The 46468-nt window shown below is 64.3% G+C and carries 43 protein-coding genes; 9 read left to right on the top strand and 34 right to left on the bottom strand.

Annotated elements, in window-relative coordinates; genetic code table 11:
- Nucleotides 1–64: 64 nt before the first annotated feature.
- The 10 genes from FNJ47_RS12775 to FNJ47_RS12730 all read right to left on the bottom strand — a co-directional run bounded on the left by FNJ47_RS12775 (nt 65) and on the right by FNJ47_RS12730 (nt 10873).
- Nucleotides 65–763, bottom strand: a complete 699-nt coding sequence (locus FNJ47_RS12775) for an ABC transporter ATP-binding protein (RefSeq protein WP_163153493.1) — start codon at nt 761–763, stop codon at nt 65–67.
- Between the two features lie 9 nt (nt 764–772).
- Nucleotides 773–2053, bottom strand: a complete 1281-nt coding sequence (locus FNJ47_RS12770; protein WP_163153491.1) for a lipoprotein-releasing ABC transporter permease subunit — start codon at nt 2051–2053, stop codon at nt 773–775.
- Between the two features lie 71 nt (nt 2054–2124).
- Complete coding sequence (gene proS, locus FNJ47_RS12765) at nt 2125–3444, bottom strand: proline--tRNA ligase (protein WP_163153489.1); 1320 nt, start codon at nt 3442–3444, stop codon at nt 2125–2127.
- A 164-nt stretch (nt 3445–3608) separates the two neighbouring features.
- Nucleotides 3609–5186, bottom strand: a complete 1578-nt coding sequence (locus FNJ47_RS12760) for a copper resistance CopC/CopD family protein (RefSeq protein WP_347341660.1) — start codon at nt 5184–5186, stop codon at nt 3609–3611.
- Between the two features lie 3 nt (nt 5187–5189).
- Nucleotides 5190–5717 carry a YcnI family copper-binding membrane protein gene (locus FNJ47_RS12755; RefSeq protein WP_163153487.1) on the bottom strand — a complete coding sequence of 176 codons (528 nt, stop codon included), beginning with the start codon at nt 5715–5717 and terminating at the stop codon, nt 5190–5192.
- A gap of 7 nt (nt 5718–5724) precedes the next feature.
- Nucleotides 5725–6252: a copper chaperone PCu(A)C gene (locus FNJ47_RS12750; RefSeq protein WP_163153485.1), complete on the bottom strand. Its 528-nt coding sequence runs from the start codon at nt 6250–6252 to the stop codon at nt 5725–5727.
- 34 nt (nt 6253–6286) lie between these two features.
- Nucleotides 6287–6784: a TlpA family protein disulfide reductase gene (locus FNJ47_RS12745; protein WP_163153483.1), complete on the bottom strand. Its 498-nt coding sequence runs from the start codon at nt 6782–6784 to the stop codon at nt 6287–6289.
- Nucleotides 6781–8007 carry a sialidase family protein gene (locus tag FNJ47_RS12740; protein WP_235999850.1) on the bottom strand — a complete coding sequence of 409 codons (1227 nt, stop codon included), beginning with the start codon at nt 8005–8007 and terminating at the stop codon, nt 6781–6783. The genes FNJ47_RS12745 and FNJ47_RS12740 overlap by 4 nt, the downstream gene beginning before the upstream one ends.
- Before the next feature lie 11 nt (nt 8008–8018).
- Nucleotides 8019–10418, bottom strand: a complete 2400-nt coding sequence (locus tag FNJ47_RS12735; protein ID WP_163153481.1) for a TonB-dependent receptor family protein — start codon at nt 10416–10418, stop codon at nt 8019–8021.
- An 83-nt stretch (nt 10419–10501) separates the two neighbouring features.
- Nucleotides 10502–10873, bottom strand: coding sequence for a DUF2946 domain-containing protein (locus FNJ47_RS12730; protein WP_163153479.1), 372 nt, complete (start codon nt 10871–10873; stop codon nt 10502–10504).
- A 457-nt stretch (nt 10874–11330) separates the two neighbouring features.
- Between FNJ47_RS12730 and FNJ47_RS12725 the strand changes: the two genes are divergently transcribed.
- The 6 genes from FNJ47_RS12725 (at nt 11331) to FNJ47_RS12700 (ending at nt 17145) form a co-directional block, all read left to right on the top strand.
- A complete protein-coding gene (locus FNJ47_RS12725) occupies nt 11331–11756 on the top strand; it encodes a globin (RefSeq protein WP_163153477.1) in 426 nt (141 codons plus the stop codon).
- Between the two features lie 88 nt (nt 11757–11844).
- Complete coding sequence (locus tag FNJ47_RS12720) at nt 11845–12891, top strand: sugar ABC transporter substrate-binding protein (RefSeq protein ID WP_235999849.1); 1047 nt, start codon at nt 11845–11847, stop codon at nt 12889–12891.
- 9 nt (nt 12892–12900) lie between these two features.
- Nucleotides 12901–14403: a sugar ABC transporter ATP-binding protein gene (locus tag FNJ47_RS12715; protein WP_163153475.1), complete on the top strand. Its 1503-nt coding sequence runs from the start codon at nt 12901–12903 to the stop codon at nt 14401–14403.
- A 100-nt stretch (nt 14404–14503) separates the two neighbouring features.
- A complete protein-coding gene (locus FNJ47_RS12710; RefSeq protein WP_163153473.1) occupies nt 14504–15538 on the top strand; it encodes an ABC transporter permease in 1035 nt (344 codons plus the stop codon).
- A 742-nt stretch (nt 15539–16280) separates the two neighbouring features.
- Complete coding sequence (locus FNJ47_RS12705; protein ID WP_163153471.1) at nt 16281–16577, top strand: DUF718 domain-containing protein; 297 nt, start codon at nt 16281–16283, stop codon at nt 16575–16577.
- Between the two features lie 214 nt (nt 16578–16791).
- Nucleotides 16792–17145, top strand: coding sequence for a hypothetical protein (locus FNJ47_RS12700; RefSeq protein ID WP_163153470.1), 354 nt, complete (start codon nt 16792–16794; stop codon nt 17143–17145).
- A 40-nt stretch (nt 17146–17185) separates the two neighbouring features.
- Here the strand turns inward: FNJ47_RS12700 and mtnK are convergent, their stop codons facing one another.
- Complete coding sequence (mtnK, locus tag FNJ47_RS12695; protein WP_163153468.1) at nt 17186–18490, bottom strand: S-methyl-5-thioribose kinase; 1305 nt, start codon at nt 18488–18490, stop codon at nt 17186–17188.
- Between the two features lie 224 nt (nt 18491–18714).
- On the opposite strand from mtnK, the gene FNJ47_RS12690 reads away from it, so the two are divergent.
- Nucleotides 18715–20007: a hypothetical protein gene (locus tag FNJ47_RS12690; protein ID WP_163153466.1), complete on the top strand. Its 1293-nt coding sequence runs from the start codon at nt 18715–18717 to the stop codon at nt 20005–20007.
- 359 nt (nt 20008–20366) lie between these two features.
- On the opposite strand, the gene FNJ47_RS12685 is transcribed toward FNJ47_RS12690, so the two are convergent.
- The 21 genes from FNJ47_RS12685 to FNJ47_RS12585 all read right to left on the bottom strand — a co-directional run bounded on the left by FNJ47_RS12685 (nt 20367) and on the right by FNJ47_RS12585 (nt 39456).
- Nucleotides 20367–20642: a DUF1467 family protein gene (locus FNJ47_RS12685; protein ID WP_163153464.1), complete on the bottom strand. Its 276-nt coding sequence runs from the start codon at nt 20640–20642 to the stop codon at nt 20367–20369.
- A gap of 6 nt (nt 20643–20648) precedes the next feature.
- On the bottom strand, nt 20649–21053 hold the full coding sequence (mce, locus tag FNJ47_RS12680) for a methylmalonyl-CoA epimerase (RefSeq protein WP_092114633.1): 405 nt from the start codon (nt 21051–21053) through the stop codon (nt 20649–20651).
- A 43-nt stretch (nt 21054–21096) separates the two neighbouring features.
- Nucleotides 21097–22767, bottom strand: coding sequence for a ribonuclease J (locus FNJ47_RS12675; RefSeq protein WP_163153462.1), 1671 nt, complete (start codon nt 22765–22767; stop codon nt 21097–21099).
- A complete protein-coding gene (locus tag FNJ47_RS12670) occupies nt 22767–23573 on the bottom strand; it encodes a biotin--[acetyl-CoA-carboxylase] ligase (RefSeq protein WP_163153460.1) in 807 nt (268 codons plus the stop codon). Before FNJ47_RS12670 ends, FNJ47_RS12675 begins: the two co-directional genes overlap by 1 nt.
- Nucleotides 23574–23634: 61 nt before the next feature.
- The gene (gene nuoN, locus FNJ47_RS12665) at nt 23635–25071 is read right to left on the bottom strand and encodes an NADH-quinone oxidoreductase subunit NuoN (protein ID WP_163153458.1); all 1437 of its coding nucleotides are present in this window, start codon (nt 25069–25071) and stop codon (nt 23635–23637) included.
- Nucleotides 25072–25082: 11 nt separating this feature from the next.
- Nucleotides 25083–26597 (bottom strand): NADH-quinone oxidoreductase subunit M, encoded by a 1515-nt coding sequence (locus FNJ47_RS12660; RefSeq protein WP_163153456.1) that lies wholly within the window; start codon nt 26595–26597, stop codon nt 25083–25085.
- Nucleotides 26598–28655, bottom strand: a complete 2058-nt coding sequence (nuoL, locus tag FNJ47_RS12655) for an NADH-quinone oxidoreductase subunit L (RefSeq protein ID WP_163153454.1) — start codon at nt 28653–28655, stop codon at nt 26598–26600.
- A 7-nt stretch (nt 28656–28662) separates the two neighbouring features.
- Nucleotides 28663–28971, bottom strand: a complete 309-nt coding sequence (gene nuoK / locus FNJ47_RS12650) for an NADH-quinone oxidoreductase subunit NuoK (RefSeq protein WP_016841823.1) — start codon at nt 28969–28971, stop codon at nt 28663–28665.
- Nucleotides 28968–29606 carry an NADH-quinone oxidoreductase subunit J gene (locus FNJ47_RS12645; protein WP_163153452.1) on the bottom strand — a complete coding sequence of 213 codons (639 nt, stop codon included), beginning with the start codon at nt 29604–29606 and terminating at the stop codon, nt 28968–28970. The genes nuoK and FNJ47_RS12645 overlap by 4 nt, the downstream gene beginning before the upstream one ends.
- 9 nt (nt 29607–29615) lie before the next feature.
- The gene (gene nuoI, locus FNJ47_RS12640) at nt 29616–30110 is read right to left on the bottom strand and encodes an NADH-quinone oxidoreductase subunit NuoI (RefSeq protein WP_097673576.1); all 495 of its coding nucleotides are present in this window, start codon (nt 30108–30110) and stop codon (nt 29616–29618) included.
- Nucleotides 30111–30117: 7 nt separating this feature from the next.
- Complete coding sequence (gene nuoH / locus FNJ47_RS12635; RefSeq protein ID WP_163153450.1) at nt 30118–31188, bottom strand: NADH-quinone oxidoreductase subunit NuoH; 1071 nt, start codon at nt 31186–31188, stop codon at nt 30118–30120.
- A 10-nt stretch (nt 31189–31198) separates the two neighbouring features.
- Nucleotides 31199–33274, bottom strand: coding sequence for an NADH-quinone oxidoreductase subunit NuoG (nuoG, locus tag FNJ47_RS12630; protein WP_163153448.1), 2076 nt, complete (start codon nt 33272–33274; stop codon nt 31199–31201).
- Nucleotides 33275–33283: 9 nt separating this feature from the next.
- Nucleotides 33284–34609: an NADH-quinone oxidoreductase subunit NuoF gene (nuoF, locus tag FNJ47_RS12625; RefSeq protein ID WP_163153446.1), complete on the bottom strand. Its 1326-nt coding sequence runs from the start codon at nt 34607–34609 to the stop codon at nt 33284–33286.
- A 19-nt stretch (nt 34610–34628) separates the two neighbouring features.
- Nucleotides 34629–34841: a hypothetical protein gene (locus FNJ47_RS12620; protein ID WP_163153443.1), complete on the bottom strand. Its 213-nt coding sequence runs from the start codon at nt 34839–34841 to the stop codon at nt 34629–34631.
- Nucleotides 34841–35452, bottom strand: coding sequence for an NADH-quinone oxidoreductase subunit NuoE (gene nuoE / locus FNJ47_RS12615; RefSeq protein ID WP_163153441.1), 612 nt, complete (start codon nt 35450–35452; stop codon nt 34841–34843). Before nuoE ends, FNJ47_RS12620 begins: the two co-directional genes overlap by 1 nt.
- Nucleotides 35453–35495: 43 nt before the next feature.
- On the bottom strand, nt 35496–36692 hold the full coding sequence (locus tag FNJ47_RS12610; protein WP_163153439.1) for an NADH-quinone oxidoreductase subunit D: 1197 nt from the start codon (nt 36690–36692) through the stop codon (nt 35496–35498).
- Nucleotides 36693–36747: 55 nt separating this feature from the next.
- Nucleotides 36748–37128: a four helix bundle protein gene (locus FNJ47_RS12605; RefSeq protein ID WP_163153437.1), complete on the bottom strand. Its 381-nt coding sequence runs from the start codon at nt 37126–37128 to the stop codon at nt 36748–36750.
- Nucleotides 37129–37166: 38 nt separating this feature from the next.
- On the bottom strand, nt 37167–37769 hold the full coding sequence (locus FNJ47_RS12600) for an NADH-quinone oxidoreductase subunit C (RefSeq protein ID WP_163153435.1): 603 nt from the start codon (nt 37767–37769) through the stop codon (nt 37167–37169).
- Nucleotides 37770–37779: 10 nt separating this feature from the next.
- Nucleotides 37780–38370, bottom strand: coding sequence for a NuoB/complex I 20 kDa subunit family protein (locus tag FNJ47_RS12595; protein WP_163153433.1), 591 nt, complete (start codon nt 38368–38370; stop codon nt 37780–37782).
- Nucleotides 38361–38726, bottom strand: a complete 366-nt coding sequence (locus FNJ47_RS12590; protein WP_018271860.1) for an NADH-quinone oxidoreductase subunit A — start codon at nt 38724–38726, stop codon at nt 38361–38363. Before FNJ47_RS12590 ends, FNJ47_RS12595 begins: the two co-directional genes overlap by 10 nt.
- Nucleotides 38727–38940: 214 nt before the next feature.
- The gene (locus FNJ47_RS12585; RefSeq protein WP_163153432.1) at nt 38941–39456 is read right to left on the bottom strand and encodes a MarR family winged helix-turn-helix transcriptional regulator; all 516 of its coding nucleotides are present in this window, start codon (nt 39454–39456) and stop codon (nt 38941–38943) included.
- 132 nt (nt 39457–39588) lie between these two features.
- On the opposite strand from FNJ47_RS12585, the gene FNJ47_RS12580 reads away from it, so the two are divergent.
- Both FNJ47_RS12580 and FNJ47_RS12575 read left to right on the top strand, forming a co-directional pair.
- Nucleotides 39589–40779, top strand: coding sequence for an aromatic ring-hydroxylating dioxygenase subunit alpha (locus FNJ47_RS12580; protein ID WP_163153430.1), 1191 nt, complete (start codon nt 39589–39591; stop codon nt 40777–40779).
- A gap of 46 nt (nt 40780–40825) precedes the next feature.
- Nucleotides 40826–42118 carry a spinster family MFS transporter gene (locus tag FNJ47_RS12575; protein ID WP_163153428.1) on the top strand — a complete coding sequence of 431 codons (1293 nt, stop codon included), beginning with the start codon at nt 40826–40828 and terminating at the stop codon, nt 42116–42118.
- Here the strand turns inward: FNJ47_RS12575 and FNJ47_RS12570 are convergent.
- Entirely contained in the window at nt 42115–42933 is an 819-nt protein-coding gene (locus FNJ47_RS12570) for an alpha/beta fold hydrolase (protein WP_163153426.1), read from the bottom strand. The two genes, FNJ47_RS12575 and FNJ47_RS12570, sit on opposite strands and share 4 nt — an antisense overlap.
- A 133-nt stretch (nt 42934–43066) precedes the next feature.
- On the bottom strand, nt 43067–46468 hold a 3402-nt coding region (locus FNJ47_RS12565; RefSeq protein WP_163153424.1), incomplete at its 5' end, for an autotransporter outer membrane beta-barrel domain-containing protein.

The raw sequence follows: 46468 nt of genomic DNA, 5'->3' as shown, positions 1-46468 counted from the left end.
AGGCTTCAGATTCCTGCCCTTAGCGCGCTTTCTTCACACAACCGATGACCCGCTTCACTCGAAACTATTCGAGCTCGACGACCTGCCCGTTCGAAAGTGACACCCGGCGATCCATCCGGGCGGCGAGATCCAGATTGTGGGTCGCGATCAGCATCGCGACGCGGGTCGCCTTCACGAGCTGCATCAGCGCATTGAAGACGTGATCCGCCGTGCCTGGATCGAGGTTCCCGGTCGGCTCGTCCGCAAACAGCACCCGCGGTGCGTTGGCAACCGCGCGTGCGATCGCCACACGTTGCTGCTCGCCGCCCGAGAGTTCGGCCGGACGATGGGTGATGCGGTCGCCGAGCCCGAGATAGGACAGGATCTCGGTCGCCCGTTTCACGGTCTCGGAGCGTTTGAGCCCACGAATCATCTGCGGCAGCATGACGTTCTCGAGCGCCGAGAACTCCGGCAGCAGCCGGTGCGATTGATAGACGAAGCCGATATCGGAACGGCGAATCTGCGTGCGGTCGACATCGGACATCTGCGAGGTCGGCGTACCCGCGACATAGACCTCGCCTTCATCGGGGGTCTCCAGCAGGCCCGCGATGTGCAGCAGCGTCGACTTGCCCGACCCTGACGGCGCCACCAGCGCCACCGATTGACCGGGCCACAGCGCGAGCTTGGCGCCGTTCAGGATCGTCAGCGTCGTTTCGCCCTGGCGGTATTCCCGCTTGATGTCATGAAGATAGATGACCGGTGTGTCTTCCGCCCCCTCCGCCATGTGCGCTCCTTATTCGTACCGGAGCGCATCGACCGGATCGAGGCGCGCGGCGCGCCACGACGGGTAGAGTGTCGCAAGGAAGGACAGCGTCAGCGCCATGATCAAGACGGCGAGCGTTTCGCCGAAATCGACCTCGGCCGGCAGCTTCGACAGGAAATACAGCTCGGGCGAGAACAGCTCGGTGTTGGTCAGATATGACAGGAACTGCCTGATCGATTCGATGTTCAGGCAGATCAGCATGCCGACCGCGAAGCCGGTCAGCGTTCCGACCACGCCGATCGAGGCGCCGGTGATCAGGAAGATCCGCATGATCGAGCCCTGCGAGGCGCCCATGGTGCGCAGGATCGCGATGTCCTGTCCCTTGTCCTTCACCAGCATGATGAGCCCCGAGACGATGTTGAGTGCCGCGACCAGCACGATCATGGTCAGGATCAGGAACATCACGTTGCGTTCGACCTGCAACGCATTGAAGAAGGTCGAATTGCGTTGCCGCCAGTCGACCAGGAAGACGGGTCTCCCAGCCGCCTCCGTCACCAGCTTGCGGTAGGTGTCGATCTTGTCCGGATTGGTGGTGAACACCTCGATCGAGGACACGTCGTTGTTGCGGTTGAAATAGGCCTGCGCCTCGGCCAGCGGCATGAACACGAAGGTCGAATCGTATTCCGACATGCCGATCTCGAACACCGCGGTGATCTTGTAGGGCTTGATGCGCGGCGTGGTGCCCATCGGGGTCACCGCGCCCTTCGGCGAGACCAGCGTGATCATGTCGCCCGCATGCAGCGAGAGCTGATCGGCAAGCCGGCGGCCGATCGCAACCCCCTGGCCCTCGTCAAAGCCCTCGAGCGAGCCCTGCTTCACGTTCTTGGCAATCGAGGTGAGATTGTTGAGATCGTCGGCGCGAATGCCGCGGATGAAAACGCCCGCCGCGTTGAACGGCGACGATCCGAGCCCCTGCCCGTCCACGACCGGCGCGGCGAGGCGGATGCCCTGGACCTGGCTGATGCGGTCGGCGACGTCCTTCCAGTCGGTCAGCGGCGATTCCAGCGGCTGCACCAGAAGATGCCCGTTGAGGCCGAGGATCTTGTCGAGCAGCTCCTTGCGGAAGCCGTTCATGACGGCCATCACCACGATCAGCGTAGCAACGCCGAGCATGATGCCGAGGAACGAAAAGCCGGCGATGACTGAAATGAACCCTTCCTTGCGGCGCGCGCGCAAATAGCGTCCGGACAGCAGCCATTCGAATGGCGCAAAAGGCGGGGTGCGGACTGGCTCGTTCATGGTCTCATCCATCTTTCGATAATCCCATGATTCGGGCCAAATGTGGCCGGATTACCCCGCCGACAGCGCAGCGTGAATAAACTTTAACCCGCGAGCTTCGCGACCACGTCGGCGGGGCTCATATTGTCGCGCGAACCGTCGCTGCGGCGCTTCACCTCGACCTTGCCGTCGGCAAGCCCCTTCGGTCCGACGAGAATCTGCCAGGGGATGCCGATCAGATCGGCGGCGGCGAACTTGGCCCCGGCGCGCTGATCGGTGTCGTCGTAGAGCACGTCGACGCCCTTCGCCGAGAGGTCGCGATAGAGCTGCTCGCAGGCGCCATCGACCGCGGCGTCACCCTGCTTGAGGTTGAGAATCGCGACGCGGAACGGCGCGACCGCCTCGGGCCATTTGATGCCGGCATCATCGTGACATGCCTCGATGATCGCACCGACCAGACGCGACACGCCGACACCGTAGGAGCCGCCATGGATCGGCACGTCGACGCCATCGGGCCCCGCCACCATCGCCTTCATGGTGTCGGAATATTTGGTGCCGAAATAGAAGATCTGGCCGACCTCGATACCGCGGGTGTTGAGCCGCTTTGCCTCGGGCACTTCCTGTTCGAAGCGCGCGGCTTCGTGGACGTCCTCGGTCGCAGCATAGACCGAGGTCCACTGCTTGATGACCGGCGTGAGGTCGCCGTCATAATCGACGTCCTCGCCCGGTACCGGCAGGTCCAGCACATCGCGGTTGATGAAGACGCCGGACTCGCCGGTCTCCGCGAGCACGATGAACTCGTGGCTGAGGTCGCCGCCGATCGGACCGGTCTCGGCGCGCATCGGGATCGCCTTCAAGCCCATCCGCGCAAAGGTGCGCAAATACGCAACGAACATCTTGTTGTAGGAGCGCCGCGCGCCGGCCTCGTCGAGGTCGAACGAATAGGCGTCCTTCATCAGGAATTCGCGGCCGCGCATCACGCCGAAGCGCGGACGCTGTTCGTCGCGGAACTTCCACTGGATGTGGTAGAGGTTGAGCGGCAGGCTCTTGTAGGACTTGACATAGGAGCGGAAGATCTCCGTGATCATTTCCTCGTTGGTCGGCCCGTACAACAGCTCGCGCTTGTGACGATCGAGGATGCGCAGCATCTCCGGGCCATAGGCGTCGTAGCGGCCGCTTTCGCGCCAGAGATCGGCGAGCTGCAGCGTCGGCATCAACAGCTCGAGCGCACCGGCGCGGTCCTGCTCCTCGCGCACGATCTGCTCGATCTTCTTCAGCACCCGGAAGCCGAGCGGCAGCCAGGCATAGATGCCGGCGGCCTCCTGCCGCATCATGCCCGCGCGCAGCATCAGCCGATGCGAGACGATCTCCGCCTCTTTCGGGTTTTCTTTCAGGATAGGCAGGAAAAACCGCGACAATCGCATGGCGTTACTCGGGAATCAGGAAAGCGTGGGAAGAGCTGCAGTGAAACCGGATCGGGTGCGAAAACACAAGGCCGCCAAATGACAAAAACCCTTCAAATCAGGCGATTTTCGGCCATTTGAGCGATTTGCGTCCCGCCGAGGTACTGAGCTCGCTGACCGTGGCTTTACCTGACCTCAAAATCGTCTTCCAGTGTCACTTTCTTGAAATCGCTCACCAGAGCGTCGATCTGCATGTGCCAGCGGCCCGGGACCGTCAACGGCACCTTGCGCACGTGCCAATAGCCGTCGGGACCAAGCGCGGCGGCGCGTTCCATCGGTTCGACGCCACGCTCGGGCAGACTCAGCGTCAGCGTCGCCTCCTTGGCCGCGAACGGGCTGGCATCGCCGTTCATCAATTGCAGGACGAAGTCGTTCTGCCCGACCTTGCCCGGTGCGATCAGCACCTGGAACATCGCGGCATCGGCGTGAATGTGAACCGCGAGCGGAACATCGTCCGACATCGCCAGCACGCGCGGCGGCGGCGTGAAGCGCCATAGCGCAACCAGGCCAAGGATGCCGATCATCAGCACGAACTCGAGCGCGATCGAGCGTTGCAGCGGCCGCGTCCGGTGGAATTCGCGCGCGATGGCCGGTGTGAACACCAACCGGTTCAGCGCAGCGAGCCCGAGCAGCAACACCACCAGCCCGAGTTTCGCGACGAGGACGTTACCGTATCCGGTGTCGATCAGCGCGCGAAGACTTTCGAGCTGGATGACCGCGAGCGCGAGGCCCGACAAGGCTATCAACGCGACGACCGGCACCGCGAGCATCGAAAACCGCCGGAGCACGCGGAGCAGTGAGTCCTTGCGCTGCCAAGCGAGCACAGCCAGCGGCCCAAGTGCCCCCATCCAGAACGCCAGACCGACGCCATGGATGAACAGTGCGGTCCGCGTCAGCCATTGCGGCGAGGGGGTGGCGGCATGGCCGCTGACCGCAAACGACAGCCCGACACAGATCATTGCGACGGTAGTGCGGATAAAGGCCGCGCCGAACGACGGGCTGCGCCAGGCAATCGCCGCGATCAACATCGCGGCAATCGCAAGCAGCAGGGCGGGAAACAGGCTGGTGCCGGCGGCGCTGGCCCATGCCGCCCATGTCAGAATGCCCGAGAGCGGCAGGTTCAGCAGATCGACGCCCTGCAAGCCAAGTGAAGCGACCGCGCCGACAAGGCCGATTCCGAGCGACCACATGATCAGCCGTCCGCCTGCCGGACCCTGCCCGATCCAGGCGGCAAAGAACACTCCGCCGACGCCGGCAAACAGCCCGAGATAGAGCCCGAGCCGCGCCAGCCAGATCAACACATGGAGCACGCCGTCGCCTGACGGCGCCGCCGAGCCGGTGACGATGCCGATCGAGAACAGCAGCGAGCCCGCGACGGGATGGCCATCCTGCGACACCACGCGATAGCTCACCACCTGCGTACCCTGCGGCAGGTCCGCCGGCAGCGTCACCATCACCGATTGGTCGACGGCGCGGAACGCGACGTTGCGCGGCTTGCCCGCAGCGTCGAGCAGGCTGACTGCGGTCGGCGCCACCGCTTCGTTGAAGCGGAGCACCACCGTCTTCGGCGCTTCCGCCACCACGCTGCCGTCGGCCGGCTCGGCCGCAATCAGGACGGCATGCGCATGGGCGGCGGTCGCAACGCACAGCGCCACGAGCAGTGCGGCGAGGCCTGCTCTCACAAGCGTTGCGACCAGCCGCACGGCTTACGGTTTCGGCAGCAGCTTGACGCCGGGCGCCGGTGTCTTGCTGCCATGGTCGTGCCCGCCGCCCTGCCCTTCGGCCGGAATATCGATCCAGCGGCTGACGCCTTGTTCGCACTCCTGCACGACAGGGAAATACAGCGTGGTGTTGGGCTTCAACGTGTCGGTAAGAAACGTCTGCATCACGAACTCGTCGTAGTTATGGTCCGCGAGCTTGCCACCACTCCAGGCGACTTCCTTGACGCCCTCGGAGAGCTTGGCACCGTGGTAATCATATTGGGCAGCGTATTTGCCGGGGACGGCATCGAGAGTCCAGCCGGGCTTCGGCATCGGCTTCACCCCGATCACGCCTTCCGGAATCTGCACGCGGATCTTGATCGTCGCCGACCCCGCGCAGCCATGCGGAACGGCGAACACCGCCTTGTAGTACGAGCCGACCGGCGCCTGCTTTCCTTCAAGCGTGATATGCGCGATCGCAGGCTGCGCTGCGAGCAGCGCCGCCGCGGCAATGAGGAGCGTCTGTGATCTCATGGCGCCCTCACATCTTCTTCATGTCCATGTGACCGGAATGGTCGCCATGGCCGGAATGATCACCACCACCCGGCGCCTGCGCGCCGACGGCCTGCACGTCCAGCGAGACCGCGACCTTGCCGGCTTTCTCGAATTCGAGCGTGACCGGCACCTTGTCGCCCTGCTTCAGCGGGTTCTTCAGGTCGAACATCATCAGGTGGAAGCCGCCGGGCGCAAGCTTCACGGTCTTGCCCGGCTCGATGGTCAATCCCTTGTCGAGCGCGCGCATCTTCATGACGCCGTTGTCCATCGACATCTCGTGGACTTCCACCTTGCCGGCGACGTCGGCGGAGCCCGACACCAGCCGGTCCGCCGTCGTTCCCTTGTTCTCGATGGTCAGATAGCCGCCGCCGATCTTGGCACCGTTCGGCGTCGCGCGCGTCCACGCCTGCGTGATCACGAGGTCGCCGGCCTTGACATCCTCCGCGCGTACGGAAGTCGACGCCAGTGCGGCAGTCAGCGCGGTGAGAGCGAGGATGCGGGAGAAAGTGTTCATGGCGACGGGGTCCTTTCAGATTGAAGTTGTCGTGTTATCGGATTGTTGCAGCCTGGGCGTCAGACCATTTGTTCAAATCGGCGATTTCAGCCGATCCTTCGATCGTCGTGACGGCTCCGTCACGGGCAATCAGCATGGTTCGCGGGATATCGCCTTGCCATGCCGGGTCGATCTCGAATCTCAATCGATCGGCAAAGCCGTCGTCGAAAATCCAGTTCTCGGCCGATCCGAGTCCGGCGAGATCGAGCATCGATCGGGTCGCATCCGGCAGGTTCGGAACCAGATCCGCACTGATCGTCACAACGTCGATATCCGGATGATCCTTCATGAACTGGCCAAGCTCCGGCAGCTCCACCTTGCATGGGCCACAGGTGACGCCCCAGAAATGCACCAGGGTCGGACGACCGGCGTGCGCATGCAGCAGCTTCTGCCAGCTGCCGCGTTCGAACGGCCTTGGCGCGCCCTCTCCAGCCGCCAGTGCGGACGGCAGCGTTGCCAGCAGGATGAGCGCAGCGAGCAAGTGACGTTTCATGGTTCGCCCTCGATCGCTTGAAGATGGTAACCGTCGGCCTTTGTCATCCACGACAGGTAGGCCTGCCGGCGATCCGAGACCAGCAGCGGATGGTCGGAGCTGTCGGCGGTGTCGGCGATAACACTGGGCTTCGACCAGGTCGCTCCATCGTCATGCGAAGCCATCAGATTGATCGATGTCTTCTGCCCGTCGAACTCTTTCCAGACCATCACGAGCCCCTGCGGCCCCGCAATGATCTGCGGCCGTGACGGGCTTCGACTTGGCTGACCGACCGCGAGCGGATCGGAGAAGGTTTTGCCGCCGTCGCGCGACCGCGCATAGAACAGGCCCTTGCGCGCCTTGCCGTTGGTGTACCACGTCACGTGGTAGGTTCCTTCGCGCGAAATGGTCAGGCTGGGACCATGGTGCGGACATGCCGCGATCTGCCAGTCGTCGCGGCTCACCCGATGCAAATCGCCGGGCGTGGTCGGATCGGTGAACGTCACGATCGCATGGTCGCGTACACCGCCTTCGAAGATGTTCCGGAACACCACCACCGGATGGCCCGCGCCATCGAACGCCAGGGCGAGACGGCAGCACTCGCAGGTATTGTCGGCCGCAAGCTTCGCATCGGAATAGGTCGCGCCGCCGTCCTTCGACGAAGCAAAGAACAATCCGGCCCCGTCATACTTCTCACCGCGCTGCTGCGCCGGGACACGGTTGCGCTTGTCGAGCCACGCCGCAAACACGGTGCCGGCGGGATCGAAGCCGATCACCTCGAAGCGCTGGCTCTCATTGTTTGCGGTGATCGGTTTCGGCGGATCAAAGCTGCGGCCGCCATCGGTCGACCGCGTAGCAAGAACCTGGCCGTTGAAGGCCTGATCGCGAAAGGTCGAAAAGGCAATGGCGATATCGCCCTTGGCATCGATCGCAAGTTTCGGCCGCGCGTCCGGCCCCCAATCCAGGTTGAGCCGCTCCCGGGTGACCTGGACCGGAGCGGAAAAGCTCTTGCCCTGATCCTTCGAGCTCGCGACGGAGATCTGGCCTCCGGCGATCCACGTCAACCACAACGTCCCATCCGGCCCAAAGGCCGGCGTGACCTTGGTCGCGCAGCGCAGGCCGGTCTCCTCGCAGGCCGCTTCGGAGGCGTGCTGATGGCTCATCTGCGCGACCGCGAGGTTCGGCAAGGTCGCAAGCATGACCGTCGCCAACACCGTCAGAGCCGCGGGTTTGCGGTATGTCATCGATGCGCTGCTCATCTGAACGCAATCCTCATGCCCGCCACAAAGGCGCGCGGCGACCCGGCATAGATCGAGTTGGTCGAGTTCGCCAGTACACTCGCGGGATTTTGAATGCCGGCCGCGGTCACCGAATTCGCGATGTTGTTTGCCGAAGCCACGTAGGTCCGATCGAACACGTTCCGGACCTCGACATACAGATTCAGCGACTTGAATGAATCGGAGACGAGATCGGTCTTGTAATGCAGATTGAGGTTGACGAACTCGTAGCCGGGCGCCTTCAGGAGGTTGGCATTGTCCATGTAGAAGCTGTCTTTCCACTGGACTTCGACAAATCCGCCGAGCCCCTGCAACGGACCCGACAACTGGTCGTAACCCAACCGCGCCGTCAGCTCGTTCGGCGAAATGCCGGGGATCTTGTTGCCGGCACGATTGAATGTGAAGCCGCTGATGCTTTCCGTGTAGTCTGTATATACCTCGTCTAGGTAAGTGTAGGCCGCCGTGAGCTGCCACCCTTGATAAAAGGCCCACTGAGCGGCAAGTTCAACGCCGCGATGTTCCGAACGCGGTGCGTTGAAGGTGTACGTAATTCCCGCCACAGGCGTCGCCTGAGAAACAAGTTCATTGTTGAAGAATTCGTAGAAGGCGGTGGCACTAACCTTCATGCTCTTGTTGGGCGACCAATCCGCGCCGAGGTCGTAGCCTAGGTTGGTCTGGGTCTTGAGCGACGTGTTGTTGCCCGGTAACCCACTCGGCAGAACGAACAGATTGCTGACTTGCGGCGTACCGTAGCCGGTCGCCACGCGAGCACGCAGCTGCCATTCGTTATCCGGCTTGTAGATGAGCGCGAACTCCGGCGCGGTGTTGGTGAACACAGGCGCCGCTTTCGTCACGGTCGCTCCCACGATTGCGGCATTGTTGATGACCGGATAGGACAGCAGGGTGTTGACGCCGTTTAGCGTGGTCGTTTCCCAGCCGACCCCGGCGACCGCCGTCACCGACGGAATCAGCTTGATTTCTTCCCGCGCCCGGACGCCATAATTGGTTGTCGATTGATACAGACTGCTCTGTGGCAGTCCGAGTGTCGCATTGCCCGCGGGCGCAACGTTCCAGGTCGTGCCGGTTGTCGTGAGGGTGTTGTACCAACCGCCGACCATCGTGGTCGAATCCATTCCAAACAGTTCGCCGCGCTTGGTCAAATCGCTCATGAAGTTGTACGAAGGATAGTCACCCTGCGCGCTAGTCGATCCCGTCGGCTGATTGATGTTCCTGTCGTCGAAGACGAATTGGTTGCGCCACGTAGTCGTGTTATCGAAATCGTGTTCCCAACGGCCCCCAACGATCGTCCGGCGGTCCTCTCGGCCGAGGCCGGCTTGAACCGCAGTCTCGGTGGATTTGGTTCCGTTGAAACCGTTGTTGAACAGAGAGACGGTTCCACATCCCGGCGCGGCCGTCGCGCCGGTCGCGCAGCCCTGCTGGAACGGGTTCTGATAGAACTGATTGAGCGACGAGCGGATCGGCAGGCGCGCCGTCAAATCGTTGTTGATGAGCTTGAACGTGAAACGATCGTCCGGCGTGACTTGCAGGGTGCCGAGGAAATTGACGGTCTGGGTATTGAACCAGCTGTTGCCGATATAGCCGTCACCGCGCGCGTCGCTCGCGAACAGCGAGCCCTCGAAATTGCCGACCTTCTTGCCTGCGGCAAGATAGTTGTTGAGATAGCCGAAGCTGCCGCCGTCGACGCCGTACTCCACACCGTCGATCGACCCTCCGGGCCGGGTCCGGAAATTCAACGCACCGCCGGTCGCGTAATTGCCATACAGCGCCGATGACGGACCGCGGACCACGTCGATCGCGCCGTAGGCGTGCGGATCGATCAGATCGCTGCGCGACAGGCCGTCCGGCTGGGTCACCGGGAAGCCGTCGTCGAAGATGACGAGGTTGCGGATGCCGAAGCCGTTCCGCGCGTTCGACCCGCGGATCGAGATACCGAAATCGCGCGGCCCGTTGCCCTGCTTGATCGAGATGCCCGGACTGTCGCGCAGCACGTCGGCAACCGAGAATGACGGCCGGTTGTCGAACTGGCTGCGGTCGATGGTGGTCTGGGTCTGCCCCGTGGGCGCCCGGTTCAAACCATCGCGGGTCGCGGCCAGTGTCTCCCCGGGACTCGCGCCAGCCGCCGGGGCTGCGGCCACCGCCGGCGCGGTCGCCAGCTTCGGTGGGCGTCGGGCCGACGCGGCACGAACGCGCGGTTTCGATCCGGCCGGTTTGGCACGCGCCGCCGCGTGGGGCGCATCGACCGTGACGGAGGGCAACACTGTGGTCGACGTCTGGGCTTCCGCTCCGGAAGGCAACGCGCAAAGCGCCGCGCTCAGCGCCAGCACGCTTGCCGCCTCCAGCGGATGATAACGAAACATGGATGAATCCTGACACCGGCTCTTCGGCCGGCTTGCTCAACGGCATTTGCCGGCGCGGGCACGCACCGGCAGCGACAGTCTCGTCAGGAAAAAAGCGGCGGCGCGCGGGCTTGCGCGGAGAGGCCCGCCCGCGAACGACCGAGCTCGCCCGCGAAATCGAGCCAAACGATCTGGCTCGGTACGCGTTCGACCGCCTGGGCCGCAACTTGCGGATGATCAACGGGCGCACCGGTCTGCAGCACGCTGCATGCGGAGCAACAACCGTCATGAGCGTCGTGACCGGTCTGGTCGCCCTGCCCGGCTCCGGAGCCGGCATTGCCGTGGCAGATGGTGGCGGCCGCGAGCGGATCGGATACGGCAAGGCTCGCCGCCCAGCAGGCCCCGATCGGTGCGAAAATCTGCACCAGCAGGGCAACCAGGACTATGGGCAGAAAATTCTTCAGCCGCCGGCGCATTGCAAAACCATCCGGAACCGAACTAACCACCACCAGCCTCGGAAGTCGAGATCGCGGACACGTCCGGTTTCTTCCAGCCGACGGAAATAACCGAGCGTTGCAGTTGCATCACGGCAGCCGCACAAGCCGCCCTATCTCCTTACTCTGTCACGTGTTTTCACATCACTGTCACAACCGGCAGTGGCGCCATCCCAATCATTTCGCAAATTGCTCGAAATTTGAACAATCGTTGCCGAAAATGGTGACAAGCCTGGAAAGATGGTCTACCAATTCGGGCGCAGGCAAGCCGCGAGGTGTGTCCTGGTGGTCCAAGTCTCGGGAGGAGCCCGACGCGCACAAGCAGCGTCACCCCATCAATCAAGATCAAATCGAATTTTTGGGGCAAATAGGGTCGACACAATTTTTGGAGCAGGGCTTGGAGCCCTGCTCTTTTTTTGTCTGATGATAGCAATCAACGATGGCTCCATCATCGAATCCAATCGAACGCAGCTTTGAACTCGCAGCAGCGGCTTGCGATGATCTCACGCCGATGGTGTATCGGCGGTTGTTTCGCAAACATCCCGAGGCGCAGGCGATGTTTCGCACCGAAGGCAGTGAACCGGTGAAGGGTTCGATGCTGTCTCTCACGATCGAAGCCATTCTCGATTTCGCCGGCGAACGCCGCGGACATTTTCGCCTGATCGAATCGGAAGTGTTCTCGCACGACGCCTACGGGACGCCGCGCGAATTGTTCGTAGGCTTCTTCGCCGTGATAGCGGACTGCTTGCGCGACATTCTCGGCGAGCAATGGTCCACGGAGATCGATGCTGCGTGGCACAAGCTGCTCCGCGACATCGAAGCCATCGTGCTGCCACAGAAACATCTCGAGGACGCGAAGACGTAGCGTCACCGTTCCGATTGTGACACACTCCCTTTATCCGCGGCGCGTGCAACTGACGCCGACGGTCAGAAAAACGAAGAGGGAGCAAGCAATGCCAGGAATCGACAATGGCACCGACAAGGGGATGGACAAGGCCTCGACGACGCGGCGCGACCTTCTGCAGATGGCGGCGGCAGGTGGAGCTGCGGCCGGCCTGTTCGGCGGAATGGGCGTGACGTCCGCGCTCGCAGCCGAAATGGGACGTTCGGAAAAACCGCTGAAGGCCGCATTCTCCAACGCCGGACTGCAGGCGACGTGGTGCGCGCAGGGCAAGCAGGCCGCCGAGTTCTGGGGCAAGCTGTTCAACGTCGAGGTCACCTGGTTCGACGGCCAGCTCGATGCCGTCAAGCAGCGCGCCGCGATCGACAACATGGCCTCGCAAAAGTGGGACTTCGTCGCCATCCAGGCATTCGGCATCGGCACCCTGACCCAGCCGGTGCAGAAGATGATCGACGCCGGCATCCCTGTCATCGACATGGACACGCTGATTGCGCCGCTCGACCAGATCAACGTGCATTCGTTCCTGGCGCCCGACAACGAGTTCATGGGCGCCTCGGTGACGCAGGCGCTGTGCAACGCGATCGGCGGCAAGGGCAAGGTCATCATGACCCAGGGCGCGCTCGGCCATACCGGCGCGCAGGGCCGCGCCAAGGGCTTCAACTCGGTCGTGAAGCAGTTCCCGAACATCGAGGTGCTGGATACCCAGCCCGCCGACTGGGACGTCTCCAAGACCGCCCGGCTCTGGGAAACCTATCTGACGAAGTATCCGCAGATCGATGCGGCGTTCTTCCACAATGACGACATGGCGCTCGCGGCCGCCAACATCATGAAGGCGCACAACCGCACCAACATCCTGATCGGCGGCGTCGACGCGATGCCGCCGGCGATCCAGGCCGTCAGCGAAGGCCGCATGTTCGCGACCGTCCGCAATCCGTCCTGCCGCATCCACGGCGGCGCGATCGTCGCCGGCGTCGCCGCCGTGGTCGGCGGCGAGAAGAGCGGCCAGGGCATTCCGAAGAACGTCGTGACCGACGGTCCCGTCGTGACCAAGGCCAACGCCGCCGGCATGCAATGGATGGAGGATCACTTCCTGATCTGAGCGCCCCGCATGTCGCAGGGACGCTCCCCGATCCTCGAGTTGAACCAGATCACGAAGGCCTTCGGCGGTGTCGAAGCCCTTCGTGGGGTCGACTTCGCACTCCACGCCGGCGAGATCCATGGTCTCGTCGGCGAGAACGGCGCCGGAAAAAGCACGCTGATGAAGATCATCGCCGGCGTGCATCCGGAGTTCTCCGGCCGCTTCATGCTCGACGGCAAGGAGACCCGGTTTCGCTCCACCCGCGACGCGCACGCCGCCGGCATCGGCATGGTGCATCAGGAGCTCAGCGTCGCGCCTGACCTGACCGTCGCCGAGAACGTCTTCCTCGGCAACCAGCCGACCAACCGCCTCGGCTTCGTGCAATGGCGGCGGATGGCGCGCGAGGCCGGCGAGCAGCTGTCCCGGTTCGGCATCGACGTCGATCCGATGACCCGGCTCGGCGACCTGCCGATCGGGCTGCAACAGCTGATCGAGATCGCCCGCGTGCTGTTCTCGGGCGCCCGCATCATCATTCTCGACGAGCCGACCTCAGCCCTCTCCCCGCCCGAGGTCGAGCGTCTCTTCACGACCTTGCAGAAGCTCCGGGACGAAGGCACCAGCATCGTCTTCATCTCGCATTTCATCGAAGACATCCTGCGGGTCTCCGACGTGGTGACCGTGTTCCGCAACGGGCGGAAGATCGCCGAAACCGCCTCCGCCGACACCACCAAGGGCGCGCTGATCGAGGCCATGATCGGCCGCGGCGGCGAAAAGCTGGAGCACAGCTACACCGACGACCTGCTGCTGCCGCAATCCGGCGCCGGCTCGGTGGTGCTGAAGGTCGAGCAGCTCTCGCTCCGCCGCAGCCTGCAGGACGTCTCGTTCGAGGCCCGCGCCGGCGAAGTGCTCGGCATCTACGGCTTCATGGGCTGCGGACAATTGGAGCTGTCCCGCATCCTGTTCGGCAAGCTCAGGCCCGACGGCGGGACGCTTGCGGTCGACGGCGCCGCGAAGTCTTTCCGCAGCACCGCGGCCGCCCGGCGGGCCGGCGTCGCGCTGGTGCCGGAGAGCCGGCGCGCGATGCTGTTCCACCAGGAGCCGGTCTACAAGAACATCTCGATCAGCATCCTCGAGCGGATCTCGGCGCTGCTGCTCAAGCCGGTGCGCGAGCGCGCCATCGCCCAGCGCCAGGTTGAGCAGTTGCAGATCAGGCCGCCGGTGGTCGGTCTCGATCTCGGCATGCTCTCCGGCGGCAACCAGCAGAAGGTGGCACTGGCCAAATGGCTGACCTACCCGCCCCGCCTGCTGGTGCTGTGCGAGCCGACCCGCGGCATGGACGTCGGCGCCAAGAACGACGTGATCAACATCGTGCGCGATCTCCGCGCCAAGGGACTGGCGATCATCGTGCTGTCGACCGAGCCGGAGACGGTGCTGTCGCTGGCCGACCGGATCCTGGTGCTGAAGCGCGGCGCACTGGTGCGCGAGTTCGCGGGCGAGGCAGTCAGCAAGGATCGGCTGCTGGAAGCGGCCTAAAGCATGATCCGGAAAAGTGAAGCGGTTTTCCGATAAGATCATGCGCAAACAAATCGAGAAAGCGCGATGACCGCGTCATCGCGCTTAACGGAGAGACATAATGGCAAGCAGTGACAGCGCGACGGCACCTGCGGATCACAAGCGGCCGCGCGGGCTGGCGTCCTTCCTGCGCTCGCAGATGCGCAACATCGCGCCGTTCCTGACGCTGATCTTCCTCAGCGCCTTCTTTGCGATCGCGAGCCCGTCGTTTGCGACCATCGACAATGTCGGCAACATCCTCACCCAGGTGTCGGTCACCGGCATCATCGCCGTCGGCCTCACCTTCGTGATCCTGTGCGCCGAGATCGACCTGTCGATCGCCAGCATCGCCAACGTGACCGGCATTGCGGTAGCCTACTTCACGCTGCAGGAATCCTACGTCAACATCGCCAACGTCCCGATGCCGGGTTTTGCCGCGATCCTGCTGGCGCTGGCGCTGTGCGCGCTGCTCGGCCTGGTCAACGCGCTGGGCCTGACCATCATCGGCATCCCCTCCTTCATCATGACGCTCGCCATGATGCAGATCGCGGCCGGCGTCTCGGCGCTGCTGGTGCGCGGCCAGATCGCCTACAAGGTGCCGCCGCTCATCACGACGCTCGGCTCGGGCTCGATCGGCGGCATCTCCTGGATCGTGATCGTTGCCGCGGTGATGCTGCTCGGCGGCCATCTGGTGCTGACCTACACGCGCTTCGGCCGCTACGTCTACATGGTCGGCGGTAACCGCGAGGCCGCGGAATTTGCCGGCCTCAACGTCAAGCTCATCCTCGGCAGCGTGATGGTGATCTCGGCGGTCTGCTCGGGGATCGGCGGCATGCTCGGCGTCGCCCATTTCGGCAGCGCGCAGCAGAACGAGTTCGACACCTATCTGCTGGATTCGATCGCGGCCGTCGTGGTCGGCGGCACCAGCCTGTTCGGCGGCCGCGGCGGCATCGGCAACACCATCGTCGGCCTGTTCGTGCTCGGCGTGCTCAACAACGGCCTCGACCATGTCAATATCGACAGCTTCCTGAAGATCCTGATCCGCGGCCTGATCCTGCTCGCGGCCCTGATCATCAACGTCTACGCACAGCGGCTGCGGGAGCAGGCGGCGGATTAGTGCGGAGCTCTCTCCATTGGTCGTCCCTGCTTTCGCCATGCTTTCGCAGGGACGACACCGAATATGTTGCGAGCTGCCGGAGTCACACTTCCGCATTCCCGCGACATAATTTGCCCGAGCTTTGCTCTTTCATTGCGCCCTCCTCGCACAGAGGGCGCAGGGAAAGCCGGGTGCCGATCGCGCCCATGGGCCCCGTGCATAGGATAGAAAGCACGGGGGTAGGACCACAGGTGTAACCGGAAACAACCCGGCTTTCCCTGCGCGATGGCTTACGGCTTACTTCGTGCTCTCCCCGGCGAGACTGGGCTTGTTTGTCACCGTCTTCGCAACGCGCATCGCGCAATTCGAAAAGACACCTGCCGCTAGGGCGTCAGGACCACACGACTTCACCGTCCGCCTTGCGTGCTCTCGTCAGTCACACGCGCAGCGTCCACCGCATCTCACGCCGCGTTCGTGACGACCGCGAAGCGCCCCTCGATCGGGTGAGACGGCTGGATTTATAGCGCTGAATTGCGCTTCTGATAAAGCGAATTATTTCTGTTGGGAAGACTTGCGCCGTCGGGCAACTCAATGGCAGGGGCGCTTTCGACGAACCAGGACCGGAAGCCATAAAACGCGCGGCGCTGACGGCTTGCGAATTCTGGTAGCATCTGCATCGCAACCGGCGCTAACTTGCTCTTGTGAATTTACTTATGTCGCCGCCAGCATTTCGGGGAACATCCCAGAACCAGGGGAGAAGACCGTGACCGCTTTCAACGCTGTGCGTTTTCGGGTGAAGCCTGCGCGCGATCAGGAGTTTTTGGACGCGCACAAGACCATCGGGGCAACCTGGCAAGGTTTATTGCGTGCCAATATTATCAAGACCGGTGACCATTCCTATTGCATTATCGCCGAGTGGCAAGACATGGACGCGTGCATCAAGGCCCGGCCACATATGATTTCCACTCTCAATACTTTTCGCGATACGCTCGAAGACTTGGGCGGCGGTCTCGGCGTCACCGATCCCGTCGCGGGTCCGGTCGTCTTGTCCATAAAATAAGAAGATTTGTGAAGGATAGATCACAAGGCGACGCCCGCGGCCGCGCCTGCGAGCGGTCGTTGTCCCTTCCCCGCCGGCCGAACGTATGGCCGCTTTCCGGACAGCAACGCGCTAAAATTTTCGAACAAACCCAGCCGAGCCGGCGCTAATCTCCGGCCGGCAGCGGAGGGTTACGCTTTTGTCAGCGTCGACGGCACATCGGGAGATAGACGGGATGATTGGCAAGACGATCGTCGTCGCAGTCGGACTTGCTCTAAGTCACGCCGCGGTAGCAGCGCCGCCCGAGAACCCGAATCCCGCGCTTGCCCCGTGGTTTGAGAGCTTGAAGCAACCAGGCGCCGGTGCGTCGTGCTGCTCGATTGCGGATTGCCGAACGGTCGAGTTTCGACAAGACCGAGACGGCTACGAGGTCTTGATCGATGGTCGCTGGAAGATGTCGAAACCGTTCTGGCTGCGGGTCCCGCCGAACAGAATCATCGACAGAACCGACAACCCGACGAACCGCGCCGTCGTCTGTTTCACGCCGGAGGCAGGCATTCTCTGTTTCGTGCGTCCGGCCGAAAGCTGATCTGTGCCGCTGCGTTTCCCGTACATGACCATCGATACCGTCATCTGGCAAAGTCGGGCCGCCAGTGGCGCAGTTCGCCCGCGGCGTAGGTGACGGCGCCGATCGTCGTGTAGGACGCTGCCTCCAGCATCATGTTGCGTGCGAGCTTCAGCGCCCGCGCCTCGCAGATCGCGCGCTGCTTCTCGTCGGCGATCCATTCGAAATCGATGTTGTGCGCGAGGCCGAGGATGCGCCGGATGGTCTTGGCCGCGGCAAAGCCGACCGTGTCCTGGAACAGCCTCGCCATGTAGGCCTGCCGCTCCGCCTCCAGTCGCGCGGCGCCTGCCGCGCCCGCAAACAAAGACACCGGATAGCCGTCGCCCCTGGCATCGTTGCGCCACAGCGCAAGGAATTTTCGCGAGAATTCGGTCCAGACGCCCTCGATGGTTTCCACTAGCCAGGCCTCGAACGAGGCGCGCTCACCCGGCGTGCGCTCGTGGCCGGCGGAGGCCAGATAGGCCATCAGGAGATTGCCGATCACGGCGCCGATGTCGAAGCCCATCGGGCCGTAGAAAGCGAATTCGGGATCGATCACCTTGGTCTCGCCGTCGGTGACCATGATCGAGCCGGTGTGCAAGTCACCGTGCAGCAGTGCCTGCGGGCTCGCCATGAATTTCAGCTTGAGCCTGGAGATCGCGACATGCAGGTCGAGGTCCTCGCGAAAGGCGGCCGCCGTCGCGTCGAGATACGGCGCGGTCCAGCGGTTCTGCTCGGCGATGCGGTAGGGATCGGTGAAGATCAGGTCTTCGGTGATCTTGCAGAGCGCGTGGTTGCCGGCGAATGCCGCAATTCCTTCCTTCTTCTCCGCGGCCGACAGCGCGAGATCGGACGTGAAGAACAACGTCTGCGCGAGGAAGGTCGAGATATCCTCGACAAAGCGCGGATAGCGCGCCGCCCCGATCAGGCCCTTGCGCATGATGATGTGCGGCTCGAGCAGCTCCATCGCGGTGAGCGCAAGCGGCGCGTCATGATGCAGCACCGCCGGCACCAGGCTCGGCGCCAGCCGCGCTTGATGCACCAGCGCCAGATGCTCGTAATGCGCCCGCGACAACGGCAGCGGCCAGCTCTCGCCGACCAGCCGCACGTAAGGCAGCGCCTGCTTGACGGCGATGCCGCCGCTCGGTCCCTTGACGATGAAGACGAGGTTGAGGTTGCCGTCGCCGACCTCGCTGATCGACCAGTCGGCCGGCCGGTCGCCGAGCTGCGTGACGATGGCAGGTAAGCTCGCGAGATAGTCCCGCAGATCGGCTTCCCGCAGGATTCGATACTGGCTCTGCCCCGAGCCTGGTTGCGCCTGCAGGTTCATCGTGGTCGCCTCCCCAAGACTTGGACCCGAGCCATTGGCCGCTCGTTGTGCTATTCCGGACATGTTGCCGCAAGAGCTGACGGCCCGGTTCGACGCCCACAATCGCAGGCGGCGGGACGCGCCGCAATGCCCCCGACGCAGTCCCCGAAGCCACAGATCAAGACCCTACCCCGCCGGCGTTGTTTCAGAATTCACGATGACATTTTCGAGTGGAGGACGTTGCCATGCTCGTCGCCGTGTTCTCGATATTTGCCGCCAGCCGCAAGGACGCGCTTGTCGATATGGTCGAGCAAGTGCACGCCGGCTTCCTCGCCGCCGGATTGGGCGAGCCGACGGTACGCCTCAGACTGTCCGATCCCCCTCTCACCGCCGAGATCGCCGCCGTGCAAGCTGCGGCAGGAACGAAGCGCATTTCCAGCATTGCGAGGGTGATCAAGCGCTGGCCGGAATTGGAGCGCTTCGTGCGAACGACCGGTTCGGTTGGCCCCGGCAGGGCGGAAGCACGCGTGATGTCGAACGTGACAGAGAGCGGCGCCGTCGAGGCGATCGACTTCACGATCCTCAAGGAGATCGCACAGGGCGTCCCGAAGTCATTTCCATGCCACGCCATCGACCTGCATTTCTCGGTGGCCGGCTTTTCAGACGGTCCGCAGCTGCCCGCGCAGCCCGACCTTCAGACGCTTCGCGGCCTGATGCGCGCCGGCGTCGACATCGGCGCCGGCCACCCGACCTCGCCCGGCATCGGCGTGCACGACAAGTGGTGGGTGAACGGGAGGCAGCGGTCGCTGGCCGCGCTGCGCATCGTCGAAGCCGATCCGGAGGCCAAGAAATTGCCGGCACCTCCGGCCGAGATCGCGGCCCTGCTCGCGGCCTGCGGCAAGGTCCGCAAGACGGTGCAGGTCCCGATGGTCACGGCGCCGGCCGCTGCGGTGGCGGCCGCCGGGCCAGCCGGCGGCCTGCCTCCTGAGATGGACCAGGCCATCCGCACGGTCGTGCGCGCCTGTCGGGCTGGGATGAGCGAACTACTCAATACCCTTCCGCACGATCTGCCCCATCAGGTCGAGAGCGCCGCCGCGACTGCTCCCGATGGAAGCCCGGGCACCGGCCCCAAGAAGCCCGATCTGGTCCGGGCCTTTGCGCCGCTCGGCTACGATTGCCGTGGCGAGAGCGGATCCTTCAGGCTGCAACGGCGCACCGCGGGCAATCTCACCGTCAGGCTCCAGGTCGACGTCGGCAGCTGGAACAGCTCGGTCGCCGCCTTTTTACAGGTGATCGGCATGGTGAACGGGCACGGCTTCAAGGCCACGCTGCCGCTGCATGCCTCGCGCCACGCAGTCCGCGGCGAAGTGAGAGGGGTCGAGTTGCCGAGCCAGTTTCCGATCGGCAGCGCTGAGCGGTGGGCGCAAATCGTCGACAATCTGGCAACGCTCGTCGCGGCGCTTGATCGCAGCTTCGTGCCCGAGATCGAGGCGATCACCGGCCCGTCGCCGGAGTGGTTCCGGCCGGAGCAAAGCTGAGCCCGTTGCTCCGGTTCGTGGCCGGGTGAGCCAACGGGTCGGGCGAACGCGCGCCCGATGACAGGCTCCGCAATACCCGGAGCAATGCTCCCGCATGTCGCTTCGCTCATGCGGGCTACTTCGCTGCGCTCCCTCGCCCCATTCTTACGCGTTCCCACGGGAGAGGCGCGCATGCGAAATTTCTGTATAATAGAATAATGCCGCTGATTTGCCCGACATGTCAAGTTGCCGTGTCGAATGCCGGCACGCCGCCGGCTACTTTGCATGGGGTTGTTTTCGATATTTTGACGGTCCGCCCCTGCACAGGCAGGCTACATGCGATAGCCCTGCCGCACACGGCGCGAGGTGAACCGGAGAGTCTAGAACGGCATCCCCATCAGTTTCGACAGCCGCTCGACCGAGAGATAGCCGGCGTAATAGGCCCACATCCCGATCGCGAAGATCACGGCCGAAAGTAGCGTGGTCCACAGCAGTTTGCGGCCCATCCGCGCCATGATCGGCGCGCCGGGATCGGTGCCGGGCGCGCCGACGCCGTCCTCATGCTGGCTGCGCACGCCGAACGGCAGCGTCAGGAACAGCACGAGCCACCACAGCACGAAGTAGATCGCAAGGCTGGTGGAGATTTGATACGCCATGTGGCCTCAGGCCTGTTCGATCTCGACCAAGGCGCCGGAAAAGTCCTTGGGGTGGAAGAACAGCACCGGCTTGCCGTGCGCACCGATCTTCGGCTGGCCGTCGCCCAGCACCCGCGCGCCCTCGGCGATCATGCGGTCGCGCGCCGCGATGATGTCGGGCACGTCGTAGCAGACATGGTGGATGCCGCCGTCGGCATTGCGCTCGACGAATTTCGCGATCGGCGAGGCCTCGCCGAGCGGCTCGATGAACTCGATCTTGGTGTTCGGCAGCGTCACGAACACGGTGATGACGCCGTGCTCCGGCAGCGGCACGGCGTCGGAAATCTCGGCGTTGAAGGCGGTGCCGTAGATCTTCGCGGCCTGCCTGGCGTCCTTGACGGCAATGGCGACGTGATTAAGCCGGCCCAGCATCTCTCTCTCCCTTGTATCGTTGTGCGCGCTTCGAAGGCGCTTGTCAGACCGTCAGTACGTGCACGACGCAGATCGGCTTCTTGCCCCATTGTTCGTTCAGCGCCGCACGCACCGCCCGCCGCACCGATTCACCCAGCGCATCCGGATCGCGCCGCCGCGCCCGCGGCAGGCCCTCGATCGTCGATACCACCACATCGAAAACGATATCGTCGAGCAATTCGCCTGCGGCATTGTTCTCCGGCATGCCGACCAGATCAACCTCGGGCTCGTCGACCATTTCGCCCTGCTGCGTCATGGCGATGGCGACGAAGGCGCAGCCGGCAAAGCCCATCCGGCGCCGCTCAACCACGGCGCGCGACTTGGAATCCTCCAGGATGGTTCCATCCTTGTAGAGCCGGCCCGACGGCACTTCGCCGATGATGCCGGGATCGCCGGGCCCGAGCTTGACGAGGTCGCCGTTGCGGCAGGTCAAAACCTTGGGGACGCCCGCGGCACGGGCCAGCTTGGCATGCTCGGCAAGGTGCAGCGCTTCGCCGTGGACCGGGATCAGAAGCTGCGGCCGCACCCAGGAGATCATGTCGCGCAGCTCGTCGCGGCGCGGGTGGCCGGAGACGTGCACCAGATGCTCACGGTCGGTGATGACTTCGACGCCCTGCGTCACCAGCCCGTTGATAATGCCGCCGACCGCCTTCTCGTTGCCGGGAATGGTGCGGGAGGAGAAGATCACGGTGTCGCCCTTGTTCAGGGTCACCTGCGGATGGTCGTCATTGGCGATCCGGGCCAGCGCGGCGCGCGGCTCGCCCTGGCTGCCGGTGCACAGCGCCAGCACCTTGTCGGCCGGGAAATGGCCGTAATAGTCAGCGCTGCGGAACTTGTGCGAGGCGTCGAGATAACCGCATTCGCGCGCGACCTGCACCACGCGTTCCATGGCGCGGCCGACCACGACGACCTCGCGATCGGCGGCGTTCGCGGCATCAGCCACCGCCCGCACGCGAGCGACATTGGAGGCGAAGGTGGTGACCGCGACCCGGCCCTTGGCCGCCTTGACCAGCTTCTTGATCGTGGCGGCCACCTCGGTCTCCGAGGGCGAACGACCGTCGCGCACCGCATTGGTGGAATCGCCGACCAGCGCCAGCACGCCCTCGTCGCCCAGTTCGCGCAGCCGCCGCTCGTCGGTCGGCTGGCCGATGATCGGGGTCGGATCGATCTTCCAGTCGCCGGTGTGCAGCACGGTGCCGACGTCGGTCTTGATCGCCAGGGCGTGCGATTCCGGAATCGAATGCGAGACCGGGATGAACTCGACATTGAACGGGCCGATATCGACCCGCCCGCCCGACGGGATCACCGTGATCGGGATTTTCGGCGGATTGCGCTCGGCGGCGCATTTGGCCTCGAACAGCGCCGCAGAGAACTGCGTCGCGTAGATCTTGCAGCCGAGCTTCGGCCAGAGGTCGATGATGGCGCCGAAATGGTCCTCATGGGCGTGCGTCAGCACGAGGCCCATTAGATTGTTGCGTTCCTTCTCGAGGAAGCGGACGTCGGGCATGATCAGGTCGATGCCCGGCAGATGCTCCTCGTCGCCGAAGGAGACGCCGAGATCGACCGCGAGGAAGGACCGCTGCTGGCGATTGCCGAGGCCATAGATCGACAGGTTCATGCCGATTTCGCCGACGCCGCCGAGCGGGGCAAAGGTGAGCTCGTCGGGACGCGCCATCAGTTAGCCCTCACGGAGGCCGCGGTGCCGAAATAGACCTCGCCGGCGGTCACGGGTTTGCGCTGTCCATCAGCGGAGCGAACGATCAGGCAGCCGGTGTCGTCAATGGTATCGAATGTGCCTTCGAGCGTCGCGGTGCCGGTTTGGACCGCGACCTTCTCGCCAAGCCCGGCGGCGCGCTTCAGCCACAGCCTGCGGATCTCCGGAAAGCCGCGGCCATCGTCCCAGATGCCGCGAAACTCGACCCAGGCGTCCGACAATGCGGCGAACAGCTCTTCCGCGCGGATCTGGATGCCAAGCGTCGCCAGCGATATCGCAGGTGTCGGCGTCCCCTCGGGCGCTGCGACGACATTGGTACCGATGCCGACGACGACCGCCAGCCGGTTGCCGACCGCCTCGGCCTCGAGCAGGATGCCCGACAGCTTCTTGCCGTTGGCCAGCACGTCGTTCGGCCATTTCAGAGTGAACTTCGGGCTGTCCGGCCCGAGCCGCAGCGCGGCCTCGATGCTGACCTTCTGCAGCGCGGCTTCGAGCGACAGCCCTGCGGCAAAGCCGAGCGTCGCGGCGACCGCCGGCTGCACGTCCGTCACCTCGAGGATGCTGCTGGCAAGGTTGCCGCGCGGCGCGATCCAGGCCCGCTGGCGCCGCCCTCGGCCCGCGGTCTGCTCCGGCGTCACGAACCACATCGGCCCCTGCTCGCCGTCGCGGGCGCGCAGCATCGCCTCGGCGTTGGTCGAGCCGATCTGATCGAAGGCGGCGAGCTTGTAGCCCGCCGCAATGGCCCGGGCTCCGAGCGTGAATGTCATGTCGGAGTTATGCGCATGATCTGTTCCGAAAGCCAGCATCCCGTTTTCGGAACCGTACGCATCAGAATAGCGACTTCGCCGCCGCCGTTGCCACGCTCACCAGCGGGCCCGGATAGGCGAAGAAGAAGATGTTGAAGATGCCGGCGACCGCAAGAACGGTGCGCAACTCGAACCGCACCGGATCGAGCTTGGTCAGCGGCTGGTCGAAATACATCACCTTGACGATCGACAGATAGTAGAACGCGCCCACCACGCTGGTCAGCACGCCGATCACCGCGAGTGTGAACAGGTTTGCCTTGATCGCGGCGACGAACACGTACCATTTGCCGAAGAAGCCCGCGAGCGGCGGCACGCCGGCCAGCGAGAACAGCAGCATCGCGAAGGTGAAGGCGAGCAGCGGGTTGGTGCGGGACAGGCCGGCGAAATCGCTGATCTGCTCGACCGCCTGGCCGTTCCGCTTCATGGCCAGGATGATGGAGAAAGTGCCGAGCGTCATCGCGACATAGATCGCAATGTAGACCAGCACGCCCTGCGCGCCCTCGACCGTTCCGGCGGCAAGGCCGACCAGCGCAAAGCCCATATGGCCGATCGACGAATAGGCCATCAGCCGCTTGATGTTGGACTGGCCGATCGCCGCGAACGAGCCCAGTGCCATCGAGGCGATCGCCACGAACACCAGGATCTGCTGCCACTGGGTGACGATGCCCGGGAATGCGGTCAGCGTCGCACGAGTGAACACGGCGAGCGCGGCGACCTTCGGGGCGGAGGCGAAGAAGGCGGTCACCGGCGTCGGCGCACCCTCATAGACGTCCGGCGTCCACATGTGGAACGGCACCGCCGAGACCTTAAAGCAGAGGCCGGCGAGCAGGAACACCAGGCCGAACACGATGCCGATGCTGCCGGTGGTGGCGGCCGCCGCGATGCCGGCGAAGCTGACGGTGCCGGTGAAGCCGTAGATCAGCGAGGCGCCATAAAGCAGCATGCCCGACGACAGCGCGCCGAGCACGAAATACTTCAGCCCGGCCTCGCTCGACTTGGCATTGTCGCGCTGGCTGGCGGCGACGACGTAAAGCGCAAGGCTCATCAGCTCGAGACCGAGATAGAGCGAAATCAGGTCGCCGGCCGAGATCAGCACCATCATGCCGAGCGTCGACAGCAGCACCAGGATCGAGAACTCGAAGTTGCGGGTCGACGGCTGAGACAGGTACTCGGTCGACAGGATCAGCGTCGCCGCCGAGGCGATCAAAGCGAGGATTTTCAGGAAGCGGGCGAAATCGTCGACGATGAAGCTGCCGCCGAAGGTCACGAGCTTGCCGGCCGGCAGCCAGAGCTCCAGCACGCCGGTCAGCACCAGGAGACACACCGCGAGCGTGGTGATCAGCCGGGTCGTCCCCTGCCCGCGATAGGCCCCGATCATCAACAGCACCATGGCGCCGACCGCGAGCACCAGCTCCGGCAGCACCGGCTGCAACTGATAACCTGCACTGGAAAAGCTCATGGGCTAAGGCCTTACTGGACGGTCAGCGCGGCTGCCTTCACGGCAGTCACGGCGGTTTGGTAATTGTTGACGAGCTGCTGGACCGAGGCCGCCGACATGTCGAGCACCGGCTTCGGATAGACGCCGAACAGGATGGTCAGCGCGATCAGCGGGAACAGCGTCACGCATTCGCGGAACGTCAGATCCTTGATCGACATCAAGGACGGCTTGACCAGCGCGCCGAACACCACCTTGCGGTAGAGCCAGAGCGCGTAGCAGGCCGACAGGATCACGCCCGTGGTGGCGAAGAACGCCGTCGGCAGCGAGATCTTGAAGGTGCCGAGCAGCGTCATGAATTCGCCGACGAAGCCGGAGGTGCCGGGCAGACCGACATTGGCCATGGTGAAGACCATGAAGGTCAGCGCATAGAGCGGCATTCGGTTGACGAGGCCGCCATAGGCAGCGATCTCGCGGGTGTGCATGCGGTCGTAGACGACGCCGACGCAGAGGAACAGCGCGCCGGAGACGATGCCGTGCGAGACCATCTGGAACATGCCGCCGGCGACGCCCTGGGTCGTCACCGCGAAGATGCCCATGGTGACGAAGCCCATATGCGCGACGGACGAATACGCGATCAGCTTCTTCATGTCCTCCTGCATCATCGCCACCAGCGAGGTGTAGATGATGGCGATGACGGACAGCGTGAACACGAACGGCGCGAAGTCGTGCGAGGCCAGCGGGAACATCGGCAGCGAGAAGCGCAGGAAGCCGTAGCCGCCCATCTTCAGCAGGATCGCGGCCAGGATCACCGAGCCCGCCGTCGGCGCCTCGACGTGCGCGTCAGGCAGCCAGGTGTGCACCGGCCACATCGGCATCTTCACCGCGAACGAGGCGAAGAACGCGATCCACGCCCAGGTCTGCATCGACCGCGGCACCGCGGTGTGCATCAGGGTCGGGATGTCGGTCGTGCCGGCGTTCCAGTACAGCGCCATGATGGCGAGCAGCATCAAGACCGAGCCGAGGAACGTATAGAGGAAGAACTTGAACGACGCGTAGACCCGGCGCGGGCCGCCCCAGACGCCGATGATCAGGAACATCGGAATCAGGCCGCCCTCGAAGAACAGGTAGAACAGCACGAGGTCGAGCGCCGAGAAGGTGCCGATCATGAGCGTTTCCAGGATCAGGAACGCCATCATGTATTCGCCGACGCGCTGCGTCACCGACCTCCAGCTCGCGATGATGCAGAGCGGCATGATCGCGGTGGTCAGGATGAGCAGCGGCAGCGAGATGCCGTCGACGCCCATGTGGTAGGTGATGCCGGTGGCGAGCCAGGACGCCTTCTCGACGAACTGGAAGTCGGTCGAGGCCGGATCGAAGCGCGCGACCAGGATCAGCGACACCGCGAAGGTGATCAGCGTGGTCCACAGCGCGATCCAGCGCGCCGTGCGGTTGGCGCTCTCGTCGCCGCCCCGCGCCAGCAGGTAGACCAGGATCGCGCCGACCGCCGGCAGGAAGGTCGTGACGGAAAGGATGGGCCAGGTTGTCATTTACTGGCCTCCCAAGCCGAACATGAACCAGGTGATCAATCCGGCAGCCCCGATCAACATCGCGAATGCGTAGTGATAGAGGTAGCCGGTCTGCAATTTCACGACATTGCGGGTGATGTCGAGCACGCGGGCCGAGACGCCGTCGGGACCGAAGCCGTCGATGATGAAACCGTCGCCCTTCTTCCACAGCGTGTAGCCGAGCCACTTGGCCGGACGCACGAAGATCCAGTCGTACAGCTCGTCGAAATACCATTTGTTGAGCAGGAACTGGTACAGCATCGGCTGCTGGCGAGCGAGTTCGACGGGCAGATACGGCCTGCGGATGTAGAACAGGTACGAGACGAACAGGCCGAGCGCCATCATCACGGTGGGCAGCGGCGCGAGCCAGCCCGGCATGTGCTCCATGTCCTCGAGGATGTGCGGGTTCATCTTGACGGATTCGCGGAAGAACTCCTCGACGCCGTGCGGACTGGCGAACACTTCCTTGAACGGCAGACCCGCCAGGATCGAGCCGGCGGCAAGCACGCCGATCGGCACCAGCATCCACACCGGGCTCTCATGCGCCGCCTCGTAGTGCTTCTGGTCGTGCGGCTCGCCGAAGAACGTCTTGAAGATCAGACGCCAGGAGTAGAACGAGGTCAGGCCGGCGGCCACGATCGTCAGCAGATAGGCATAGGTCGCGAACGGGTTGTGCGCGGCGTAGGCGGCCTCGATGATCGCGTCCTTGGAGAAGTAGCCGGCGAACAGCGGGAAGCCGGTCAGCGCCAGGGTGCCGATGCACATCACCGCGAAGGTGTACGGGATCTTGCGCCACAGGCCGCCCATGTTGCGGATGTCCTGCTCGTGATGCATCGCATAGATCACCGAGCCGGAGCCCAAGAACAGCAGCGCCTTGAAGAAGGCGTGCGTGAACAGGTGGAACATGCCAACCGAATAGGCACCTGCTCCCATCGCCACGAACATGTAGCCGAGCTGCGAACAGGTCGAATACGCGACGATGCGCTTGATGTCGTTCTGCACCAGGCCGATCGTGGCGGCGAAGAACGCCGTGGTCGCGCCGAAGAACATCACCACCGCCTGCGCGGTCGGCGACAGCTCGAACAGCGGCGACAAACGCGCCACCATGAAGACGCCTGCGGTGACCATGGTCGCGGCATGGATCAGCGCCGACACCGGGGTCGGGCCCTCCATGGCGTCCGGCAACCAGGTGTGCAGCAGGAACTGGGCCGACTTGCCCATCGCGCCCATGAACAGGAACAGGCAGGTCAGCGTCAACGCATCGACCTGATGGCCGAAGAAGTTGATCGTCTTGCCGGTCAGTCCGGGCGCGGCGTGGAAGATGGTCTCGAAATCAGTCGAGCCGACCAGCGCGAAGATCGCGAAGATACCGAGCGCGAAGCCGAAGTCGCCGACGCGGTTGACCACGAAAGCCTTGATCGCCGCGGCATTCGCGGACGGCTTCTGGTACCAGAAGCCGATCAGGAGGTAGCTCGCAAGGCCGACGCCCTCCCAGCCGAAGAACAGCTGCACGAGGTTGTCCGAGGTCACCAGCATCAGCATGGCGAAGGTGAACAGCGAGAGATAGCCGAAGAAGCGCGGCCGGTTCGGATCCTCGTCCATGTAGCCGATGGAGTAGAGGTGGACCAGCGCAGACACGGTGTTGACGACGACCAGCATCACGGCCGTCAGGGTGTCGATCCGCAGCGACCATGCGACCTGCAGATCGCCCGAGGTGATCCAGGGCAGCAGCACGACGCGGGCGTCATGATGCATGAAGCCGACATCGACCAGCGCGAACCAGGACAGCGCCGCGGACACGAACAGCAGGCCCGTGGTGATCAGCTCTGCCAGTCGCGATCCCGCCGCCGGCGGCTCGGACACGTGATGATCGTCATGACCGTGATCGTCATGGCCCGCCGAGGCGTGAGCGTCGCCATGCGCGTCGTCGTGATGATCGACGGTGTCGCCGCTCGGGCAGCGCGCGTGCGCGCCGGTCAGCGAGATAATCCCCGCCAGAATGGCGCCCAGCAGAGGCAGAAATACGATTGCCTGGTACATCGGCGCGTTAGCCCTTCATCAGATTGACGTCTTCAACCGCGATCGAACCGCGGTTGCGGAAATACACCACCAGCACGGCGAGGCCGATCGCGGCCTCGGCCGCGGCCACTGTCAGCACCAGCAGCGCGAACACCTGGCCGACGATGTCGCCGAGGAAGGTCGAGAACGCCACCAGGTTGATGTTGACCGAGAGCAGGATGAGCTCGATCGACATCAGGATGACGATGATGTTCTTGCGGTTGAGGAAGATGCCGAGGATCCCGAGCGTGAACAGGATCGCGGCGACCGCCAGATAGTGCCCTAGCCCGATCGTCATTTCACCCACTCCGCCGCATCGGCATCCTGCAGGCCCTGCCCCGACGCCACCTTGCGCATCGCCATCGCCATTTCCGGCGTGCGCGCGTTCTGCACGTTGATGTTCTGCCGCTTGACGTTGGCCTTGTGGCGCAGCGTCAGCACGATGGCGCCGATCATCGCGACCAGGAGCACCATGCCGGCGAGCTGGAAGTAATGGATGTACTTCGTGTAGAGCACGAGGCCGAGCGCCTCGGTGTTGCTCACATTGGTCGGGATCGCCGCCGTAATCGTCTTGGTCACGGCCGGGTTGATCACCCAGGCACCGACGACAAGCAGCAGCTCGAACATGAAGATGCCGCCGATCACGATGCCGATCGGGAGATACTGGATGAAGCCCTCGCGCAACTCGACGAAGTCGACGTCGAGCATCATGATCACGAACAGGAACAGCACCGCGACGGCGCCGACATAGACCACGATCAGCATCATCCCGAGGAACTCGGCGCCCATCAGGATGAACAACCCGGCCGCGTTGACGAAGGCCAGGATCAGGAACAGCACGGAGTGCACGGGATTGCGCGAGACAATCACCATGACCGCCGAGGCCACGCAGGCCGCGGCAAACAGATAAAAGAACAGCGCCGGAAGGATCATGCCCTCACCTCAACGGTACGGCGCGTCGAGCGCGATCGACTTCGCAATCTCGCGCTCCCAGCGGTCGCCATTGGCGAGCAGCTTCGCCTTGTCATAGTAGAGCTCCTCGCGGGTCTCGGTCGCGAATTCGAAATTCGGCCCCTCGACGATGGCGTCCACCGGGCATGCCTCCTGGCACAGGCCGCAATAGATGCACTTCACCATGTCGATGTCGTAACGCACCGTGCGGCGGGTGCCGTCGTTGCGGCGCGGGCCGGCCTCGATCGTGATCGCCTGCGCCGGGCAGATCGCCTCGCACAGCTTGCAGGCGATACAGCGTTCCTCGCCGTTCGGATAGCGGCGCAGCGCATGCTCGCCACGGAAGCGGGGCGAGATCGGGCCCTTCTCGAAGGGATAGTTCAGCGTCGGCTTCGGCTTGAAGAAATAACGCATGGCGAGGACGAACGCCGAGACGAATTCCGAGAGCAGAAGCGAGCGGGCTGTTGCGTTGACATTGACACTCATGACGGCCTCACTTCGGCGCGATGCCGGCGAACTGCAGCACGCCGGCCACGATCACCACCATCGCCAGCGACAACGGCAGGAACACCTTCCAGCCGAGCCGCATCAGTTGATCGTAGCGGTAGCGCGGCACGATCGCCTTCGCCATCGCGAACATGAAGAACATGAAGAACACCTTCAGGGCGAACCAGACGATGCCCGGAATCCAGGTGAACGGCGGCAGATTGACCGGCGGCAGCCAGCCGCCCAAAAACAGGATCGACGCCAGCGCGCACATCGTGGTGATCGCGACATACTCGCCGAGCATGAACAGGAGATACGGGGTCGAGCCGTATTCGGTCATGAAGCCGGCGACCAGCTCGGATTCCGCTTCGACCAGGTCGAACGGCGGACGGTTGGTTTCCGCCAGCGCCGAGACGTAGAATACCACGAACATCGGGAACAGCGGCCACACATACCAGTTCAGGATGGTGAGCTGCGGCAGGCCGATCAGGTGCGCGAGCCCGCGGGTGTTCTGGGCCTCGACCACCGCCGACAGGTTCAGCGAGCCGACGCAGAGCAGCACGGTGATGATGACGAAGCCGATCGAGACTTCATAGGACACCATCTGCGCCGCGGAGCGCAGCGCCGCCAGGAACGGGTACTTCGAATTCGACGACCAGCCGGCCATGATGATGCCGTAGATCGACAGCGACGAGATCGCGAAGATATAGAGAATGCCGACATTGATGTCGGAGATCACCCAGCCGAGATTGAACGGGATCACGGCCCAGGCGGCCAGTGCCAGGATGCACGACACCAGCGGCGCCAGCAGGAACACGCCCTTGTTGGAGCCGGACGGAATCACCGGCTCCTTCAGCACGAACTTCAGCAGGTCGGCAAAGGATTGCAGCAATCCGAACGGCCCGACCACGTTGGGGCCGCGGCGGATCTGCACCGCCGCCCAGATCTTGCGGTCGGCGAGCAGGATGTAAGCGATCGCGATCAGGAGCACGACGAGCAGCAACAGGCTTTCCGCGACCATGATGATCAGCGGCCAGAGGAAGCCGGTCCAGAACGAGCTTGCGAAGAAATCAGCCATCAGGTCACGCTCACTCCGCTGCCGTCAGCATTCGGCCCGACGCCAGCCGCGAGCATTCCGCCATCACGGCAGAGGCCCGCGCGATCGGGTTGGTCAGATAGAAATCCTCGACCGTCGGCTTGAACGCCGCCTTGTCGACGCTACCGCCCTTGCCCGCCAGCGCCTTGACGTCATCAGCCTTGCCGGCCTCGATCTGGTCGAACCGCATCAGATGCGGGTAGGTGTTGAACATCGCCTGGCGCAGCGCCTGTAGCGAGTCGAACGGCAGCTTCTTGCCGAGCACGTCGGACAGCGCGCGGATGATCGCCCAGTCCTCGCGGGCTTCGCCCGGCGGGAACGCGGCGCGGTTGGCGATCTGCGCCCGGCCCTCGGTGTTGACGTAGATGCCGGACTTCTCGGTGTAGGCCGCACCCGGCAGGATGACGTCGGCGCGGTGCGCGCCCTGGTCGCCATGGGTGCCGATATAGACCACGAAGGTGCCGTCCGGCGCCTTGATCTCGTCGGCGCCGAGCAGGAACAGCACGTCCAGTGTTCCGAAGGTCGTCATCTGCGCCGTGGTCAGGCCGCCGGCCGCGGGCGAGAAGCCGATATCGAGCGCACCGGCGCGCGAGGCGGTATCCTGCAACACGGCAAAGCCGTTCCAGCGGTCCTTCAGCGCGCCGACATCGGCGGCGAGCTTGGCTGCCTGTGCCAGCACCGCCGCGCCGTCGTGCCTGGTGTAGGCGCCGGGGCCGACCAGGATGATGGGGTGCTGCGCGTTCTTCAACACGTCGGCAAAGGAGTGCTTGCCCGCCGCGAGATCGGCGAGCGTGTCGGTCCCTGCGCCGAGATACTCATGATCATAGGTGAAATCGGACTTGGCGCCGATCATGCCGACCTTGAGGCCGCCGGTGCGCCAGCGCTTGCGGATCCGCGCGTTCAGCACCGCAGCTTCCTTGCGCGGATGCGAGCCGATGATCAGGATCGCATCCGCCTGGTCGATGCCGGCAATGGTCGGGTTGAAGATGTAGGAGCCGCGGCCCGCCTTGGCGTCGAAGGCGTCGCCGCCCTGCACCGCCAGATTGACCGAGCCGAACTTCGCCAGCAGCTCCTTCAGCGCATACATTTCATCGACCGCGGCGAGATCGCCGGCGATGGCGCCGATCCGCTTGCCGTCGCTGCGGCCGGCCTTGGCGGCAATGGCGGCGAAGGCTTCCTGCCAGGTCGCAGGCTTGAGCTGGCCGTTCTCGCGCACATAGGGACGATCGAGGCGCTGCGTGCGCAGGCCGTCGACGACGTGGCGGGTCTTGTCGGAAATCCACTCCTCGTTCACAGCCTCGTTGATGCGCGGCAGGATGCGCATCACCTCGCGGCCGCGGGTGTCGACGCGGATCGCCGAGCCGACGCCGTCCATGACGTCGACCGACTGCGTCTTGCCGAGCTCCCACGGACGCGCCGCGAAAGCATAGGGCTTCGAGGTCAGCGCGCCGACCGGGCAGATGTCGACGAGATTGCCCTGCAGCTCCGAGCTCAGTGCGTGCTCGAGATAGGTGGTGATCTCCATGTCTTCGCCGCGACCGGTCGCGCCCATTTCCGGCGCGCCGCAGACTTCGGCGGAGAAGCGGACGCAGCGCGTGCACTGGATGCAGCGGTTCATCGAGGTCTTGACCAGCGCGCCGAGATACTTGTCCTCGACCGCGCGCTTGTTCTCGGCGAAACGGCTGGTGTCGACGCCGTAGCCCATCGCCTGGTCCTGCAAGTCACACTCGCCGCCCTGGTCGCAGATCGGGCAGTCCAGCGGATGGTTGATCAGCAGGAACTCCATCACGCCTTCGCGCGCCTTCTTGACCATCGGCGAACGGGTGGAGATCTCCGGCGGCTCGCCCTTCGGGCCCGGACGGCAGTCGCGCACGGCCCAGGCGCAGCTGGCGACCGGCTTCGGGCCGCCCTTCACCTCGACCAGGCACATCCGGCAATTGCCGGCGATCGACAGCCGCTCGTGATAGCAGAAGCGCGGAATCTCGGCGCCGGCCGCCTCGCACGCCTGCAACAGCGTGTACTCAGCCGGCACATCGATCTCTTTGCCATCGACGATGATCTTGCTCATGTGTCTTCTCTACTCCGCCGCGACCATGTGGACGGGATCACGAACGCCCTGATCGTCGAGATCGGCCTTGTGCGAATACTGATCGATGCGCTCTTCGATCTCGTGACGGAAATGCGCAATCAGACCCTGGATCGGCCACGCCGCCGCGTCGCCGAGCGCGCAGATCGTGTGTCCCTCGACCTGCTTGGTGACCTCAAGCAGCATGTCGATCTCGCGCTTGTGGGCGCGGCCGTCGGCCATGCGGGTCAGCACGCGCCACATCCAGCCGGTGCCCTCGCGGCACGGCGTGCACTGGCCGCAGCTCTCGTGCTTGTAGAAATAGGAGATGCGCGCGATCGCCCGGATCAGGTCGGTCGACTTGTCCATCACGATCACGGCCGCGGTGCCGAGGCCCGAGCGCAACTTGCTCAGGCTGTCGAAGTCCATCGGCGTGTCGATGATCTGATCGGCCGGCACCATGCGCACCGACGAGCCGCCGGGGATGACCGCCTTCAGATTGTCCCAACCGCCGCGAATGCCGCCGCAATGCTTCTCGATCAGCTCGCGGAACGGAATCCCCATCGCCTCTTCGACGTTGCAGGGACGCTCGACATGGCCGGAGATGCAGAACAGCTTGGTGCCGACATTGTTCGGCCGGCCGATGCCGGCGAACCAGGCGGCGCCACGGCGCAGGATGTCGGGCGCGACCGCAATCGACTCGACGTTGTTGACAGTGGTCGGGCAGCCATAGAGGCCGACATTGGCCGGGAACGGCGGCTTCAGCCGCGGCTGGCCCTTCTTGCCCTCGAGGCTCTCGAGCAGCGCGGTTTCCTCGCCGCAGATATAGGCGCCGGCGCCGTGCGCGACATAGATGTCGAACGGCCAGCCGTTGATGTTGTCCTTGCCGACCAGCTTCGCCTCATAGGCCTGGTCGATCGCCGCCTGGAGCCGCTCGCGCTCGCGGATGAATTCGCCGCGGATATAGACGTAGCAGGCATGCGCGCCCATCGCGAAGCTCGCGAGCAGGCAGCCCTCGACCAGAAGATGCGGATCGTGCCGCATGATCTCGCGGTCCTTGCAGGTGCCGGGCTCCGACTCGTCCGCATTGACGACGAGATAGCTCGGACGGCCGTCCTTGGATTCCTTGGGCATGAAGGACCACTTCATGCCGGTCGGGAAGCCGGCGCCGCCACGGCCGCGCAGGCCCGACGCCTTCATCTCGTTGATGATCCAGTCGCGGCCCTTGTCGATAATCCCCTTGGTGCCATCCCAGGCGCCCCTGCGGCGCGCGCCCTCGAGGCCCCAATCATGGAGGCCATAGAGGTTCTTGAAGATGCGGTCCTTGTCGTCGAGCATGCTCAAAACTTTCCGAACATCACCGATTGGCTTGGGAGTAAGCGAGCCCGGCAGCGCAGCCGCCGAACACGATGGCCCACAACAGGCTGGATTCCAGCGTGGCGCTGAGGCCGTAACGTTGCAGCAGGAACATGAAGCCGCCCGCGACGGCGGTATGCAGCGCGATCGTGCGCCAGGCCTTCATCGCTGCGCCCCTCCCCATTCCGCTTGCCTGCACTTGGGAGCCCCGCATCAGGTGGTTTCCTTCAGCGTCGTCGGCCCGCCTGCGGGCGCCGAGAACTGACGGTCGGTCTGCGGGCCCGGCTTCGGCGGATTGCCGGCGGCAAAACCATCGAGCACCTTGCCGAAGCTTTCCTTGGTCAGGTCCTCATAGGTGTCCTTCCAGATCAGCACCATCGGCGCGTTCACGCAGGCACCGAGGCACTCGACCTCTTCCCAGGAGAAGTTGCCGTCCTTGGACAGCTGGAAGGGATCGTGATGGATGCGATGCTGACAGACCTCGATCAGGTCGGCAGCGCCGCGCAACCGGCACGGCGTGGTGCCGCACACCTGAACATGCGCCTTCTTGCCGACCGGCGAGAGCTGGAACATGGTGTAGAAGGTCGCGATCTCCAGCATGCGGATATGCGGCATCTCGAGCAGGTCGGCGACGGCGCGGATCGCCGCTTCCGAGACCCAGCCGTCATGCTGCTCCTGCACGCGCCACAGGATCGCGATCGCAGCCGAGGCCTGACGGCCCGGCGGATACTTCTCGATCTGCTTCTTGGCCCAGGCGAGATTCTCGTCCGTGAACGTGAAGCTCGCGGGCTGCAATTCCTTCGGGGCAAGGCGGCGGACGGACATCGATCAAACTCTCAATTAGCGCGCGGTGCGGATGCGGACATCATCACCGGTCGACCTCGCCGAACACGATGTCCAGCGAGCCAAGGATGGCGGAAACGTCGGCCAGGAGATGGCCCTTGCAGATGTGATCCATCGCCTGCAGATGGGCGAAGCCCGGCGCGCGGATCTTGCACTTGTAGGGCTTGTTGCTGCCGTCAGCGACGAGATAGACGCCGAACTCTCCCTTGGGCGCCTCGACCGCGGCGTAGACTTCGCCGGCCGGCACGTGGACGCCTTCGGTGTAGAGCTTGAAGTGATGGATCAGCGCTTCCATCGAGCGCTTCATGTCGCCACGGCGCGGCGGCGCGATCTTGTTGTCCTCGACCACGACCGGGCCCTGCCCGTCCGCCGCCTTCAGCTTCTGGATGCACTGCTTCATGATGCGCACCGACTGGCGCATCTCTTCCATGCGGATCAGGTAGCGGTCGTAGCAGTCGCCGTTCTTGCCGATCGGAATATCGAAATCCATCTCGGCGTAGCACTCGTAGGGCTGCGACTTGCGCAGGTCCCAGGCCGCGCCCGAGCCGCGCACCATCACGCCGGAGAAGCCCCACTCCCAGGCTTCCTTCAGCGGCACCACGCCGATGTCGACGTTGCGCTGCTTGAAGATGCGGTTGCCCGTCAACAGCGTATCCAGGTCGTCGACGACCTTGAGGAACGGATCGCACCACGTCTCGATATCGTCGATCAGCTTCGGCGGCAGGTCCTGGTGCACGCCGCCGACGCGGAAGAACGCCGCGTGCATGCGCGAGCCCGAGGCGCGCTCGTAGAACACCATCAGCTTCTCGCGCTCTTCGAAGCCCCACAGCGGCGGGGTCAGCGCGCCGACGTCCATGGCCTGCGTGGTGACGTTGAGCAGATGCGACAGGATGCGGCCGATCTCGCAATAGAGCACGCGGATCAACTGGCCGCGGCGCGGCACCGTGATGCCGAGCAGCTTTTCCGCCGCGAGGCAGAACGCATGCTCCTGGTTCATTGGCGCGACGTAGTCGAGCCGATCGAAATACGGAATCGCCTGCAGATAGGTCTTGTGCTCGATCAGCTTCTCGGTGCCGCGGTGAAGCAGGCCGATATGCGGATCGACGCGCTCGACGACTTCGCCGTCGAGCTCCAGCACGAGGCGCAACACGCCGTGCGCCGCCGGATGCTGCGGACCGAAATTGATGGTGAAGTTGCGAAGATTCTGCGGTTGCTCGTTCATGATGCACCTCCCGCTGCTAGGCGAATGGCGAATAGCGAATGGCGAATGGCGAGCGTCATTTCGTGGACTTGTCCTGCAAAGAGCGTATCAGCGCACGGAGCATTTTGCCCAAGCTTTCGCAGTGCGCGAGAACCGGTTGCGTGTTCTGCGAGAGTGATATTCCTACCCGCTCCGCCAATAACGCATGGGTTTCCAGTTCCTTCAGCGAGCCCTGCGCGATGCGGAGGGACTGCACAAAGCTGCCGGTATTCTCGCGCCCATGTCCTTCCGCGACGTTGGCAGGAATCGATGCCGCTGCTCGCCTGATTTGTGAGGTCAAACCAAACAGTTCGTCGCGCGGAAATTGTCGAGTCAGTCGATAGCAGGACTCCGCCAAGGTCATGGCGTCCTGCCATACCCTTAGGTCCCTGTACGAATTGATCGACGGCTCGCTCAATCATGATCCCTATTCGCCACTCACTATTCGCTATTCGCTCACTTCGCCTTCTCGTCACCGGGAAGCGGATAGTCCGCGCCTTCCCAGGGCGAAAGGAAATCGAACTTGCGGAATTCCTGGTTGAGCCGGACCGGCTCGTACAGCACCCGCTTCTCCTGGTCGTCGTAGCGAACCTCGACGAAGCCGGTGAGCGGGAAGTCCTTGCGCAGCGGATGGCCGTCGAAGCCGTAGTCGGTCAGCAGGCGGCGCATGTCGGGGTGGCCGATGAAGATCACGCCATAGAGGTCGTAGGTCTCGCGCTCGAACCAGTCGGCGCCCGGGAAGACGCCGATGATCGACGGCACCTGCGTGGTCTCGTCGGCCTGGCCGCGCACGCGGATGCGGGTGTTCAGCGTCGGCGACAGCAGATGATAGACGACGTCGAAGCGCTTCTCGCGGCTCGGATAGTCGACCGCGGTCGCGTCGGTGAAGTTGACGAAGCGGCAGTTCGGATCGTCACGCAGAAAAGTGACGACGTCCACGATTCTGCCAATCTCGACGTCGATAGTGAGTTGATTGAACGCGACCGAGTGCGCCGTGGCGGCGCCCGGAAGCGCGCTCACGATCGTCTGCCCAAGGGCGTCGAGCTTGCCGTCGTCCATGCCTGAAACCTTAGCGTTCGATAGTGCCGATACGGCGGATCTTCTTCTGCAGCAGCAGCACGCCGTAGAGCAGCGCCTCCGCCGTGGGCGGACAGCCCGGCACGTAGATGTCGATCGGCACGATGCGGTCGCAACCGCGAACCACCGAATACGAGTAGTGGTAGTAGCCGCCGCCATTGGCGCAGGAGCCCATCGAGATGACGTAGCGCGGCTCCGGCATCTGGTCGTAGACCTTGCGCAGCGCGGGCGCCATCTTGTTGGTCAGGGTGCCCGCGACGATCATCACGTCGGACTGCCGCGGCGAGGCGCGCGGCGCAAAGCCGAAGCGCTCGACGTCGTAGCGCGGCATCGAGACCTGCATCATCTCGACCGCGCAGCAGGCGAGACCGAAGGTCATCCACATCAGGGAGCCGGTGCGCGCCCAGGTGATGAGGTCATCGGCGGCCGCGACGAAGAAGCCCTTGTCGGACAGCTCGTGATTGACCTCGAGGAAAAACGGATCATTGGCGCCGACCGGCTTGCCGGTCGACGGATCGAGGATGCCCCTCGGTGCCTGCGCGATCGCCGGCTGCGAGGTTGCGGCGGTGGGGCTCAATCCCATTCGAGCGCGCCTTTCTTCCATTCATACGCGAACCCGACCGTCAGCACGGCCAGGAACACCATCATCGACCAGAAGCCGGTCGCACCCAGCTTTCCGAACGCCACGGCCCAGGGGAACAGGAACGCCACCTCGAGATCGAAGATGATGAAGAGGATCGCCACCAGATAGAAGCGGACGTCGAACTTCATACGGGCGTCGTCGAAAGCGTTGAATCCGCATTCATAGGCAGACAGCTTTTCCGGATCGGGCGACTGGAACGCGACCAGGAACGGCGCGATCAGTAGCGCCAGACCGATCAGGCTCGCGACTCCGATAAAGACCACAAGTGGGAGGTAATTCTGCAGGATGCCGGTCATCGGCGAGGCCTTCTTGCTGCGGTTTCGGACGTGCCGCAGATTCGTTGATTGGAATTGTTCTTGAGGCTTTAGCGCAGCGCAACAGGGGGCGCAAGACAAGCTATTTTGACGCTTTTACCGTCCCTTCCCGCGGCTCTTGGCCTCATCGGGCGGATGCGCGTGCCTCAACGACCAACGCTGTGGCGGCCATACCGTGCCCTGCGCCGTCCCCATATCAGCCCAGCTCCCGCTCGGTGGCGAGCATCTCGGCGGCCGTTGCGGTCAGTCGGTCGATGTGCCCAAGCAGCAATTCAAGTTCCTGTGGATCAAGCTGTTCCAGCAGGCGCCGGTTTCGCTCCTGCGCGCCGGCCACGATGGCGTCGTGGGCGGCAAGGCCGGCCTTGGTCAGGGAGATCAGTGTCTCCCGGTTGTCGCGCGGGTTGGCCGCCTTCGACACCAGCTTGCGCGCCACGAGCTCGGCGAGCGCGCGGCTGATCTGCCCCTTGTCCATGCCGACGGCTTCGGCCAGCCGCACCACGCTCATCGGCGGCCGCCGGCCGAGCGAGACGACCAGGCCGAACTCGACCGAGGACAGGCCGGTCAGGCGCTTGTAGCGCAGCATCGCACCGCGCCTGAGCAGGTTGGCCAGTACCATCAGCCGCGACGACATCATCGCGGTGACCGGCGCCAATTCAGCGTCGGCAACCACCACCGGCGGCAAGGCCCTCTCTCTCCTGAGCGTCTCGGTCATCGCCAACCTCTGCCAACAAAGCCGGTCGCTGCCAAGCTAGACGAGATCGTTGACATTGTCATCGATATCCCGTTGACTTTATCAACGATGGAATGGCCGCGGGCGTCAGACCGGCGGCGGGAGGAAACATAGATGACCATCACCCAGCGGGACCGCGACCTCGGCACGGCCTATGCGATGAAGCCGTCCATCACCCGGACCGAGCTCACCTCGGTGGTCCGCGGCACGCCGATGGGCGAGCTGTTGCGCCGCTACTGGCACCCGATCGGCCTCGTCGGCGACGCCACCGATATCCCCAGAAAAGTCCGTGCGCTCGGTGAGGACCTGATCCTGTTCCGCGACAGGCATGGCCGGGTCGGCCTGCTGCACGCGCGCTGCTGCCATCGCGGCACCACACTCTATTACGGCAAGGTCGAGGAAGACGGCATCCGCTGCTGCTATCACGGTTGGAAGTTCGACACCGAAGGCCACTGCCTCGAACAACCCTGCGAGCCCGAGGGCGGCCTGTTCAAGGACAAGGTGCGCCAGCCCTGGTATCCGGTGCAGGAACGCTACGGCCTGATCTTCGCCTATATGGGCCCGGCCGAGAAAAAGCCGGTGCTGCCGCGCTACGAGTGCCTGGAGACCATGGACGACGGTGAGTTCGTCGAGGCCGACGATTCCTCAATCGGCGGCGGCGGCCCTGCGGTAATCCCCTGCAATTGGCTACAGCATTTCGAGAACGTCGCCGACCCCTACCACGTGCCGGTGCTGCACGGCTCGTTCTCCGGGCCGCAGTTCACCAACATGATGGCCTCGATGCCGGAGGTGAAGTTCGAGATGTCGCCGCGCGGCGTCGCGGTGCGCTCGATCCGTCGGCAGGACGACGGCAAGGTGTTCTATCGCGTCACCGAGGCCGCGCTCCCCACGCTTCGCGTCGTGCCCAATCCGCGGGTCGCGCAATTCGCCCGCGTCGAATCGATCGGCTGGACCTTGCCGATCGACGACACCTCGTTCCGCATCTATGTCGCCGGCCGGGTCAAGAATGCAGGCGATATCGGCCGCATGCGCTCGAAGTTCAACGGCAAGTTCTGGTGGGACATGACGGAGCAAGAGCACCAGCAATTCCCCGGCGACTACGAGGCGCAGGTCGGCCAGGGGCCGGTGACGATCCATTCGGAAGAGCATTTCGGCCAGAGCGACCGCGGCATCCTGATGATCCGCCGGATGCTCGGCGACCAGCTCGAGGCCATGGCCGCCGGCCGGGACCCGATCGGCGTGTCGTTTGACACGGACGCCGGGCCGGTCGAATTCGAAGCAGGGAATTACATCCGCGAGGCCTGAGCCCGCGCCCAAGCAAACAAGAAAAGACAATCGGGGGAAGGAAGTCATGGTCGATGTCGCACCGCAGGCGGCTGTGCCAACGCAAGCCGCAGCCGCGCCGTCAGCTCGCCGCTACTACGTCCTCGCCTTGCTCACGATCATCTACGCCCTCAACTTCCTCGACCGCACGATCTTCAACGTGCTGATCGAGCCGATCAAGAAGGAGTTCGCACTCAGCGACACCACGATGGGCCTGCTGGCCGGGTTCGGCTTCGTGCTGTTCTATTCGCTGCTCGGCATTCCCATTGCGCGGATGGCCGATCGTCTCAACCGTCGCAACATCGTAGCATTCGCCTTCGCGTTCTGGAGCGCGATGACGTATCTCTGCGGCCTCGCCTCCAGCGTCACCACGCTGGCACTGGCGCGGGTCGGTGTCGGCATCGGGGAGTCCGCAGGCACGCCGGCCTCGCAATCGATGATCGCCGATCTCTTCGACAAGAACGAACGTCCGCGCGCGCTCGGCATCTACGCGATCGGCACCTATCTCGGCGTCTTCCTCGGCTATTTCATCGGCGGCTATGTCAACCAGCACTACGGCTGGCGGATGGCGTTCTTCACCGCAGGCCTCCCCGGCATCGCGCTCGCCGCCATCCTGTGGCTGACGATCTCCGAGCCGAAGCGCGGCGCGATGGCCGAGACCTTCAAGGCCGAGCCGATCGGGCCGACGCTGGGTTTCCTGGCATCGCAGCCGAGCTTCGTCATCGTGCTGATCGGCTTCTGTCTCACGACCTACACCAACTACGCCACCGCGGTGTGGATCCCGCCGTTCCTGGCGCGCATCCATCACCTCACCAGCGCCGAGATCGGCACCTATGCCGGCACCTTCAAGGGTATCGCCGGCATGGCGGGCACGCTGATCGGTGGCCTCGTGGTGGCGCAGATCAGCCGCCGCGACGACCGCTGGAAGCTGTGGGTGCCGGCGATCATGTCCGGCCTCGCCGGCCCGGTGTTCGCGCTGTGCATGCTGACGCCGAGCTTCACGCTGATGGTCGCCACGCTGGCGCTGACCTCGTTCATGGTCGGCTTCCATCTCGGCCCGATCTTCGCGATGGCCCAGACCGTGGCAAAGCCCAGCATGCGCGCGCTGGCCTCGGCGCTCGTGCTGCTGACCGCCACCTGCTTCGGCCAGGGCGTCGGTCCCCTCGCCGTCGGCATGATCAACGACGCCCTGAAGGGCGTCTACGGCGCCGATGCAGTTCGCTACTCGCTGCTGTCGGCAGCGGTGACCACGACGCTCGGCGCGCTGCTATTCGTCTGGGCGGCGCGATGGATCCGGACGGACATCGCGCGCGCCAGCTAGCTGTCCAAGAAGGCCAGCAGGTCGGCCATCAGGCGCGCGCTGTGCGTCAGCGGCAACGCATGCGGCGCGCCTTCATAGACGGCGAGCCTGCTTCCGCTGATCAGCTTTGCTGTCTTCGCGCCGGTGAGTTCCAGTGGCGCGCTGGCATCCTTGTCGCCATGCACGATCAGCGTCGGGCGATCGATTGCCCTCGCGGCGGCACGCAGATCGGCAAAGGAGATGGTCTTGCGGCAGGCCAGCGCCACCGGCAGCGGCACGCTCAGCATCATCTCCCTGATCCAGGCCCGTGTGGCCTCTGATGTGTCGGGCATGAAGAACGGCGCCTCGTTGTCGCCCATCCATTTCGGGAAGTCCTGCGCGATCGCGGCATTCTGCGCTTCGACCATCGCTCGCGGCACCGCGTCCGGATTGTCCTCGGACTGGACCAGGTACGGCGTGGTCGGCGCCACCAGCACCAGCCGCGCGATCCGGTCCGCGCCGTGACGCGCCAGATAGTTCACCGCCTCGATCGATCCCATCGAATGCGCGACGATCGTGACGTCGCGCAGATCGCGCTGCTCGATCACGGCAGCGACGTCATCGGTCAGTGTGTCGAGGTCGTATCCCGCCGTCGGCATGTCGGAACGGCCATGGCCGCGCCGGTCGGGCGCGACGCAGCGATAGCCCTTGGCGTTGAGCGCCACGATCTGGCTGCCCCAGACGCTGGAATTGAACGTCCAGGCCGCGAGCAGCAGCACCGGTCTACCCGAGCCCCAATCCTGGACGAACAGTTTCGTGCCATCCTTGGCGGACGCATGAAGCGGTTGGCTAGCCATGATCTTTCTCCCTTTGCGGATCGATCGGCGCCATCGCCGCCGATACACCGACCATCGCAGAGGGAGTTCGCTCGCGCGATTACGCTTCAGGTAATCACGCGCGTGACGTCAGCTGTCCGAAGCGGAAACGATCTCACCACTGATACCGCACCACGCCCTTGCCGGCGTAGCTTGAGGTAACGTTGGAGAACTCGCCTTCGAACGTCGCCGCCGCCGACCAGCCGTTTCGCCATTTCATCTCGACCGATGCCGTGGTCAGCGCGGAGTCGCTCGCCTGCGCCGCGCCGTTGACGACGAAGCTGGTGCCGGGCAGCGCCTGGAAGGTCGCGGCAGCCACGCGGTTGGGATTGTAGTCGTGAGCCCAGGCGAAACGCGTGCGCAGTGTCAGCGTGCCGTCCTGCACCGCGAACGACTTGTCGGTGCGCAGGCCGAGCTCGCTGCGCGGGTCGGTCACGCTCTTGCCGGCATAATTCAGCGCAAAGGTCGATAGACCCGAGATCATCCGCTCGGCATAGGCCGGTAGTTCGAAACTCGTGAACTGGCCCGCGGCATAGGGCGTGATGCCGACGCCGCCGGTCCACGGCGCCACGAACCGATAGCCGCCTTCCAGCCTGCCGGAATAGGCGTTGGCATCGAACTCGGCGCGGAGCTTGTCGATGCCGGCAGCCGTCACGGTGCGGTCGGTGGTGATGTCCTGCCAGCCATAAGCGAGCGCGGCAGAAACATACGCCGGCCCTGCGGTGTGACGAACATAGACGCCGGCCTGGAAGAGATCGGATCGGCCGCTGCCGCTGTTCACCACGGAGAAATTGGTGCCGCCGCCCGCGATCGCAAAGCCCGCAACGGTGTTCGGCGAGAAAAGATAGTCGGCGCCGACCGCGGTGCCATAGATGCTGCTGGTGGTGTCGTTCGACCCGACAACGGCATTGCCGCTGGTCGATTGCGAACCGCCGAAGCCTGCGGCCCACACGCTCCAGCGCGGCACAAACGGGACCGGTGGCGCCTTGGTGAACATCGCGAACGCGTCGGTCTTCTTTGTTGCGGCATAGGCGCTCGCCTCGCCCTCCTCCGCATAGCCCGGCGCGCCCGGTATCGCCCCCGCTCCGCCGCTGCGGTTCATGAAGGGATCCGTGAGCAGTCCCATGAACAGGTTCATGGCATCGAACGTCGTCTGCTGCGAGCCGGTCGCGAGTTCGCCGGAAGCCTGCGTCAGGCCGGCCGGAGCGAGCGTGCCGAACGCCGTCTGAATGCCGCCGGTCGTGTTGAAATAGTTGACCAGCGTGTTCGCGACGTTCTGCTGGTTGATGGACAGGCCCGCGCCGAAATTGGGCGGTGGCGCGAAGCCGAGCGTGAGATTGAGATAGGCGTGGGTGGCGTCGTAGCTCAGCGTGTCGCTGAAATTCTGTGGCAGGTTTGTATTAGCGATGTTGGACGCAAAGGTGCCTGATATTCCGCCCGCCGCAGTCAGGATGGTGTACTGCCTGGAGATGTAGCTGCCGTTGGCGAACACTGCATTGACGGTCGCGCCGCCAAGTGTTGCGTTCGCATTGAGACTGGTCGATGACGCAGCGGTCGGCGTCACGTGCACCTGATAGATCGCGCCGGATTGGAAGGCGAGACTGCCGCCGATCGTCAGTGTGCCGGTCGGGTCTGCAGCACTGCCGGGCGCGAGCGTACCGCCGCTCATGATGGTCGTGGGTGCCGCAATGACGAAGCCGCCCCTCAAGGCGCCGCCGGCGCTGGCGCCTGACAATGTCGGCGTGACGCCGCTGTGGAAAAAGACGACGGGCTCGGAACCAACGGTGCCGGTGCCGCTCAAGGTGCCACCGGAATTGACAGTCACCTTCAACGAGTTGGCGATCGAGCCGTCCACCTCCAGCGTACCACCGTTGACGGTGGTCGAGCCGGTGTAGGTATTGAAGCCCGTCAGGATCTCCTTGCCGCCGGTGATCGCCACGCCGCCGCCCGCGCCACCGTCCCGAATGATGCCGGCAAAGGTTCCGTTGGCATTGGCGAAGGTCAGCGTATTGGCGCCGAGATTCACGGCGCCGAAGATGCTGGTCCCGGAAAGACTGTTGATCGAGACGCCGCCACCCGCGCGCGATATGTCGAAGACGCCGTCGTTGATCACGGCCTTCGAGGACGCGATGCTGCCGCCGCTTGTGAGGTCGAGCTGGCCGCCGCCGTTGATCGTGGTCAGGCCGGTATAGGTGTTGACGCCGCCGAAAATCGCCAGGCCGCCAAGGGCGATCGTCACATTGCCGCCGGTGCCGCCAACAATGCCGCCGTCCTGGATGACGCCGGTGTAGGGGCCCGCATGGCTGGTAATGGTCAGCGTCTTGGCGCCGAGCGAAACGACGCTCTGGCCGACCGGATCATTCAGACCCGCAACGCTGGCGCCGCTGTTGGTCTGCGAAATATCGAATGCGCCGACGCCGGCGCCCGAAGAAAATGCGATATAGGCCGAGTTGGCGATCGAGCCGTTGCCCTTGAGCGCCAGCGTCGCGCCAGCATCGATCTGGGTGGCACTGCTATAGCCATTGACACCAGACAGAGTCTGCGTGCCGCCAGCGACTTCCAAGCCGCCCGAGCCATTAATCGCGCCGGAAAATTCCGTCGCACCGCCGGTAATCACCAGCGCCTTGCTGCCGAGCGCGACGGATCCGCTGCCCGCCAGTGTCGTGATCGCGCTGAACAAGAACGACGAAGCCGAAACATCGAATGTGCCATTGACCGTCACGGCGCTCGAACTCGCGATGCTGCCGAAAGTCGACAGCGCCAGCGTTGCGCCGGAATTGATGATCGTCGCGCCGGAATAGCTTGCCGCCCCCGTCAGGGTCAGCGCACCGCCGCTGCCGGAGTTCGCAACCGTCACACCGCCTGTGCCGGTAAGCGCTGTCGCGAGCGTCACGGCATTGCCGTTATAGTCGAACGTGGCGCCGCCGGAGCCGATCGCGTTCAGCCGCCCGGAGATGTCGGCAGTGTTGCCGCTCGCCCATTGCAACCCACCGCCGTTGAGCGTGATGTTGCCTGAACCGAAATTGCTCGCTGCGTTGAAGTTGATCAGGCCGCCGCTCACGGTCGTGCCGCCCGAATAGGTGTTTGCGGCGGTCAGCGTCAGCGTACCGAGCCCCGTCTTGGACAGGCTCCAGCTGCCGGCATTGACGCCGGTGCCGCCGCTGCCGGTCTGGTCGGCGATGACATCGGAGACGGTCTGGTTCTGCCCCGCAGCGGGATTGAAGGTCAGCGTCCCGTTGCCTTGCAGGAACATGCCCGCGCCGAGCGCGGAGCCGTTGCCGGCACCGACGCCGCCGAGCCCGCCGCTGACGCTGCTGCCGTTGACGGTGAAAGCACCGGCAACAACGAGGTTCCCGCCACCCTGGACGAACACCGCGCCGCCCGCGCCGAGTCCGCCGCCGGCGCACCTTGCCTCGACCTGCCGAAGTGTCACCGACTCATAGAACGAGGTGGCGTAGGCACGGCAAATCTTTTCCTTGTCGGCGTCCCTAGCAGGCTGGCTGCGCAACAATTCCCA

Source organism: Bradyrhizobium uaiense (assembly GCF_010811875.1).
GTDB classification, from domain to species: Bacteria; Pseudomonadota; Alphaproteobacteria; order Rhizobiales; family Xanthobacteraceae; genus Bradyrhizobium; species Bradyrhizobium uaiense.
Note: the sequence above shows the minus strand (reverse complement) of the source record. Positions and strands in the feature narration are given on the sequence as shown.

Excerpts from the sequence above, each read along its gene's own strand:
- FNJ47_RS12775 (WP_163153493.1), bottom strand. The coding sequence starts at position 763 with ATGGCGGAGGGGGCGGAAGACACACCGGTCATCTATCTTCATGACATC.
- FNJ47_RS12770 (WP_163153491.1), bottom strand. The coding sequence starts at position 2,053 with ATGGATGAGACCATGAACGAGCCAGTCCGCACCCCGCCTTTTGCGCCA.
- proS (WP_163153489.1), bottom strand. The coding sequence starts at position 3,444 with ATGCGATTGTCGCGGTTTTTCCTGCCTATCCTGAAAGAAAACCCGAAA.
- FNJ47_RS12755 (WP_163153487.1), bottom strand. The coding sequence starts at position 5,717 with ATGAGATCACAGACGCTCCTCATTGCCGCGGCGGCGCTGCTCGCAGCG.
- FNJ47_RS12750 (WP_163153485.1), bottom strand. The coding sequence starts at position 6,252 with ATGAACACTTTCTCCCGCATCCTCGCTCTCACCGCGCTGACTGCCGCA.
- FNJ47_RS12745 (WP_163153483.1), bottom strand. The coding sequence starts at position 6,784 with ATGAAACGTCACTTGCTCGCTGCGCTCATCCTGCTGGCAACGCTGCCG.
- FNJ47_RS12740 (WP_235999850.1), bottom strand. The coding sequence starts at position 8,007 with ATGACATACCGCAAACCCGCGGCTCTGACGGTGTTGGCGACGGTCATG.
- FNJ47_RS12735 (WP_163153481.1), bottom strand. The coding sequence starts at position 10,418 with ATGTTTCGTTATCATCCGCTGGAGGCGGCAAGCGTGCTGGCGCTGAGC.
- FNJ47_RS12730 (WP_163153479.1), bottom strand. The coding sequence starts at position 10,873 with ATGCGCCGGCGGCTGAAGAATTTTCTGCCCATAGTCCTGGTTGCCCTG.
- FNJ47_RS12725 (WP_163153477.1), top strand. The coding sequence starts at position 11,331 with ATGGCTCCATCATCGAATCCAATCGAACGCAGCTTTGAACTCGCAGCA.
- FNJ47_RS12720 (WP_235999849.1), top strand. The coding sequence starts at position 11,845 with ATGCCAGGAATCGACAATGGCACCGACAAGGGGATGGACAAGGCCTCG.
- FNJ47_RS12715 (WP_163153475.1), top strand. The coding sequence starts at position 12,901 with ATGTCGCAGGGACGCTCCCCGATCCTCGAGTTGAACCAGATCACGAAG.
- FNJ47_RS12710 (WP_163153473.1), top strand. The coding sequence starts at position 14,504 with ATGGCAAGCAGTGACAGCGCGACGGCACCTGCGGATCACAAGCGGCCG.
- FNJ47_RS12700 (WP_163153470.1), top strand. The coding sequence starts at position 16,792 with ATGATTGGCAAGACGATCGTCGTCGCAGTCGGACTTGCTCTAAGTCAC.
- mtnK (WP_163153468.1), bottom strand. The coding sequence starts at position 18,490 with ATGAACCTGCAGGCGCAACCAGGCTCGGGGCAGAGCCAGTATCGAATC.
- FNJ47_RS12690 (WP_163153466.1), top strand. The coding sequence starts at position 18,715 with ATGCTCGTCGCCGTGTTCTCGATATTTGCCGCCAGCCGCAAGGACGCG.
- FNJ47_RS12685 (WP_163153464.1), bottom strand. The coding sequence starts at position 20,642 with ATGGCGTATCAAATCTCCACCAGCCTTGCGATCTACTTCGTGCTGTGG.
- mce (WP_092114633.1), bottom strand. The coding sequence starts at position 21,053 with ATGCTGGGCCGGCTTAATCACGTCGCCATTGCCGTCAAGGACGCCAGG.
- FNJ47_RS12675 (WP_163153462.1), bottom strand. The coding sequence starts at position 22,767 with ATGGCGCGTCCCGACGAGCTCACCTTTGCCCCGCTCGGCGGCGTCGGC.
- FNJ47_RS12670 (WP_163153460.1), bottom strand. The coding sequence starts at position 23,573 with ATGACATTCACGCTCGGAGCCCGGGCCATTGCGGCGGGCTACAAGCTC.
- nuoN (WP_163153458.1), bottom strand. The coding sequence starts at position 25,071 with ATGAGCTTTTCCAGTGCAGGTTATCAGTTGCAGCCGGTGCTGCCGGAG.
- FNJ47_RS12660 (WP_163153456.1), bottom strand. The coding sequence starts at position 26,597 with ATGACAACCTGGCCCATCCTTTCCGTCACGACCTTCCTGCCGGCGGTC.
- nuoL (WP_163153454.1), bottom strand. The coding sequence starts at position 28,655 with ATGTACCAGGCAATCGTATTTCTGCCTCTGCTGGGCGCCATTCTGGCG.
- nuoK (WP_016841823.1), bottom strand. The coding sequence starts at position 28,971 with ATGACGATCGGGCTAGGGCACTATCTGGCGGTCGCCGCGATCCTGTTC.
- FNJ47_RS12645 (WP_163153452.1), bottom strand. The coding sequence starts at position 29,606 with ATGATCCTTCCGGCGCTGTTCTTTTATCTGTTTGCCGCGGCCTGCGTG.
- nuoI (WP_097673576.1), bottom strand. The coding sequence starts at position 30,110 with ATGAGTGTCAATGTCAACGCAACAGCCCGCTCGCTTCTGCTCTCGGAA.
- nuoH (WP_163153450.1), bottom strand. The coding sequence starts at position 31,188 with ATGGCTGATTTCTTCGCAAGCTCGTTCTGGACCGGCTTCCTCTGGCCG.
- nuoG (WP_163153448.1), bottom strand. The coding sequence starts at position 33,274 with ATGAGCAAGATCATCGTCGATGGCAAAGAGATCGATGTGCCGGCTGAG.
- nuoF (WP_163153446.1), bottom strand. The coding sequence starts at position 34,609 with ATGCTCGACGACAAGGACCGCATCTTCAAGAACCTCTATGGCCTCCAT.
- FNJ47_RS12620 (WP_163153443.1), bottom strand. The coding sequence starts at position 34,841 with ATGCGGGGCTCCCAAGTGCAGGCAAGCGGAATGGGGAGGGGCGCAGCG.
- nuoE (WP_163153441.1), bottom strand. The coding sequence starts at position 35,452 with ATGTCCGTCCGCCGCCTTGCCCCGAAGGAATTGCAGCCCGCGAGCTTC.
- FNJ47_RS12610 (WP_163153439.1), bottom strand. The coding sequence starts at position 36,692 with ATGAACGAGCAACCGCAGAATCTTCGCAACTTCACCATCAATTTCGGT.
- FNJ47_RS12600 (WP_163153435.1), bottom strand. The coding sequence starts at position 37,769 with ATGGACGACGGCAAGCTCGACGCCCTTGGGCAGACGATCGTGAGCGCG.
- FNJ47_RS12595 (WP_163153433.1), bottom strand. The coding sequence starts at position 38,370 with ATGGGATTGAGCCCCACCGCCGCAACCTCGCAGCCGGCGATCGCGCAG.
- FNJ47_RS12590 (WP_018271860.1), bottom strand. The coding sequence starts at position 38,726 with ATGACCGGCATCCTGCAGAATTACCTCCCACTTGTGGTCTTTATCGGA.
- FNJ47_RS12585 (WP_163153432.1), bottom strand. The coding sequence starts at position 39,456 with ATGACCGAGACGCTCAGGAGAGAGAGGGCCTTGCCGCCGGTGGTGGTT.
- FNJ47_RS12580 (WP_163153430.1), top strand. The coding sequence starts at position 39,589 with ATGACCATCACCCAGCGGGACCGCGACCTCGGCACGGCCTATGCGATG.
- FNJ47_RS12575 (WP_163153428.1), top strand. The coding sequence starts at position 40,826 with ATGGTCGATGTCGCACCGCAGGCGGCTGTGCCAACGCAAGCCGCAGCC.
- FNJ47_RS12570 (WP_163153426.1), bottom strand. The coding sequence starts at position 42,933 with ATGGCTAGCCAACCGCTTCATGCGTCCGCCAAGGATGGCACGAAACTG.